Genomic DNA, 57,671 nt, shown 5'->3' on the forward strand with positions numbered 1-57,671 from the left:
TTCCCGTATCTTGAACGGAAACAGCTACGAAGTCATCTCCATCACATACCTTCACCATTATTTTTCCACCGCTGTTAGTGAATTTTACACTATTTGATAATAAATTAAGCATTACCCTTTCAATCTTTTCTCGATCCAGTGCAATAATTTTTTCCTCAATTTCGGTATCAAAACTAATGGATATTCCTTTATTTTCAAAATAGTCCACCACAGACATAGTTATTTCTTCCACTACACTTACAATATTATGATTTGCTAGCTGAAGTTCAAGATATCCCGTATCAACTCTTGTTATATCTATTATATTATTAATAAGTCTCGATAACCTAAAAATGTTCTGCTTAATTGTAGATGAGGTCTTCTCAATTTTTTCATGGATATTATTATTGTTTTCTTTGGAGTTATACAGGTCTAGTAATTGCGTAGAAGCAAGAATTACATTTAACGGTGTTTTTAACTCATGGGATATATTTGCAAAAAATTCTGTTTTAACCTTATCGTATTCCTTTGCCTCAACAAGAAGCTTATTTTCAGTTATATCCTGTATGGAGCCGAATATCCCATTAAACCTATTATGGTAATTAAACCTTGGTTTGCAATAGACATTTAGATATTTATATGAATTATCTTTTAACGTCCACTGCCTTTCAAAATTCATTCCGTTGCCCTTATCGTTTTTAATTTGTGCCCACATTTCAATTCCAAAAAACTCTAAAAAGCATCTTCCAAAAAGCTCTTCATCACTACATCCAAATATGCTCTTACAGGAGGGACTTATAAAAGTAAGAACGCCATTTTCATCAAGCTCAAATATTATATCCCTTTGGTTTTCAATTATATTTACTAATCTTTTCTCCTTGGAAATTAATATCTTTTGAGCTTCCACTAGTTCCATTCTAACTTTTTCAAAATAAATAAAGATTAAGGCTATTGTAATCACCATCGAAAACAAAGCACTTATCATATATCCATAAGGCGCAAACCAAGTTATACTCCTTAATAGTGGGTAATCTAGTTTATGAATTCCCCATAGAACAAAAGTACCCCCCAGAATTCTTCTAAGGTGTATTTGACCTTCACCATAATACAAAAATATAATTCCTACCCAAATCGTTCCAATACCAAGTACTACTCCTGCAGGATAGTTAGATATAACTAAAGATTTTTCAAACATGGTGGTCACAATCAACCAAATTATTGTAATATAAATAATTAAATTAACATGAAAGGGCATATTTTTATTTAAAAACATACAAGAACCATTAATGAGTAGTAGCATACTGGCTAAAAATAATATGTAACTGATTAAAGATACAAAAGATCTAAATGCCCCACTTACTGTTACCAAAGTAATAACTTGTGCAAGTAAATAAACAAGCCAACTTACTGCCCAAATCCTTAAATATGATTTTTTATCAATTATATATAGGTAAGTGTATGTAATAGTTAAAACAATTGCACTACAAATTATTATAGTTACAGCTGGTACTATCAAGGATGTCACTTCTTTCACTTCCTTCTTTTACTAGCATAATGTTGTAACACTATTATAAGATAAAAATGCTATGCACACAATGATTATAACAACTTTTTGTCAAAATTTGACGTTACTTTTGTTAATTTGTCTATATACTTCTTATGTTTAAGTAATTACTATATATCATTAAGTGTAAGAAATTTATAAGCACTAAAATATTTACTTGAACTTTAAGAAATTTGGGTGCATAATAAAAGCAGAACAATTGATAATAATTATTAATTAAATTCATTTGTGTGGATAAAAAGTCTAAATAACATTTTACGGTAGCTTACAGGTGGAAGCAGGTATTAATAAGTTACCCAATGTTTCGACTGAAAGGAGAAAAGCAATGGAAAAACTAATAATTAGTAATGAAGCCTATGAGGAATTTAAAGATTTTCTTCAGAAAAATAATGTAGAAAGTAATAACATTAGAATAGCCATGGCTCAAGGAGGCTGCGGCGGCCCTACTTTTGGAGTATGTGTTGGTGAGGTAATAGAAGGTGACTTGGTAGAAAAGGTTAACGATATAAACTTTATAATTAATGAAAATATATATAATGAATATGGTGTTTTTACCCTATTATCCACTGAAGAAAATGATGGTCTTGGAATGACAATAAGACCTCTTATAGAACCCATAGGTGGTGGATGTGCTGGTTGTTCTGGCTGCCATTAACTTGCAAAGAAAATTCCTAAGCTTAGCTTAGGAATTTTTTATTGACTAGAATTTTATATTATTATTCCTATGTGCTATAATCTAATTGTTGCTATTTAGGAGGTTTTTATGCTAACTATTGCTGTAAAATATAAAAATAATATATTAAATAAATTTATAAATGTATGTAAATCAGATATAGTATTTACTATAGCATTTCTAGCTGCAATATTGAGTAGTCTTGTAGCTATGCCCAAAACAAGTTATATAGATTTTAAAGTACTTGCTTGCCTTTTTAATTTGATGATTGTAATTAAGGCCTTTGAAAAGCAAAAGTTATTGGACAAATTTGCTGTGTCATTAATCAATAAATGTTCAGACGTTCATAAATTGTCCTTAATACTTGTATTATTATGCTTTTTTTGTTCCATGTTAATTACCAATGATGTTGCACTGATTACTTTTGTACCTTTGACAATAATTATTAGCAACAAGTGTAGTATAAATGTAGGAAATATAATAATACTTGAAACCTTAGCAGCAAATATAGGAAGTAGCTTAACGCCAATGGGTAATCCACAAAACCTTTATATTTTTTCTAAATATAACCTTTCAATATCACAATTTTTTTCGACCCTTGTATTCTTTACTCTTATTGGAGTAGCTTGGCTTCTTATTTTATCCTTTAGATTGAAAAATGAACCAATTCAGGTAAGTATCAATACTATACCTACTGAGAATAGGTTAAAAACTTTAATATGGTTAGTTTTATTTATAATAATAATACTATCAGTCTTCAGTATTATTAATTTTAAAATAGCTTTTATATTAACTATTTTTAGTACATTTATTTTAGACAAAAAACTTATACTGGAAGTTGATTATCTTCTTCTTATGACGTTTATTAGTTTTTTTATTTTCATAGGGAATATATCAAATATCTCTTTAGTTAATAACTATATGCAGAGCTGTTTAAGCAGTAATACCTCCACATACGTTGCTTCTATTACCCTAAGCCAGTTTATAAGTAATGTTCCTTGCTCGATACTACTGTCAAAATTCACTGGAAACTGGAAGGCGTTACTTTTAGGTGTTAACATAGGGGGTATTGGGACCCTTATTGCATCCTTAGCCAGTGTAATATCATACAAGCTATACATTAAGGATTATCCCAATGAAGTTAAACAATACTTGTTAAAATTTGCTGGATATAGTTTTGTGAGTCTTGTAATATTTGCATCTTTAAATTATTTCCTTATAAGATAAACCGTCATATTTCTTATGAAATAGATGTAAATGTCCCAAATCCACATTTACGTGGAGACTGTCAATGAAAATCCACATGGTAATATACCCAGTATTTCGACTGAAAGGAGAATAAAAATGAACAGATGTCCTTGGTGTGGAAATGATGAATTATATATAAAGTATCATGATGAAGAATGGGGGACCCCATCCCATGATGAAAAAAGACACTTTGAATTTTTAGTATTGGAATCAGCTCAGGCAGGCTTAAGCTGGATTACTATTCTCAGAAAAAGGGAAAACTATAGAAGTGCCTATGATGGGTTTGATCCTATAAAGATTGCAGCTTATAATGAAGATAAAATAAATAAGCTGCTTCAAAATCAAGGTATTATTAGAAATAGGAGAAAGATTGAAGCTTCAATAAATAATGCAAAAATGTTCTTAAAAGTACAGCAAGAATTTGGAAGCTTTGATAGCTATATTTGGAACTTTGTAAACGGAACCCCAATAGTGAATAGCTGGTATAATATTAAGGATGTTCCTGCCACTACTGAGCTATCAGATATTATCAGCAAAGATTTAAAAAAAAGAGGATTTAAATTTTTAGGTTCCACCATTATTTATTCCTACCTTCAAGCTATTGGAATAATAAACGACCATTTGATAGATTGTTTCAGATACATAGAAATGAGGTAAAATAATGCACTATATAGTCTTTGATTTAGAATTTAATCAAGCTGAGCACCCTTCAAAAGATAACAAAAGTGATTCAGATATAAAGTGTCCCTTTGAAATTATTCAAATAGGTGCTATAAAACTAGACGAAAACTTAAACGTAATAGGCTCCTTCAACAGGCTTGTTAATCCTCAAGTATATAGAGAACTCAACAAATATGTAAAAGCTATTACCAATTTAACAATAGAAGCTTTAAATAATGCTAAGGACTTTTCCATAGTTTACAATGAATTTTTAAATTTTATAAAAGGCGAAGGCTGTGTTTTATGTGTATGGGGAACTGTTGATTTAAAAGAGCTTATTAGGAATGTAAAATATCATAGCTTAGATGTGTCTTCACTTCCAAAGGATTATATAGATATTCAAAAATATGCTACTAAGTACTTGAAATGTCCTAAGGGTACTAGCATAGGACTTCAAAAGGCCATAGAGTTATTAGAGGTACCTCTTGAACATAACCTTCATGATGCTTATAACGATGCTTACTATACAGCTGAAGTATTTAGAAAAATTTTTGATAAAAGCATAAAACCTAAAAAATACGAAACCTACAGAAGAAAATCTTCTAATAAAGAAAAATATAAAGTTGATACTGAAAGTATGTATTTTCAGTTTGAAAAAATGCTAAATAGAACAGTTACTGAGGAAGAAAAATCAATAATTAGACTTGCATACATGATGGGAAAGACAAACCAGTTTCTCATTGAATCTCCAAATAAAGGCTCTAAAAATAACTCTTAAGTTCTAAAACATATAAAAGTAGTTAAAATTTTAAAACCATAAATGAGGTGAAATTATGGTACGAGAAAGTGTACCTAAACCCACTGGAGCTTTTAAGAATGTGCAAAACCCTAAAGAAAAGTTTAAACCAAAACTTTATTTTTACACTATAAATTATCCAGAATATGAAAAAGATTTATGCCTTCTAGAAATGAAGTATATATTTGGTGAAAGCCCTAAAAACAAATACATTTTTACAAATCATTATATAGATCCTTCTAGAAGCCCTTTTATAAAGCACTTTATTAATGTATTATATACTGGAAAATCATTAGAAGAAATAACATCCAAAATATTATACTACAACGTATCCTACAATAACTTCAAGGTGTCTTTTATAGACCTAGGAGATGAAGATATACATTTTAAAGAAAGAAGAAGAATAGAATCTATCATTGGATTTAATATTAATGGTTACGCTGACATCCATAATCCTGAAATAATTATCGGTATCACAAACATTAACGGTAAATGGATTTTGGGTGAACTTACTCACAATAAATGCAAGTGGCAGCTTCATAATAAGAAGCCTTATTCTTATTGTAATGGTCTTGGCGTAAGAGTTGCCAGAGCCCTAGTTAATATTGCTATTAACAATGATTTTGATTGTAAGCTAATAGACCCTTGCTGCGGTGTAGGAAATGTAATAATAGAAGCATTATCCATAGGAGCTAAAATCAGGGGTTATGAAATAAACCCTCTTATAGCTGAAAACGCTAATAAAAATCTAGAATATTTTGGCTACGAAAATAGAATTATAAATGGAGATATGCATAAAATAGTAGAAAAATACGATGCTGCTATTGTAGACCTACCCTATGGAGTTTTTTCTATTACTTCCTTAGAAGAGCAGTTAGCTATAATGCGTACTTCAAAAAAAATTGCAAAAAAATCACTTTTTGTTACTAATTATGATATGGAAAGTGAGCTTACTTCTCTAGGCTTTAAAATAGTTGATAGCTGTATTGTTTCAAAATCAAAGTTTAAGCGCCATATAACTATATGCATTTAGAACATAAAAAACTAAGTTTCCTAAAATTATAAAAAGGAAAATTAAGAAATATATAATTAAGAAGGTCTATCTATAAAAATTCTCAGACCTTCTTTAGTTTTGATTTTTTAGACTTATCATTTACAGATATAAGCAGCGCAATTATAGTTATATATACAATGCTTATTAATGTACTTATTGGGTAAAAAATGTCCATAAGCCTTCTCCTTTGCGTCTCATTCTCCACCATAAGACATAATACAAACAAAAAAATACTTGTTGCTAAATAAAATTTAGCACTATTATTTTTCTTAAACATATCAGATATTATGAATATTATTGAAAAAAAGTTATTTGCTAAAGTCTTAAATGCAATTAGAATCCATAAAAATAAAAAAGGAAATCTTATGGAGTTTATTATTGGAAGATTAACGCTCTCTGTAACTAATAACGCTGGCCATAGGTTTTTGATTGTAACTGCGTATCCTAAATAGTAAATGCACAAAAATATAATCCAACTATAAAGAAAAACAGAAATAGCTGTTGCTTTTAAACTAATTGCTTTAATTTTATTCTTATTTTTTAAATAGGGATAAAGCAGAAAGATCCCTTCAACACCACCATACGCATATGCACTTTGAAGGCTGCCCCTTAATATATTTTTATATCCAGATTCAAATACAGGTAATATATTAAGAATAGTTCCCCTTCTTAGAATAAAAAACTCTGCCATACCTAATGCTAACATTAAAAATAATGCAAGTTTATTTATCCTTCCCAATACTTTTATGCCCATACTAGATAAATATAGAGCTAATAAAATACAGGGTATATATATTTTTAGCGGAGTTAAAAATGTGGTAGCATGAACTATTAAAACATTACTTAATCCTACAGCCACAGATATAAAATATACTATAAAATTAAACATAAAAAAAACATTGCATATGGTACCAAGTATTTTCCCTAAGTATTTTTTACTAAGAATTAATATATTTTCATTGGGGTGTTTTTTTGCATAGTATGTTAAAAGCATAGAAATAATTAAAGGGTATATTCCACCAATTATAGTTGTCATCCATCCATCTTGTTTAGCATATCTTGCCATGAGACTGGGCATTGTCAATATATTTATACCTATAATAGACCCCACAATTATTGATATTCCTTCAATATCTTCTAATAACTCAGTTTTTTCAGCATTCATTTTTCTCTCCATATTAACTTCCATAGTGTCCCATTCCAAACTTATCCACTTTTACTTTTACCTTTACAGTAATATTTGAATTTGATACAACTTCGTTCCAATTAGCTCCAGTATCTCTTCCATACTTTGCAACGGCATATATACCTAAATCAAGAAAATCCATCTTATATTTATTTTGCATATTACTAATAAATCTATTACATTGTTCCTCAATCTTCCTTTCCATAAGCTTAGAAATTTGCTTTTGTTCTTTTTCATTTATATCCTTGAACATTGTATTTTCAATAATATCTCCATTAAAAGATAAGTTAACTTCAAAATTATACTTTTCATTAACCTTATTACATTTTATCTTTCTTTTTACAACTGTATCATAATTAAGATAGTTTTTACTGTTATCCTGCATAGTAAGTATTCCCTTTACATTATTTTCTCTCATCATATTCATAATTCTAGCTTCGTTCATTGGCAATACATATGCCATTTTATCATCTTTGAATACTGCCATTCCAGCTAGTTCAATGATCTTATCTTTTGTTTCTACATAAGGCATTACAAGATTTCTTCCTTCTGTATCCATCTTCAAATATATATCTAGAAGATTATATTCTTTTGCTAAAAAATTATAGCTTGTAGAATTTACTATAACACCCTCAATATAATCTGAAGAACTTTGATAACCTGGTATGTTAATCCTTAACATATCTTCAGCTTTTCCTTTACAAACCACAGCTGTACTTCTATCATTTACTTTACCGTTGGTGAATTCTAAATTAATTATATCCTCTATTCCATTTACAGCCTTTTCCTCACTAAAAAGAGTTACTCTATGAATTCCAGGCACTATATTTTTATTTAAAGTCAATTGTCTATTTTGTCTTATTTCTCCTAGATTCGTCCCTCTGCCGACAACAACACTGCTTTCTGCACCTTTTGCTTCTGTATTACTTGGACTACTGCTAGAAAATAACCCCTCTTTTGTGCTGGCAGAACTTTTAAAATTGTACACACTATAAGAAAAAGTCTTTTCAATAGTTCCTTTAGTAGACTTCTTAATATCGTATCCAAACCCACCCAAAATGTCTATGTTTTGTATACTTGTGTCAGCTGTTTTCTTTGCATACATAAAAATTAAGATTAAAGCCATTAAGAACCAAACTATTTTCATTCTTTTCATAAGAGACTTATTCTCCTCATTATATTTCAATTAATATTGACCTCTACCTACATTTGTAACCTTAACTTTTACATTCACCTTTATGTTAGAATTGGAAACTATATCATTCCAATCTACCCCTGTTTCCTTTCCATACTTGGCAGATGCAACCCAGCCTAACTGAAGAAAATCATACTTAAACTGATTTTGCATTTTGTCTATAAACCTGTTACATTCTTCTTCAACATGATTCTCCATATCACTTTCAAACTTTTTCATAATCTTAGGATCCTTTGTAAGATTGGCATACATTTCGTTATCAAGTATTTCTCCATCTAGCTTTAAATCAATAGTAAAACTATATTTATCACCCACTTTTACACATTTAACTTTCCTATTTGTCTTTGCCATATAGTTTACAGATTTCGATGCACTATCTTGAAGCGTAAGTGCCCCTCTAACTTTATTTTCTCTTAGCATGTTCATTATTCTAGTATCATTCATATCCAATACCGTCATCAACTTGTCTTTATTAAAAACAGCCATTCCTGATATTTTAATTCCATTACTGTCCATGCTAATATAGGGAACAACCGCGTTTCTTCCTTCAGCTTCTAAAGACAATAAAACGTTTCTAAAAGTATAATTCTCTTTAAAGAAATTGTATGATACAGAATTTTTAACCATATCACTCATATACTCTGAAGGATTTTCAATGCCTGGAAGACTGCTTTTAAAGTAATTTTCATTTTTCCCCTTACATACTACCATGTATGCATTTTCATCTATTATTGGATTTTTAAAGACTATATCTAGTGTTGGACGTATACCCTTTTTTGCATACTCCTCATCATAAACATATATTTTAATTAAACCCAAGAAAAAGGTCTTTCCTGTTTTTCTTTGCCTGTCTTCTCTTGTTTTTCCCACAGTTCTGCCTCTTCCAACACGTATACCAGTTGCAACACTTTCATCTTCCTTATACATGTTAGCAGCTGCCAAAACTGTATATTCTCCACTTCCTTTTGATGTAATTTCAAATCCAGAGCCTATGCCTACATATATATCCAAGTCCTCAACATTTTGGAGCTTCTTTTTGGGTCCAACAAAAAAAATTGCTAATACGATAATGCATAAAATAAAAATAAGAGCTTTATCTTTATACGCTTTCATTTTTCCTCCTGGATTCTAGCTTTATAGCTATACTTACTAATGTTATATAAAATAGATTATAGAGAACACTTATTCTAGAAGTATAGCTTATAATTATGACTCTATCGGTATAATTTTTATAGAATAATAGAGTTATGATAATTAATATAGTTGAAATAAAAAAATATACATAATTTTTACTTTTTATTTTTTTAATGTCATCCAATATAAACATATAACTGTAGCTTAAGATTGAAACTGACTTTGCAGCAATAAATATCCAAAATGAAACAAATATATATCTAAAGTTAGTCAATAATTCTAATTTCACCCCTTCTGTCACAGTAATAAATGTATATAGTGTTCTCGGAATAATATTTATTCCTAAATAATATATAGATATAAATGTAATCCAGACATACAAAAGGCAGGTGATACCTACTGATTTTAAAACAGAAGATTTTATTTTTTTGCTGTCATTTATAAAAGGATATATTAAAAATATAAATTCCATTAATGAATAATCATAAATAGTAGATTCACTATCCTTTAATATATTTAAAAGGCTTGCTTGAAATACTGGTTGTATGTTTAGTATACTGCCTTCTCTTATAATCAGTAATGTTGGTACTATAATTGCTATTATCATTATAAAACATATAGTACTTATTCTTCCTAAAACCTTAATACCTTTTGAAGCAGCATAAACTGAAACTAATAAAAAAATTATACTAAACTGTAATTTAGTTATTGATTGCAAAATATCCACTCTTACTATTGAGCCCATTAATGAGATTAATGGAGGAATATAACTAAAAAAACTTAACATAAAAAGAATATTTAAAAATGTACCAAATGGTTTACCGAACAACTTTTTGGTCAAAGCTAGAATATTATCCTTTGGATATTTATTACTCACATATATAGCTATTAGAGCAACATATAGCGGATAAACAGCACCTATTATTACAGATATCCATCCATCCTGTCTAGCATGTATAATCGCTAAACTAGGCAGCTGAGTTACAGAAACATCCATCATTATTCCTATTAACAAAAAGGCGACTTCATTTGGAGTTAGAAGATTTTTTGTTTCTAAGTTCATATTTAATAATCACCTCTTCCTTGGGTGTCCACTGCAACCTTTACATTTACATCAATTTTTGCATTGGAAACAACTTCGTTCCAATCTATATTCTTTCTTCTGCCGAACTTTGCTGCCGCCTCCCTCCCAAGTCCAATACAATCCATCTTGTACTGATTTTGCATTTTATTTATAAACTCATAGCATTCTTTTTCAAGCTGCTTTTCCAAATCCTTTTCAAACTTTTTTCTAACTTCACTATCCTTAGTTATATTACTGTACATCTCGTTATTTATCACATTTCCACTAAATTTAATACTTATAGTAAATCTATATTTTTCTCCTTCCTTATAGCATTTTACTTTTCTTTTGCCTGTCTTTCCTTCAAAATCAATATACTCTTTAGAGCTTTTTTGAAGGGATGCCATTCCTGTTACATTATCATATTTTAAAAAGCTAAGTGCTTTAGAATCCTCAAAATCAAGTTTCAACACCATCTTGTCTTCTTTAAAAAAGGCCAAACCCGTCATTTCTATTCCTTCATCTTTTATATCAAGAAATGGAAGTACTAAACTTCTCCCCTCTGCCGCAATTCTAACATAAGCATCATAGAGCTTAAAATTTTCGGAATAAAAATTAAAAGTTCTTGCTGCTTCAATAAGTCCTTCCATATAAGCTGAAGCACTGCTGTATCCTGTATTCTTTACATTAAAAAATTCTTCAGATTTACCATTACATACTGCCATAAAAGCTCTATCATTGGTTTCTGGGTTTCTTATTCTGTCTTCTATTATGGACTTTATTCCTGTCCTGGCATATTCCTCTCCAATTAGCACCACAGTTTCTTGACCTTGAACAAACTTTTTATTTAGCCTGCGCTGTCTATTTTGAATGACCTCCCCAATATTGTTTCCCCTTTCAGTAGTAACTGCATTAATTCTGCTTCCATCTGCTTTAAATATACTTAGGCTTAGTGGAAGGCTATATTCTGCTTCAGCTTTATTACTTTTATTTAAATCATAGCCAACCCCATTTATAGTTTCTAACTCTTCTATAGGCTTACGTTCCTGCCCAATGCTGATAAAAATATAGATAGAAAGGCCTAAAAGTAGAATAGCGTATTTTTTTTTATTCACTGTTTATCCCTCTCTTTAAAGAAAACAATAATTATCATTACTGTGATGTATACAAGATTATATGTTAAAGATATCTGAGTAATAAGACTTGTAAGCTTTTGCCTATTAGCTTCATTTCCAAATTTCAAAGTTATATAAATCAAAAGTGGATAAAGTATAAAATACATTCTATTAATTTTCTTTTCACTTAAATAATTTTTTGCAATACAAACTCCTCCAAATAAATATATAGCGCCGCTCCTAAAGGCAACTAAGCTCCACAGAAGAAGAAAAATATATCTAAAATTATTTATAGCTGTTATAGTTACTACATCAGTAACTTCAAGAAATGACCAATAGAACTTTTCAACAATATCCGGTCCAAAGTAAAAAATTGCTATAAACACAACCCATGTATATATTGCTGCTATAATGCTTAGATTGAATATTGAAGAAGCCTTCATTTTACTCCTATCCTTCATAAAGGGATACATTAAAAATATAATTTCACCGCCAGTATAAGCAAATGTTGATTGCCAGCTTCCCTTTAGCAGTGCTTTAATGCTCACATCTGTAATTGGCATAATATTTGTTAGGTGTCCAGTATTTAATGCTGGAATAGAAGTAAAAACAAGTACAATAATTATATAAAATGTAATTTCACTAATTACTCCAATAGCACGCATTCCTTTATAACTTGCATAAATAATTATCATATAATAAACCATTAAAACCTTAAAAGGTGTCAAAAACCCTAATATAAAAGCACGAATTATGTTAGTATAATAGCTTGCTATCATAGCTATAAATATCATAAAGTAGGCAAATAATAAGAAGTTTATTATGGCACCAATATATTTGCCAAAGTACTTTTTGTTTATTGTCATCAAATTTTCTTTAGGTAATTTTTTTGCTATAAAATTAGCAGCTACAAATATATAAGCTGGATACCAGATTCCCATTAATGTTGAAATCCATCCATCTTGGTATGCAGCCTTTACAACTCCGTTTGGTAGAGATAATAAGCCTACTCCAACTATTGCTCCAAAAACAATAAAAGTAAACTGACTTGTTGATAGCATTTCTTGATTTTTACTTGAACCTGCACTCATGCTATTCACTGCCTCTTTTTCAAAAACTTATTTCTGAAGTCCGTTTGTCTGTTTGGATTTTTATTTGGTATCCCCTCTGGTCTTTTATTCATCTTCCACATTGATCCACGAATAAAGGTATCCTTTAAGTCCCCACTATGAAACTCAAAATAAGGAACACCTAGACTGTCTAAAGATGATAAATGAACTAAAAGTAAGAACCAGCCTACAGCTATTCCAAATATGCCCATAACATTGGCAAGTATAAGCATGGGAAATCTTAAAATTCTTATAGAAAGTGCCATGTCATAGTTTGGTATTACAAAGGTACAAACAACTGTAATACCAACCACAAGCAGCGTAGTAGGACTTACCATTCTTGATTTAATGGCTGTATCCCCTATAATAATACCTCCAACCAAACTTAGGGTTTGAGCAATCTTTCCAGGAAGTCTAAGTCCACCTTCTCTTAATATTTCAACTACTAATTCCATAGCCAATATTTCAAGAAAGGGAGTCAATGCTATACCTACTCTAGATTGAACTATAGGAGTAACAAACTTTATTGGTATAAGCTCTACATTAAATTTTATCAAAGTTAAATATATGGATGGTGCTGTTATTACAATAAAGGCTGCTACTATTCTTAATAATCTAACAAAAGATGATACAACGGTTCTCTGATTGTAGTCCTCAATTGCTTGAAAGAACTGCATAAAGGTTACTGGATATATATTTACAACTGGAGTACCTTCTTGTATAACAATTATTCTCCCCTCCATCATATTAGCAAAGGCTCTGTCTGGTCTTTCAGTAGCCATTGATTGTGGAAAAACTGTGTAAGGATACTTTTCTATATATTGATCCAGAACTCCCGCTGATGTGCTTATATCAACATCTATAGCTTTTATTCTTTTTTCTAATTCTTGAAGTACTGCCTTATCTACAATATTATCTATGTAAACTAAAGCTATATCAGTCTGGGACCTTCTTCCAACCTTTAAATATTCAATTGCCAAGTTCTTATCTTTTGCCTTTCTTCTAATCAAGCTTACATTTACTTCTAGATTTTCTACAAAACCATCTCTAGGTCCCTTAGCAGTAGTTTCATTAGCAGGTTCAGATATTCCCCTGTACACTCCTCCAGTTGTATCAACAATAATAACCTCTCTTACACCATTTATTAATATTGCAGTTTTTCCCCTTCTAAGGTATTCAACAATTATGGTATAATCAGTTATTATTTCATTATCACTCATAGAAATATATCGTTTAGTTAGATAATCGCAAATATTCTCCACCTGAGTTAAGTCTTCTTTTGCATAAATCATCAATGGCTTAAGAATGTCTCTATCAATTACGTCTTTATTGGTTAACCCATTAACATAAATTATATTTGCCTCCAGAGGCTCATCTATACCTATATAAAAACTTTTCACTACCACTGGGCTTTTTTCTCCTAATGCTGATTTTATTAACCTTGTATTTTCATTGATATCACCAGTTCTCATATCTATCACCATTTCCTTATTATTAACTCTAGTCTTTGATATTTTTAATAAAATATTCTACATAAAAAAACAACTTTGCTCAGCATTATATTTAGTTAAAAATAAAAGAACTGCGCAATTTTATATTACACAGTTCTAATTCTATTTCCTATTAACTTAATACAGTTGATAATTCGCTCTCCAATAAATTTATACAATCAAGGGCAAAAAGAAGATTTGTAGGCTTAGCATGTTCCACAGGAACAGTTACATCCATTGCTCCAATTACTTCACCATTTTTTTTAATTGGAATTCCAAAACAAGCTAATGATTTATATAAATTACCAAAATGCTCTATTCCATATACAAGTACGGGTTCCTCCACAGACAGGCAAGTACCTATACCATTATTTCCAACATGCTTTTCACTACAGTTTACACCACTGCAAATTCCTGCTGCTTCACTAAAACTTTTATTTCTCCCCCTCATGTCTATTACCCAGCCTTCTCTATCAGAAAGCAATATCATATGTGGAATATCACTAAGGGATTCGGATATCTTGTCCATATATGCTTTAGAAACTTCTATTAATTCAATATTGCTATTTCTAATGGTAAGCAATTCTTCATTAGATAAAATAACACCTTTTATTGCCTCTTCATCAATGCCTAATTTTCTGCACCTGTCCCATCCTAAAAATGTGGATTTCCTGGACCCTGGATGTTTCATTACTATATTAACAAACCTTTTCCATTCATCCTCTAATTCTTTTTCATACTCATCATAATCTATTGTAGGTTTCATGACACCTTTTTTATAATACATATTTATTAGCTCATCAAGTTTTTGACTAATTTGAACTACACTTTCCTCTGTTAAATTACTGCAATTATCTATGGCGTCAAATAGCCTTTCTCTGGCTTCTTCCATCTTAAAATCTAGCACCCTAATACCCCTCTTCATATTCAATAGCAGCCATTCTCAACCTCTAGTATATATATACTATATTTTGCATATGGCACCAATTACTTATTATACCAAGAATATTTATAATTTTAAATGGTTATTTATAAAAATAGTAAAAAAATGAAAATTATTTATCATAAATTCAGGAGTATGCATAAAAATCAATCATTTTTCATTTTGCTAATTTATTTTTTTCCTTATACTCTGCCAACAATAAATCCACCATTCTACCATAGCTTTGAACTCCATCTTCCTGCCCATTTGATTTTAAGTAGCTATTGTTAACCTTATCTGAGAAATCCTGTACCTTCCCTTCATACTTTGACCAAAATTCTGAATCATACTGTAAGTCTTTTTTTACTCCCTCTGAATAGGTCTTTACTAGCTCCTTGTAAGCTGAATTATCCTTATCATAAAGGGCATTCATTGAATAAATTAATGCAAGCATTGTGCCAGAGTACTTAAAATCATAGTCACTATGCATTGTACAAGTTAAATAAGCAATGTAATTTGCTTCATCTTCTCTGGCAAATCCCCTTTGATGAGCTGCTTCATGAGCAGCTGTAGCAGGCAGTAATAAGTCCGTTACAGCAACATTTACATTGGCTTCACCTGTAAATGGTATATAAATACCTGTAATTCCTGTATAATTAAGAGCCCTTGATAAAAGTATAGGTTTAGGTGGCCCGTATTTACCTCCCAGTTCTTTGTATTTTTTTTCAGCTATATCATATCCTATTTTTGTTCGCTTCAATACATCTTTATAACCACCAGGTATTATCATAACCCCCTGAGAGTTTTCGTTCACCTGTTCTCTTAGCATATTTGCTCTCTTTATTAAGTCCTCACAAAGCAAATATAAGTCCTGCTTTGAAGACTTTTCAATTTTTAAATTTGATATCTTATCAAAAGAAAGTCTATTATAATTAAATCCCCAGAAAACCATAAAAATTATATATAAAGCTGAAAGGTACGTTACCAAATTAAGAATTGCATTTAGTGCTCCTCCATTTTTTATTTTTATAAAAACAATAAGAACTAATATAACTAGTAATAAAAATAAGAATATAACTAAAAATTCACCGAATGAAAATGGAATATACCCTGTTGATATACTTAATGCCTGTCTAATAGTTTTATCAAAACCTAATGAATAGTTCTTTTCCACAAACTCTGGAATTCTTTTAAATATTAGATTCATTAATATTGCAATTAGAACAAAGCTTATTATAGTAAACTTTAATTTCGGTCTTTTAATCATTAAATATCACCTATTTCCATATATATTTAATGCTCTAAAAGCCTTGAGACTCTTAGAGCATTTTAATAAGCACATCGATTTAATTATATTGCTAATAAATTATATTATCAAGTCTAGCTGCCTTCTTAAATCTTCGGAAGCAGCCTTAACATCTTCTTTTCCAAGTATTGCAGAAATTACTGCCACACCATCAATCTTTGCTGTTGTTAAAAGTTCAATGTTCTTTTCACTAATTCCACCAATTGCTACTACAGGTATATTAAGTGCTTTTTTTATTTTTATAAGCTCATTAATATTTACAGCTCTGGCATCATCTTTAGTGGAAGTAGGAAAAATAGCACCTATTCCAACGTAATCTGCTCCATCTTCTTCAGCTTTTTTTGCTTCCTCAAGAGTAGCTGCTGAAACTCCAAGTATCTTATGTTTTCCAATAATTTTTCTTGCTACAGCAGCCGGCATGTCCTGCTGTCCCACATGCACTCCATCTGCATCTATAGCTAAAGCAATATCCAGTCTGTCATTGATTATTAAAGATACATTATGCCTAGATGTTATTTCTTTTAATTTTAGTGCTATATTATAAAATTCTTCAGTTGTTATATCTTTTTCTCTAAGCTGAATTAGCGTTACTCCACCTTTAATAGCCATCTCTACTGCAGAAAAAATATCCCTATTTTTAAGCATCTCTCTATCGGTTACAAGATATAGCTTATAATCAATATTATTCTTCATTTATTCTTCCTCTTTTCATTATTGTATCTTCATTAAGGTTATAGATTGTATCTATAATTCTACATTTCAATGTACCTGTCCCTTCTAAGCTGCTAAGACTTTCATAAGCAATTTCCCCGGAAATTCCCATAGCAGCAATACCCGCTAAAGCAGCTAGTGCGTAATCTTCTGAAACACCTAAAAAGGATCCTATAAGTGATGTGCACATACAGCCTGTACCAGTTATTTTTGACATTATTTTATGCCCATTTTCTACAGTAAACATTCTTTCTCCATCGGTAATTATATCCACGGCACCAGTTATTGCAATTACAGTATTAAGTTTTCTTGCGAAGGATTTTGCAAGATTCTTTGCTTCAATAAGAGCATCGGATTTTGCTGAAATATCCTCAGAGGAATCTACTCCCTTTGTAAGTGTATTAACTCCATACAGTGTCTTTATCTCTGAAAGATTTCCTCTTATTACTGCTAGCTTTACATTCTCCATTACTATCCTTGCAATATCTGTTCTGTACGGTGTAGCTCCTGCTCCAACTGGATCTAATATAACTGGTATACCTAATTCATTTGCCCTTTGGCCAGCCACAAGCATAGATTCCACTGTTCTGCTGTTTAAAGTACCTATATTTATTACAAGAGCTGAAGCCAAAGTTACCATGTCCCTTACTTCGTTAATATCATCTGCCATTACTGGTGCCCCACCAATAGCAAGTGTAATATTAGCACAATCATTTACTGTTACATAATTAGTAATATGATGTACTAGTGGGTTCTTTTCTCTTAAATTGTTAAGTAATCTAGCTATTTTATTCTTAGCTTCCATGCTAATGCCACCCCTTTAAGCTTCATTTCTTAAACTTTTAATTTTTGAAACATCAAGTACCTTCAAAATACAATATGCAATTATACTTCCACCAACTGTACTAGTTAAAAATGGTGCTACAAAGAACATAGCAGCTACTTTTTTGCCCATTACAAATTTTGCAATTGGAAATGCAGCTAAAGCGCCCAATATTCCAGTTCCAAATATTTCTCCGCCTGCTGCAGCTAAATAGGAATTTGTTTTTTTATAAATAATTCCTGCAACAAATGCGCCAATCATACTGCCTGGAAATGCTAGTATAGACCCTGTACCCAATATATTTCGCAGAAGAGAAATACAAAAGGCTATAGCCACTCCATAGCTTGGTCCTAAAATTATAGCCGCTATTACATTTATAGTATGTTGAACTGGAAAGCATTTTGAGACTCCAACCGGTATGTAAATAACACTGCCAGCCATAACACCAATAGCTATTAAAAGAGCTGAAAAGGTAATTTTTTTTGTTTTCATAATATTTTCCTCCTTCTTCTCATTAAAGTAATAAAATAAAAAACACAAATCCATAGGATTTGTGTTTAAAATAGCCTTTAACAACATATACAACCACAAACAACTTCCTACGCTGGTATTATCCAGTTCAGGTTCTTAGGGTCAAAGAATTGGTTCTTACTCTCAGTTGGCCATTTTTCCAACTCCCCTGTGTTTAGCTTTTATTAAATTTTACGAATTAATCATAACATATCTTATAATAGTCTTCAAGTAACTATATTTGCTTTCTTCTTTTTAAAAGATTAATTATAATTATTGCTAATGCTCCTCCAGCTAATGCAGTCATTAATTGAATACTTCCCATTGCTACTGTTAACTTTTGTGCCACCTTAGGATTTATACCTAGCGATAAGATATTTATTAATTTTGTAGCAGATATGTACAAGAACAAGAATTTTAATAAAGCTCCTGAAACTATTCCAACTGCATTCCCCCACTTTTCATAAGATTTAAAAAGATAGAACATTATAATAAAAATTGAATTACCTATCATTATAAATGGAATAAAAGGTCCAAAGGCTGCTGGAAGCTGTCCTAAAAGCCATGCTAAAAGTGGAGTAAGACAACCAACTGAGACTCCCCATCCTAAGCCACAAATTGCTGCAGATAGAATTAGTACTGCATTTACTGCTGGTCCAACAAATATTTGACTAATTTGTGGCAGCACTCTACCTATAAATTGAAATACTATAGCTATAGCTAAAAACAAACTGCTAAGCACAAGATTTCTTGAATTTTTATTCATAATTACATTACTCCTTTGCTGTGCTCATTTCGCATAAATATATATTCTTATGTATATTCTAAAAAACATTCTATTTAAAGCATTTGTAAGTCATGAAAATTATACCACAATTATACTAAGAAATTAAACCAAAGCTGTATCCCTGTGATTTTAAAAATGAAATCATCTCGTCCAATGTATCAGCATTGGTTTTTGAAGCTAGATGCAGTAGCAAGATTGCTCCATTGTGGTGGTTATTTTGTATTATTGACATAGCTTCATCATGAGATGGCTGATTATTTATATCATAGTCTCTATAAGCAATACTCCAAAATACAGTTTTATATCCTAACTGCTTTGTAACACATAATGATTTTTCACTATATGCCCCCATGGGAGGTCTTACACACTTCATCATTGATAAACCTGTTACTTTTGCAAACTCCTTTTCAACACCTTCATACTCCTGTTTAATTTTCTCATCAGTAAGATTAGGCAAGCCTAGGTGATTAACTGTATGATTGGCAACAGCATGCCCTTCTTTTACCATTCTTCTCACAATATCAGGATTCTTAGTTATATAAGGTAGTGTCACAAAAAAGGTAGCTTTAATCCCATGTTTACATAATGTATCCATTATTTGATTTGCATATCCTGTTTCTCCACCAGCATCAAAAGTAAAATAAATTATTTTTCTTGAAGTATCACCCGTAAAAATAACATTATATTTGCCGACCCAAGGCTTAATAATTGATGGAATACCAGGAGTTGTATGATTTGAATTTCTTATATTACCCCATTCGTTGTATCTTGTATCAAGCTTACTTACTTCAGATTGCTGTGGATTCTGCGTAACTTCTGGCTTTGTATTTTTCTGTACTGGAGTAGTTAATGTATTGGAATTGTTATCTTTTGCTTCAGTGTTATTTGAATTTTGCTGCTGCTTTGCATAAATATCTGCATGTCTTATAACAGCTTTATCTTGTTCACTGCTTTCATTATTTCTCTTTTCATCCTCATTTGCAGCCTGTGGTAGAGCCTCTTCTTTTGTTTCATTATTACTGCTATAGGTAGCTTTGCTTGTCCCACATGCACTTAAATTAAGAGACAATATTAGAATTAAAATAATATTTAATAACTTTTTCATATAATTCCTCTTATTTTGTAAAATCTAAATTTATAAATTAATCTTCACGTACTTTTCTTCTCTCCCTAATATAAAGAATATAAAATAGTATTGCTGCAGAAATGGATAAAATAGAAGTCACCGGCCATGCGTCTATAACTCTCCTATTTTTTATATAAATGCCCATAAGTAGTGGTCCAAATGCAAAGCCTGAACCTGTAATTAATGGTATTACAGCATTAAACCTTCCTCTATGAGACATTGGTGTATGATTTGCAATATATACCCCAGAATTAGTACTCTGGAATATTTCCCCTATAGTCCATAACACAGTGGCCACAATGAACAAAGGAAAGGTATGTATAAAGTACATCATGCCAAAGCCTATACCATAAAAAACTCCTGCCAAAGCCACATTTTGGATAGCAGATAACTTCCTTGTTATTTTAGTTAAAACAGTAGTAAGAAGTATAACTGTAACTCCATTGGTAGCCATTATATATCCATATATAACAGAACTATTACTTTTAAATATTTCTTTCATTTGCAGTGGTATGCAAAATGGATATTGAGCATATACGAAACTATAAATTACTGACAATAACGCAAAAGACATTAAAAGAGGTCTTTTAAATAGGGCACTAAATAAGCTTCCCTCTTCTACTTTTTCATTTTCATTTGCAATTAAAACTTCAGCTTCTTTATCTGGCTTTGTCTCTTTTATAAACTTATATATTATAAAAATAGAAGTAAATACTGCAATACTATTTCCAATAAAAATCATCTTTAAATAATGACTGTATAAAAAGCCTGCAATCATTGGTCCAACAGAAAAACCTAAGTTATTTCCTAGATATAAAAGTGAGTAAGCACTGTTTCTATTTTCAGTGTTAGTAAGATCTGCAATCATAGCCCCATAGGCTGGTTGTGCTATGGAGTTAAAAAAAGTTGCAAATACTAATAAGAATGGTATTGCTATTGAATATCCTAAAAAAGCACATGGTACAAAACACAAGGCTGCTAAGGATTGAAATATGGTAAGTACTCTTTTTCTGCCAAGGCTATCAGCAATTTTCCCACCTATCATTGCCCCTGGCAAGCTAGCAAAAGAATTAAGCATAATAAATACTCCAATTACTTCACTGCTAAGGCCAATCTTATCTGATAAGAACATTGTCAAAAATGGTCCTACAAAAGCTCCTAAGGCATTTACAATTCTTACGACGAAAAGTACGTATATACTTTTAGGAAGTCCTCTATAAACCCCAAATATTCTTCCATCTTCCATAATATCCCCCAATCTACGTGCAATACATTTATAAAAACAATTATTATAGGCCATATCTTACATTATAACATTAATATTACAATTTTTACTTTGTTACTATAAAAAAATTATTATATAATTTTTAGTTACCAAAAAAGTGCTGCCTTTTTCTAAAAGACAGCACTTGCTTATTTAATTTTTTTCAACGATTATATCTTCATATCTAACTATACCAAGTGGACTAACTCTTACTCCTATTACCCCTTCCCTTGACACATAACCAAGTTGTGGATGGTATAGGTATAACCAAGGAGTATCATCTACTATAGTTCTCTGAATATCCTTATACATTTCAATCCTCTTTTGAGGGTTTACTATCTCTTTAGCCCTATCCATCTTTTCTGTAACCTCAGAATTAGTGTAACCTGTAAAATCAGTAAAGTTAGCTGGATTAAACATTGGCTGAAGGAAGTTGTCCATATCTCCAGTATCTGATATCCACCTACTTACAAACAAGTCACTTCTATTGATTGATTCAGGCTTTAAATAATTTTCTGGTGTAGCCTTCTCAAGAGCACACTCAATACCTACCGCCTTTAAATCATTAATAATATATTGAGTAATTCTGTTAAAGGTTGTATCACTGCTTTCCTCTCTTACAAGTACTCTTAGTTTTGAATTCCCTATAATATGTGATTTTCTGTTTATTATTTCTTTTGCAGCTTTAGGATTGTACTGGAATCCTTGTAAATAAGAGTTCTCTACCATATTAGAAGGCATTGGTCCCTTTGCTTCTTCTCCAAGTCCTCCCAATATTTCCTCTATTATTTTCTTTTTGTTTACAGCTAAGTTAAAGGCCTTTTTAATTTCACTATCCTTAACAAAAACTGAATTTGAACGCAAATTGAACCCTGCATAGTAAGTTCCCATTACACTCATATATTTAATATCTTTTATATTGGCTTTTGATAGCTCTTCTATTTGCTTTTTATTGTCTAGAGTAATAAAATCGCATTCTTTATTTAAAAAGTTTTCTGAAGCTTTAGCGCCATCAAAGTATATTATTATTTTATCTACATATGGAGCTCCGCCAAAATAATCCTTAAATGCAGTTAAAACACAATGATCCTTTTCTGCGCTTTCAAGTATATATGGACCGCAGCCAGTAAGCTTTCCTTTTGTAACATCTTCTTTCGCTATTATTGAACATACATATTGTCCAAGATTTAAAAGAAATCCACTATATGGACAAGTTAATTTTACTGAAACTCTATACCTATCTAAAACTCTTATTCCTCGTACATCCTTTGTTATTCCCTTAGTATATTCCTCTGCGCCATCAACTTGCTCTAAAAACCAGCTGCAGGGAGATTTCAATGCAGGACTTAGTAATCTTTCATAGGAATACTTTACATCTTCAGCTGTTATTTCCCTTCCGTTATGGAACTTTGCACCTTTTCTTAGATTAAATACCCAAGTAAGATTGTCATCCTCTACATGCCAGCTTTTAGCTATACCTGGGGTTATTTCACCTGTAGAGCTGATTAGCAGAAGACCACCATGAATATTATATAAAATTTGAGCACTCTGCGTATCAAAAGCTAGCTGTGGATCATAACCTAGTGGAGGCTCACTTATATAAGTCTTTAGAACTGAATCTTCTTTTGTTTCTGTGGCAATAGAGTCTAGTAGCTTTGAAGATATACTTTGCAAATCATTTGAAACATTTGAAAGAATATTTAGCGATGTCTTAGTATACTGTGTATTTAATGATGCTGTTTCTACCATCGCCATTACTCGCTCTGAGCTTTTGTGCATATCCTCTGTAGAGGAAATTATACTTTCAAGACTTTCAGTTTGTCTTGATACTGCTGTATTTATTTCTTCAGCTACATTGCTAGTTGTGTTAACAGCATTTATTATATTATCAAAAACTTGTTTTGTCCCATTGGCTATTTCTGTTCCTTCTACTACCTTTTTCATACTACTGTTCATAGCTTCCATAGTTTCTAATACACTTAGATTAATCTCATTAATTGTATTAGAAATCTGTCCAGCAGATTCAGCACTTCTCTGAGCAAGATTTTTAACTTCCTGTGCAACTACGGCAAAGCCTCTACCAGCTTCACCTGCCCTAGCAGCTTCAATAGAAGCATTCAAAGATAATAGATTTGTGTGGTTTGCTATATCCTTAATTATTGCAAGCATTTCATTAATATGGGCTGCTTTAGTGCTTAAATCATTAACCACTTTTTTGGCATTCTCAACAGATATTTCAATTTCACTCATAGCTCTTATGGATTTATCTACAGCCTTACTTCCATCCTTTGCTATATCCATGGTTTGTTCAGCAATTTGCTTAGAATTTTCTGTACTTGCAAAAACTTCTTCAGCTAATGCAGAATAATTGCTTATTTCACCTACAACCTTTTCAATAGATTCCATTTGAATTTCAACATGATTTGCTATGTCATGAGTTAATGAGATTAAATTTTCAGTGGCAAAACCAGTCTCCAGAATTTTTTCACCAAGCCTGTCTACTATACAAGCTTGATTATGCTTTAATAGACCTAAAGCATTATTTTGCTTGCTGCAAGCAACTTCTTTGACATTATTATTAACCTCTAGTGACGTACTCATTACATTCTCATTCTTTTTGAACTTAAACATTTAGTCACCTCATTTTTATTTATTAACATTAAATATTTAGCTAAATTTATGTTTAAAAAACACTTCACATGTAAATTATCGTCATTTACTGCAGAAAAGTAAATACTTTTTTGACTTTTTACACAATTATTTTTACATTTTTTAATATTTATTTTTTATTAAAGAATATGACCATAGACACATGGAAAAACTAATACAAATCAATTTTTATAAATATCCAAGGTGTCAATAATAGAAAGGGGAAAAATTACAATGCATAATGTACAAAAAGAAGAATTAGAAAAAATTTATGGAAAAATAAGTCCATTTGAGTTTAAAAATAGATTGATAAAGCTTGCTGAAGGGCAAAAATTAAAAAGTGCTCGGACACTTTTAGATGCAGGTAGAGGAAATCCTAACTGGACTGCTGCAACCCCCAGAGAAGCCTTTTTTACTTTTGGACTTTTTGCAGTAGAAGAGACTAGATTAACTTGGCCAAATAAGGATTTGGCAGGTATGCCTCGTAAGCAAGGCATTGCAAATCGTTTTAAAGATTATTTAAACACCCATCAACATATGCCCGGAATAGATCTTCTAAGAAATATTCTGCATTATGGTATTGATGTTAAAGGCTTTGATGCTGATAGTTGGATTTTTGAACTTACTGATGGCATTATAGGAGACAACTATCCTGTACCAGATAGTATGCTTATCCATATTGAAAGCGTGGTTCATGATTACCTAATAAAAGAGCTTTGCTACAATAAACCTCCAACAGGTAAATTTAAACTATACGCTGTAGAAGGCGCCACCGCAGCTATGTGCTATATATTTGATTCTTTAATAGCAAATGAACTTCTGTACAGAGGAGATAAAATAGCACTAATGACACCTATTTTTACTCCGTATTTAGAAATTCCTCTTCTACCTCGATACAATTTTGATGTAATAAAAATTAGGGCTACAGAAACTAAGGATGATGGAACTCATACTTGGCAATATCCTAAGGAAGAACTAGATAAATTACGAGATAAGAGTATTAAAGCACTATTTTTAGTAAACCCCAGCAACCCCCCTTCTGTTGCCATGAGTTCCTCTGTTAGGAATGCCTTAGTTGATATTGTAAAAACTCAAAATCCAAATCTTATGATAATATCTGATGATGTATACGGTACCTTTGTAAATAACTTTAGGTCACTAGTAGCAGATTTGCCCTACAATAGTATTGGTGTTTATTCTTTTTCTAAGTACTTTGGTGTAACAGGCTGGAGACTTGGAACCATAGCACTATATGAAGAAAATATTTTTGACAAGCTAATAAAAGAACTTCCTGAAGATAAAAAAGAGGAGTTAGGTAAGCGTTATGAAGCACTTTCCCCTACTCCTGAAAGCATCCCCTTTTTAGATAGAATAGTAGCCGACAGCCGACAAGTAGCATTAAATCATACAGCTGGTCTCTCTACTCCACAGCAGGTTCAAATGGCGTTTTTCTGTTTATTTGCATTACTAGACAAAAACAACAATTACAAACAGCTAACTATAGATATATGCCATAGAAGGCAAAAGCTTCTTTTTGACAGCCTTGGATTGCAGCTAACAGCTGACCCGAATGATGCTGCCTACTATACTGAATTTGACCTTTTAGAATGGGCAAATCACTATTATGGAAATGAATTTGCAAATTTTCTTGAAAAGAACTACAAGCCAGTAGATATACTTTATCGCCTAGCAGAAGAATCCTCTATAGTACTACTTAGTGGCGGAGGTTTTTATGGTCCTGAATGGTCTATAAGGATATCCCTTGCAAACCTGAATGATGAGGCCTACTCTGAAATTGGAAGTTATCTACACAAAATATTAGAAGAATATGTACAAAAGTGGAAAGAGTCCAAGAGGAAGTAAAATGTAAGAAATAAAAAGTAAAAGTGAAGAGGTAAGAGTTATGGAGAAAACTCATGGAGTTTTTATAAATTTTCATTTATACTTCTTACCTATTACCTCTTGCCTCTTACTTTTCTTATATAGCTGCTTCCACCTTTTCAATGTAATATTTTTCTTTTATTTCAGCATATTTTACTCCACTATATAAAAAGAAAACTGCTGCCAATAAAAGTGATAAACCTAATCCTATAAAAAATGTCCCTAGGTAAACTGGTGGTATTAAATTTGACCGTCTAAGTGTAATTCCCCCTGTTATCATAAAAGCCATGATTGCATACCCTTTAAAATCAAAGAAAGAAAATATACATGGTCGTTCAATCTTTCCATTTATTATCCTTTTTGTATGCTTTAAATACATCTTATGAAAAACATTTTTTGAAAAAAGGTAAAATATAATTAACCCTATAGGTACATTTAATAAATAGTTTTTTGATTTAATTATTGCATCTACAATACCCATACTAAGTATCCTATAAGAAGCAAATCCCCATACTAATGCTGCTGCAAAAAATAATACTCTTTTAGGTACTCCTAATTTAAACTTTTCTAAAGTATCCATTATATCACTCCTACATTTAATTAGAATTTTTATTTTATAATTTATATAAAAACCATGAACATTGTTCATTTCGTAATAAAAAAATATAAAACAGAAGGTTATACAATATGAACTATGTTCACATTGTATAACCTTTTGTTTTATTTGTCAATATGTTGTTAATTACTCTACTTTTATACAACGTCTCGCTGTTTTACATTCAGATCCATCTCTTCTAAATATGCACATAATTCCTTAAAATCTTTTAACCAGTGAATTTTTCCAAGCTCTCTCAAATCCAAAACAATTCCAGTATTCTTTTGCTTAATAAATTCCATACTATAAAGTTCCGTTTCCACAAATCCCTTTTTAAAATCATAGATACAAGGCACGTACTCATCCCTTTATTTTTCATTCTATTTCTAGTTAATCAATTACGAATGGGTTAACATTTACAAACCATAACACTATTGTTTGAAAATTTATATACACCCATATTCCCATTTTTGTTACTCATCCAATTAATTAAACTCTATAGTGCAAAATTTAATAAAATCCCTGTCACTTTCTTTAATTGCCTTTCCAAAGTACTCTAAGACACCTCTTATCTCCTTTATCTGGTTACTGCTAGGTGTTGTAAAAGATTGATTATACCTTAGTTTCCAACATTCAAGTGCACTTTGCCCAAGTAATGAAATATATTCATTTTCATCTGCACAAAATTCAATAATATATCTAATAGCATTCCATTTACTTAATGAGCATAAAAGAATACAGGAGTTAATCTTTACATAATCATAAGTGGCTTTCTTAAATATTCTATATATAGTATCTGCATCACCTGCATTAATCTCTTTACTTAGGACCCTTCTAGCAGTCTTAGATATACCAGCTCTATCATCATTTAAGTATATAATTATTTCCTCTTTATATCCTTGTATATCTAATCTAGCTAATGCATTAATAGAAGCCTTTACTATCTTAACAACATCAGATCCCATAAATTTAATTATAGTCTCTGAATCATTTATGTTCCCTGTCTCTCCAAGTCCACAAATACTAGGGTATAAGCTCTCATTTTTCTGTATTGCATCACGGTATATTGCTGCAAAATCATATTTGTTATGTTTTAAGAGTAAATATCGTGACAGTTCCCTTACTGACTGATTATTATCGAACAAGCTTTTTTCTAGTATAGTTATAGCTTCTTCAGGCATAAAAGAATACAATAATTCAAGGGCAAAAATCCTGATTTGAGCAAACTTGTCATGAAGTAATAATTGTGAAATATCAAGAAACTCATCCTGTGTTATTTCTGGTCTTATATTCCTAAGTACAAACAGCCTATTGTATGGATTAGTATCTTTTATTAAATGATTTATAATAGTTCTATTGTTCGCCACTTTTGTTTGGAGAATTATTTTATAGCAAGCTAACCTTATCTTTGGATCAGCTGTCTGTAGCCCACTTATTAGTATATGAGAGCCTTCTACGCTAGATATAATTGATACAACTGCATCTACGATATCAATATGTTCATCTCTTGAACATTCTTTCAGCCTTAATACTAACGGTAGGTTACTTACAAAATACGCAGCATATTCAGACGTTATATATCTCAGTAGTTGCTCTTTTGAGATACTTCTTACTGGTCTTACCCAATCATTTGTTCTAATTAAGAGATAAGGTACTGCACCACCAGTTTTCATATCCGAAAGGGCTATTATTGCCTTTTCTCTAAAATATCCATTTGGGTGAAAACTACTCAGCCCTAATATTGAAACCTTCTCCTCTTCTGACATTAAAGGATGAAACAATTCTTTAGGATTTTTATTTCTCCAATCATACTGCCAGTCATAGGAGCTTCTTTCTCTAAATATTTTATCTACTTTAATCAACCTAGTAGGGCTTAAAGCACTCATAACATGGTTAAGAACTTCAGCAGCCTGCAGCCTTATATTTTCATCACTACTAAGTAATAGTTGAAAGACATCTGGAATTTCTGACAATTTAATATTGTCATTAAGCAGCTCGATAAGCCTTGTATTCTTTATATTATTAGCTTGCTGCAAGCTTACCAGATTATCTCCCTTTATCTGTTTCGATTTATTGCTGTTTGCAATTATCTCCATAATTTTTTTAATCATATTATGACCACCTTCTTTCGTCCTCTTCACGGAAAATATTAGCTTACTCTTGGCTATAAAGCCTTTTCTTAACTCATAGCATAATATGAAATTGTTAATACTCAAACTACCCCATCTTTACTAAGTTATGTTATAAACTAATTGCCTTATAATTTAGCGCTTCTTCAACTATTTCTTCAGGAGTTACCTCACCTTTTTCAGGGTAGAAAATTAAATCTGATGCTGCTGGATGAGGTACATTTCTTTCAAAAACTTCAATCATCTCATCAATTTCTTCTTCGGTTCCTTCTACATTAATAATTCTTTTCACAATCTCTATCAATTCGTTTTTACTTAATTTTTCTTTCATAACCCCACCACCTAATATGTATTAGATGCTAATTTGTCCACTTGACCAGCCATCAATAAACCATTTTAAAGATGATGTAACCCACGTTCTACTATCATCTTCGTGGTTCCAAACATATATGTCGTCCTTGCTTATCATCCCATTGAGTATTGTATATGCAAATTGATCACCATTCCCTGCATCAGCAAAAAACAATAGGCAGTCAAAAGGCATGTATAATTCCTTAAAATCGCTCGAATTTCTAAAACTTAAATTATCTTGTACTATTCTTTTAATGTCCCAAATTAAGCTAATACGATATTCACCTAATATTCCGTTAGACTCCTTTAGTAATTTCCTTAAATCATCTGGTAACCTTACACCAAGCTGTTCTTCCGCCTCAATTATTTCTTTTTCATTTGCTGGTTCCTGAAATTCATATTCATCAGATAAATTTCTAATAAATTCTTTCCACATTGCTATTCCCCTTATCATCATATCTATGTTATATAAAAGTAATTCAAATTATTTTTACTAGAGCATTTAAATCCATCACCAATTATATGGTAATCCTATCTTATCCAATTATCTAGACAAAAAACTTGCAAGTTTTCTTATTTCGATATCTCATTTATCAGGTTATCTTTATTCAAATCCACATATACAGTCAAATTTTTAAATATATTTCGTTCATTATGATAAAGATATAAATCATCTGCAGCAATGCTTATTTCTTCTGCCATTTGATGATATTCCTGTCCATGAGTTCTCAAAAAATTTGTTATTTCATGCTCTATTCCTTTATTAACATTGCTTCGCATCTTTTTCGTATCGAGGTTATATCTAAGCATTATACCTTTTATCTCTCTTAATATTTCATAATCTTCAGTTGCTCCTATTCTTTCTAAGGCTTCCATAGTGTCATCTAGATATAATCCGGTTGAGTTTTCTAAAAAGCCTAAAATACCGTTCATATTGAGTTCAGTATCAAAATCAATTAGTAGAATAGTATCTTTTATGATTATTGGCAAATTATCAAATATATCATTATCTCTAATTTGATAATTGCTCTTTTCATATAAATTGGTACTTACTTGCTCAAGTATCTCTTCAGCCTTTATGTTATTTAAATTTTCTATCCCTATCAACTTTTTCACATAAATACTAGTTTCCTTCATTTCCTACTCTCCTATAATATTTGTTATAAATACAACTATGCCTCATCAATTAATCTAACTAAATTTCCAGCACGCTCTCTAGGAATAATCTCTATATTAAATTCTGTAGCGATAATATCTATGTAAGCATTACCCCTGAACTACAAAATGAATATACTCTTTCTTATTCCATGAAAGCCCAATATGAATATCACCAGGATATAATCCTCTTTTTTCATCGATTAAGTCTCTCAACCATGTAGAGTTTTCTATCTTTAATATGTACGAATGAGCTTTGTCTCCATAAATTTTATATGGTAGGAACTGTGAATGCGTATATTTAGAAGCCCAACAGTTCTTAAATGATATTTTTCCCAGATAATTAGCTGGATCACCTTGTTCATCCCAGCACCCAAAGAATACCATGCATTCTCTTTCGGACGTATTTAACACAATATCACCTTGTGGATCTTGCCACACGTTAATAGGTATTATTATAGCTCTCTGTTCTCTCATTTTACCCAACTCCATATTCATATCTTATAATGCATTATCATTCCATCTACAGTTCCGCCTGCAATGTTCCCATTATAATAACTTAAGGACATTATTACACTTGGAACTCCATCTATAGTAACTTCGTCCATAAACTCAATCAGCCCATTAATACTGGATATTGCTCCTATCTTTCCTTCACTTAGTGCAAATATAATGGATGAATGTTCCTTACTAAAAACAAGCGCTGTAATTTGGCTCTTAAAAATAGCCTCCCAAGTTAGATTGCCCTTTTTAAGATCTCTCCTCATTAGAATTGTATCCCCATTGCCACGTCCATTGTAAATTCTTGTAGCTAGAACTAAAGCTTCTCCTAACTCATCTTCACAATAGCATCCTCCATCACTAAATAGGTGATAGTTACGTTTTTCATTCCATTCTAAAGGAAAAAGCCTTCTTATAATTTTAGTTATAGGATTTATAGTACATACCCACTGATTTTCGTGACTCTCTTTTGGGGTACCCTGAATAAAAAACAATTCTGGCTTTCCATTAATCTGTATATAGTTATTAATAAAATCATAGTATCCAAAATAATAACTTTCAATTTGATTTAAATTGTTATCAAGAATGAAGTCACTTGCTACGCTTTTCTTCTTACTTCGCATGCAATCACAATTTCTCGCAAGAAAGTACCCTTCTGATGATAAACTTAAACTAAGAGGATAATCCTTTGATACTCTCTTTGTCAGCTTTCTAGATTCAATCTCAACTTCATGTATACTTGACCCTTGAGATAATTTCATGTCTAATAAATTATTATAGTTATTTACGTTTATCAGCACTTTTTCTCCATTAGGTACCATAAATAGCTGTACACCATTCTCAACTTCATCAATGTGTAATTTCTTTTCTCCCCTCGTATTCCATAACTCTAGAGCAAACTTACTTCCTGTGCAGATTATTTCATCTGAATTTCTCCATATTAAATCCCATATTAGCATTCTCTCCTCATAATAATTGTTATTTTCTAAGGCGAGTGTCTTTAATAACTTTTCAATTTCAAGGGCATTCATAATTGCCACTTTCTCATAATCCTTTGCCTCATCTAAAGTAATTTCTGCCGACTCTTCTAATATTATTTTACCCTCTAGATACTTATTGGTTTTATACCCATAAAGTTTATCTTCGATGCTATTCCCATCCTCATCTTCCTCGGTTGCTGGCTTGATTATAAAGCTTAGTGTATCCCCCTCATCCTCAAAGCTACACTTAACTACCTCTCGAGATTCCTGGAGAAGTGATCTATGTTTATTATCCTTATAGTCCCACGCAACTAAATCACCTTCGAAAAAGTATCCTCCATCATAACACCCCGTTGCAATAGCTACTAGATTTAAATGTTGATGAAATGCTATATCATTAATTGGATAATGTAAATCATCCAATACTGCTAATCTTTTTATATTCTTAGTTTCATATATACTAACTCTATATCTTAATCGCATCCTCGTAGTCATTCCTCTGGCTGACCACTGAATATAGCCAAAAGAGCTTGCTATGGCAAACCTTGTTCTATCCCTATTCCAGTAAAATCCGGTTGGATGTCCAATCTCAGAAAATGCACCCTTTCCAAGTATATTTTTTAACTCTAAGCTTAACTTGCTTGCCATATACTCATCTCCATTATCTTATTATAGGCATTGTTTAATAACTACTAATAATGTAACTACAGGGATTTATTTCTTATATTATTGTATCATAACACCTAAGTTATGGCATATCAAATAAGTATTGCATTGCTACTATTAGTGAACTGATATATACATTAAATAAATAGAGGGATAGCTCCGCCACCCCCTTAGGAATTTTCACAATAAATTAATATGAGCTATAGTATGCCTAATCCCTAAGTTTTAAGCTTTCTACTAGGCTCATAATTAAAAATGTAGGTTCCCATTACCTGTCTATTCAACAATCTTGTGATTTTTGAATACATTTATTACTTGATGCTCTTTTTCAGAACCTATTGAACATAGTATTTTCATCCACTCTCCTGATTTAACTTTAATCTTATCACTATTGAATAATACTATTAACTACCACAAAAATTATTTGCGTTTTATGTTACTCTTACAAAATTTATATTTCTTATTATACCCCTCAAATGTTCCGTTTAGCTTAAGTCAAATATAACACTATCTTATTTTCTAGTTCTTTTTCTCAATTCTTTATAGAAAAAATCAGTCATAGGAATTTCCATTTAGCAGCTTGATGCAAATTCAAGTAATTTACCACAAGACCCCTAATAGGTTTGTTTCGCAAGTCTACCTTTAGAATTCCTAGTAGTACCAAAATTTTCATTGCCATAAAGGCAATATATTATTTCACCTCCTTTTATTCTACAAACCAAATAAAAAAGCACAGTATTTAATCTACGACTAATACTGTGCTTTCTATAACTTATTTGCTTAAGAATTCATCAATGGCCTTGGCAGCCTTTTTTCCTGCTCCCATGGCAAGTATAACTGTAGCTGCGCCTGTTACAGCATCCCCTCCAGCATATACTTTTTCTTTTGTGGTTTCTCCTGTTTCTTCCTGTGCTATTATACATTTTCTCTTATCCACACTTAAACCCTTTGTAGTTGTTGATATTAATGGGTTTGGTGAAGTTCCAAGTGACATTATTACTGTATCTAGCTCCATTACAAACTCAGAATCCTTAACCTCTACTGGTCTTCTTCTTCCTGAAGCATCTGGCTCGCCAAGCTCCATTTTTACACACTTCATGCCCTTTACCCAGCCCTTTTCATCTGCTAGTATCTCTGTTGGGTTTGTAAGCATATCGAAGATTACTCCTTCTTCCTTTGCATGGTGTACTTCTTCTACTCTTGCTGGAAGCTCTTCTTCTGAACGTCTATAAACTACATGCACTTCTGCTCCAAGTCTTAACGCTGTTCTTGCAGCATCCATTGCTACATTTCCTCCACCAACTACAGCTACCTTTTCACCTACTCTTATTGGTGTTGCATATTCTTCCTTGAAGGCTTTCATCAAGTTATTTCTTGTTAGGAATTCATTAGCTGAAAATACTCCATTTGAGTTCTCTCCTGGTATTCCCATGAACTTAGGAAGTCCTGCTCCTGAACCTATAAATATTGCATCAAAGCCCTCTTCTTCTAAAAGCTGATCTATAGTTATAGTTCTTCCTATGATTACGTTAGTTTCTATTTTTACGCCCAGCTTTTTAACATTTTCTATTTCATGCTTTACTACTGAATCCTTTGGAAGTCTAAACTCTGGAATTCCATATACTAATACTCCGCCTGGTTCATGAAGAGCTTCAAATATAGTTATATCATAGCCCATTCTAGCTAAATCTCCTGCACAGGTAAGTCCTGCAGGACCACTGCCTATAACGGCTACCTTTTTGCCCTTCTTTTCTGCAGCTTCTGACAAATCAACATTGTGCTCTCTTGACCAGTCAGCAACAAATCTTTCAAGCTTTCCTATAGCTATAGGTTCTCCTTTTATGCCTAGTATACACTTTCCTTCACATTGAACTTCTTGTGGGCATACTCTTCCACATACTGCTGGCAGCGCACTAGATTTTGATATAATTTTTGCTGCCTCTTCAAAATTACCTTCCTTAACCTGCTCAATAAACTTAGGTATTGATATAGTTACAGGGCACTCAGTAACACACAATGGCTTTTTACAATTTAAACATCTAGCTGCTTCCTGCTTTGCTTCTTCTTCTGTATATCCTAAACAAACCTCTTTAAAGTTTGTAGCTCTTACTTTGGGATCTTGCTCTGCTATGGGTGTTCTTTTCATTCTATCCATCAATAATAACCTCCTGCTATTTCTCTAACATTTTCCAACTCTTAGCATTAGAATATTTCTTAACTAATTAAATTCTTATATATAAATATTTAACTATTTGCCGCAGCAACCACAGCCACCTTCATGTCCTTCATGCTTTTCCTGTTCTCTGTACTGCTTCTTTGCTTCTTCAGTTTTATACATTGCTTGTCTTCTCATAGCTTCGTCAAAATCTATAAGGTGTCCGTCAAATTCAGGACCATCTACACAGGCAAATTTAGTTTCGCCTCCAACAGTTACCCTGCATGCTCCGCACATTCCTGTTCCATCTACCATTATTGGATTCATGCTTACTATAGTATGAATTTCTAACTCTTTAGTAAGCTTTGCTACAAATTTCATCATTATCATAGGCCCTATAGCTACTACTAAATCATACTTCTTTCCTTCTTCTTTAACTAGTTTTTCTAAAAGATTAGTTACCATGCCTTTAAAGCCATAGGAACCATCATCAGTAGCTACATATAAATTGCCTGCAGCTGCTTTCATTTCTTCTTCTAGAATAACGTATTCCTTTGATTTAGCTCCTATAATAACATCTGCATTAATTCCTCTTTGGTGAAGCCATTTAACCTGAGGATATACTGGAGCAGTACCTACTCCTCCTGCTATGAATATCACATTCTTATCCTTCAAATCTTCCAAATTTTCGTGTACCATTTCTGATGGCTGGCCTAGTGGTCCAACAAAATCAGAAAAATAATCCCCTACTTCATAGTTTGCCATCTGCTTAGTTGATGTTCCTAGAGTTTGAAAAACAATTGTTACTGTGCCTTTTTCTTCATCATAGTCACAAATAGTTAGTGGAATTCTTTCACCTTTTTCATCCATTTTAACTATTAAGAACTGCCCTGGATTTGCTGACTTTGCTACTCTTGGCGCTTCTACATCCATTAAGTAAATCTGTGGTGCTAATAATCTCTTTCCTACTATTTTATACATAGTCATCCTCCTTATAACTTGGAACACGGGGCAACTTAACCGTGCCATTTCCATGATTTTAAAGCTTTTAATCATTGATACTTGTGCAAAACAAAAGAACAAGGCGTAAAAAGCGTAGAAAAATACCGCCTTTTACACCCTGTCCTTTTATCTGAAAGCTTCCTTAATAAATCAAGTTACTCCTTTGATGCCACATTTAAGTGGTCTCTCCAGGGGCGTGTCAAATTATTGTAAAAAACCTGAGAGCTTCAGAATAAACATAAAGCTTGTTTTATTCCTTTCTCCTACGGTTATCCTTAATAGGATATCTCCAATAATTATCATTCACCAATATGAAGTTTTTTACAGTAATCATTTGCATTACTATACATTTCAATTATAGGTATAGTATTTTTTTTTGTCAATTATCTATTCAAATATTTTATATTTGAATTCACTAAAAAGTGTTACTATAAAAAATCATATTATTATAAAAGTGATTTATCTGGTGTCACAAGTATTTTTACATGCTTTTTCTTTTCTGGTCCTGTTAGAGCACCAAAGCCTTTTTCTACAATATCGTCTAACAGTATTCTTTCAGTTATATAACCCTCAGCCTTTATTCTGCCATCACTCATTTGAGCTATAGTAGCAGGAAATTCATGTCTATATGCTAAAGTTCCAACTATCTTCTTTTCTGTAAATACAAGCACATTAGGATTAAAGCTAACCCCTTCCTCCCAAATGCTAGTTACTACCAAAGTTCCTTCATATTTTAAACTGCTTAATCCAATATCAAAACCAATTTGAGCTCCTGTTGTTTCAAAAGCTGCATCAACTCCAACTCCGTCAGTATATTTTTTAACCTCTTCAACTATATCTACTTGGTTTGGATCTAGTACTAAATCTGCGCCTGCTCTTTTTGCATATTCTTGTCTTATTGATTTTCTCTGTAGAACTACTACTAGCTTTGCACCAGCAGCCTTTAAACATTCAATTGTCGCAAGTCCTATTGGCCCGGAACCCAAAACTATTGCTGTATCTCCAGTTTTAAAATTTGCCATTCTTATAGAGTGAAGTGCCACTGCCATTGGCTCTATAAGAGCAGCTTGTTCATAAGACATATTATCTGGTATTTTGTGTACAAACTCTTCTGAGAACACAGTGTATTCAGCAAGTCCTCCTCCGCTGCCACATAATCCATGGAATCCTAAGGATGAACATAGATTATACTTTCCTTCTCTGCAGGCTGGACATTTTCCACAGGCTACAATAGGCTCTACAGTAACTCTATCCCCTACTTTAAACTTATCTGCTCCCTTGCCAACTTCTACTACCTCTCCAGAAAACTCATGTCCTAGTACTACAGGAGCTGTATTTTTACTTAAAGGGTGAGGTTGTCCTACTGGAATGAATATAGGACCTCCTAAATACTCGTGAAGATCCGATCCGCATATTCCACACCATTTAACTTTAATTTTAACTGTACCTGGTAAAACTTTAGGATTTTCAATTTCTTCTACTCTTACATCTCTTTTTCCATACCATAATGCTGCTTTCATAAATATTCCTCCATCATGTTATTTAATTAACATCGTTGTTAATTTCTTCACATTTTTATAAAGCAACATTCATGCCAAACATTTTCTTATGGAATATAGGCAATTACAAAAAAGCAGTCTCAAAATGATACAAAAATTAGTGTGTCATTTTGAGACTTTACAAATTATCACTCTCAAAATGACACACTAATATTTAAACATTGTTAATATTATATTTTTTAATCTTTCTATACAAAGTAGCTCTGCTTATATTTAGCTGCTTTGCTGCTGCAACTATATTTCCTTTACAACACTGCAGAGCCTTTTCTATGTTTTCTCTTTCTAGCACCTGCATAGTAATAACACCTTGCTCTTCAGCTTCTTCACTATTTAACTGAATACTTTTTTCAAGCTGGGTAGGAGATAAGATATCTACAGATTCACTTAAATAGTAATCTCTTTCTACCACATTCCTTAATTCTCTAACATTACCCGGCCACTCATAAGCCTTAAGATGGTTTATATAATCTGAATTCAGCCTTTTATCCTTATTTTCATTCTTTAGATTTAACTTACTAATAAAGTTATAAGTTATAGCTTCTATATCATCTTTTCTATCTCTTAGAGGTATTGTTTTAATGTTAACTACATTCAATCTATAGAACAAATCCTCCCTAAAGCTTCTATTTTTAATTTCTTCCTTTAGGTCTCTATTTGTTGCACAAATCACTCTTACATCTAATTGTTTCTCGTAAGTTCCTCCTACTCTTGAAATTCTATTATTATCAAGCACTCTTAGCAGCTTTGATTGAATATCTAAAGGTAATTCACCAATTTCATCTAAAAAGATAGTTCCTCCATCAGCTAACTCAAACTTTCCTGGGTGTCCCTCTTTACTCGCTCCAGTAAATGCACCGCGATCATATCCAAATAATTCACTCTCTACCAGTTCCCTCGGTATAGAAGCACAGTTAACTGCTACAAAAGGGCCAAAATATCTTTTGCTGGAATTATGAATGGACTGTGCAATAACTTCTTTTCCAGTTCCGCTTTCACCTTCAATAAGTATATTGCAATCACTTTTAGCAGCTTTTTCTGCATACTTAATAATATCCTTCATTCGATTATTTTCAGTAATGAAATCCTCAAATTTGTAGGAAGCCTTATATCCCACCATCTGATTTACTAATCTGTGAACATACTGTGCTTCTCTAAACGTTATTACTATACCCACAGACTTATTGCCAGCTTGCATTGGTACAGCATTTATTATGCATTTAATAATATTGTTTTTTATATGGAAATCCAATTCTAAATTGTTGTACGACTTTCCTTCCGAATTCATTAGGTCATTAAAATTAATATTTTTAACTAATTTTCTTATATCAGTTTTTAATGCCTCACCTATGCTAATTTCTAAAATATTGCATGCTCTATCATTTATTCTCTTGATATTTAAATTTTCATCTAATACAATCATACCTTCAGTAACGGAATCAAAAGTTATATTTAAAAGATTATAAGAAACAGATAATGCAAGCTGCTTTTGTATATATTGTGCAGCTGAAATTACTATTCCCAAGGTATGGATATGTGCTTCATTATAGTCTCCCGACATATTAATGCACCCAATCAAATTACCGTCCTCATCATGAATTGGCGCCGCAGAACATGTCCATGAATGCTGATGTTTTCCATAATGCTCAGCTCCTATTGTTTGTACAGGTTTATTCAAAAAAATAGCAGTTCCTATAGCATTAGTTCCTACTGCTTCTTCTGTCCATAAAGCTCCTTTTACGAAGTTTAACTTTTCTGCTTTATCCATTATTCTTTCATCGCCAATTACATCGATAATGTAACCATCTTTATCTGATAGGAATAGTGAAAAGCCAGACCCCTCAACAATTCCGTATATGTTTTCCATTATGGAATGTGCAACAGCTACAAGTTGAATATTCTCTTGAATTTTGGCTTCAACAGGTACCTTAAATCTATCGTTACCTCTCCCATTATTATAATCAACCGAATATTTTCTACATCTCTGCCAAGACTCACCTATTTCTTGTTTTACTCCTGGAACGAGCACTCCAGTTTCAGTAAAGTTCTTCCATGCATTATATATAAACTTTGGATAATCAGACACCATATTCATCACTCCATAGAAAATCGTTATTTTATTAACTAATATAGCCGTTTTATATTTTACAGTCAAGAAGATAAAAAATCCACAAATTCTTATACCATAAGAATTTGTGGATTTATCTTGATTGATTTATATTCAATCCTTTTTTAATAAATAAAATAATTCACTCCTTTAAATTAATAGGGTTTGTTTCAAAATACACCAAACAATTATGTATATAGCTAAACTGCTGCAAGATTATCACAGTTTGGTTCTGATTTACTCTCTGTATTTGTATACTCTTTACAAAGCAAGGCCCTTATATAGCCCCTATCCTTAGTGGTTGATTCAATATAGAATCCTCTTCCGTAATAAAATCTAACAAGTGACAACATTCTAGATGCTGTATGAAGATATAAGTGTGTTACACCAAGCTTTTTCATAGCATTATCAACTGCATTTATAAGTATTTTACCTACTCCATTGTTTTGATACGCTCCACTTACTCCAAATCTGCTTAAATAAGCTGTATTATCGGATTTAACTTCAACCCTTACACTGCCTATTATTTTATCTCCCTGTAATGCTACAAAAACCAATTTAGTTTCTATATCTCTTTTTATACCTTCACAAGTTTCTTCAAGAGTACCAACAATAGCTGTAATTCCAGCACCTTCAGTATATAAACTAAAGGCTTCCTTTGCCACCTCTTTAATTTGAGGAATGTCCTCTTCTCTAGCCATTCTAACCACAAAGGTCATTTTTTCCATCGATCTACCCCCAGTACATATTTTTACAATAAAAAAAGACAAGTCCTATAACTTTCAGCAGAATAATAAAAAAGCACATTGCTAAATTGCTATTCTTAAACATATTAATGAAAGTCATTTGATTTTAAGCAGCCGCCACCTGCGGCTGTGCTCAAAATCTCTTGTCTGCGAATAATTATACTTTGTTTCGTTTAAAAATACAATACTTTTTTTTGCATTATTCCGTGATAATTTAAATGAATTTTACACATGGTTATTATCAGAATATTACAATTTAACTAAATATTTATACACATTCTTTTATGGAGCCATAGCTATAAAATCCAATCCAGCTGTCTCCTTAAATCCAAACATAACATTCATGTTTTGTACTGCCTGACCCGCAGCCCCTTTTACAAGGTTATCTATAGCTGAAATAACTATTACTCTATTAGTACGAGGATCTACTCTTGCACTTATATGGCATAAATTTGATCCCTTAACCCATCTAGTTTCAGGAATTCCATCAGTTATCTTTACAAAATAACTATCCTTATAAAAATCCTTATATATTTCAAGAATCTCCTCAGTTGATAATGATTTTTTTAAATTACTATAACATGTAGATAATATTCCTCTATTCATAGGTACTAGATGAGGAGTAAAGGAAATAAAAAGCTTTTCCTCTGCCAATTTGCTTAACTCTTGTTCAATTTCAGGAGTATGCCTATGTGTCGCTACCCCATAAGCCTTTATAGATTCATTGCACTCAGTAAATAGAGAACTTATATTTGCTGACCTACCAGCACCTGATACACCAGATTTTGCATCTACAATAACTGAACTTGTTTCAATTAATTTATTTTTTAAAAGTGGTGCTAAGCCTAAAATTGTAGCAGTAGGATAACAACCTGGATTAGCTATCAAATTACTCTTTTGTATCTCATCTCTTTTAAGCTCAGTAATTCCATACACTGCATTCTCCAAAAGAGGTGGCAGTTCATGTTTAATACCATACCATTCTTCGTATTCATCTTTTGAATTAAGTCTATAATCTGCACCTAAATCAATAACTTTTACTCCTTGTGCTAATGCCTTTTTAGTTAATTCAAAGGATTTTCCATTTGGAAGCGCAATAAATAACACATCAATATTATCTATCCTTGCCATAGCTTCTTCCAAATCAACACACTTATCTTCTATAAAACCATTATAATTGCCATATAATTGATTTAACTGAAAATTTGCATAATTATGTGAGTTATAAAAATCAACCTCAACTTCTGGATGCTTATACAAGATCCATGCTAACATCTCACCAGCATAACCTGTTGCTCCCATTATACCTGCTTTAATCATGTCTTCACCCCGTTTATCCATTATTTTATTACTAAAAAATATTATGCAATAAATCTATAAAAAAATCAATAAAATTATTGAATAATTATAACGCTAGGAGTATAATTATTCCTGCATTATAAACTAAATTGGAGGATTGAGATGGAAACCCAAACTAACTACTTAAACATTGAAACTATTTTACAAATTAACAAATTAAGAGGAAAAACCTTCGTTATAAAATATGGCGGAAGCATAATGGATAACGAAGAAGCTCAAAATGCCTTCGTGGAAGATTTATTATTTCTAACCAACATAGGTATAAGAGTAGTTATTATACATGGTGGAGGCCCTGAAATTTCTAAGTGGCTAAAAAGGACAAACATAGAAAATAGATTTGTAAAAGGTCTTAGAGTTACAGATGCTGCTACTATGGAGATAGTAGAGATGGTACTCTCAGGTAATGTTAATAAAAGATTGTCTTGCAATTTAAGCAGAAAAGGCTTAAAGGCAATTGGAATAAGTGGTAAGGATAGCAATTTAATTAAAGCTAAGAAAAAGTTTGTTTATGATAATGATAGAAAAATAGATATAGGCTTTGTTGGAGAAGTTACAAGTATTAATAAAGAAGCCATATTAGGCCTGCTTGATAATGACTATATTCCAGTCATCTCCCCTATTGGTTGTGATGCAGAAGGAAACAGCTATAATATTAATGCAGACTATGCAGCCTCTTTTATTAGCGGTATTCTAAAGGCTGAAAAATTAATGATTCTGACAGATATAGATGGAGTATATATGGATATAAAGGACCCTTCCAGTTTACTTCCATCCATTACTATAGACGAGATTAAAGATTATACTGACTCTGGAATTATAAGCGGAGGAATGATTCCAAAGCTTGAATGTTGTGTTGACGCTTTAGATAAAGGTACTAAAAGTGTTCACTTAATTGATGGCAGAGTAAAGCACAGTTTATTACTTAACATAACTACAGAAAATGGTACTAAAATAATAGCAAGGAGAGGTGTTAATCAATGTCAAAAGATAATATAATGAATACTTATGGAAGATTTGATGTTACTTTCGAAAAAGGTATAGGTTCAAAAATATATGATATAAACGGAAAAGAATATATAGACTTTGTATCAGGTGTAGCTACTAACTGTTTAGGGCACAGCCATCCTGCAATAATTAAAGCAATTACTGAGCAGAGTTCAAAGCTTATGCATATATCAAATTATTACTGGAATACTGAGCATTCGAAACTTGCAGAAATACTTATTAAAAATTCAGACCATAGTAAGGTATTTTTCTGTAACAGTGGTACAGAAGCTGTTGAAGGAGCTTTAAAGGTTGCAAGGAAACACGGAAAGCTAAGTGGTAATTTAAATAAAAACATTCTTCTTTACATGGATAACTCTTTCCACGGAAGAACTTTTGGTGCTCTATCAGTAACAGGACAACCTAAATATCAAAATGATTTTAGACCTTTAATAAGCGGAGTAAAAGAAGTAAAATTTAATGATATAGAAGATCTTAAGAAAAATTTTGATGAGAATGTATGCGGCATTATCATTGAACCAATTCAAGGTGAAGGCGGAATTAACCCCGCTGATGTTAAATTTCTAGAAACAGCCAGAGTGCTATGTGATAAATTTGATGCTCTATTAATATTTGATGAAATTCAATGTGGTATGGGTAGACTCGGAAGCCTATTTGCCTATAAAAAATTTGGAGTTATTCCTGATGTAATATCAATAGCTAAAGCATTAGGAGGCGGCTTTCCAATAGGTGCTTTTATAACAAATGAAAAGGCTTCAAAGGCTCTTGTTCCAGGAGATCACGGCAGTACCTTTGGTGGAAACCCTCTAGGTTCAGCAGTTGGAACAGCTGTGCTTACTGAGCTAACTGACGGCGGAGTTATCGCATCAATCGATGAGAAAAGTGCTTATTTAAAAGAAAAGTTGAACAGCTTAAAGGATAAGTATGGGGTAATAAACGAAGTAAAAGGAATGGGACTTCTAATAGGTATTAGCTTAAAAACAAGCCCTAAGGAATTTATGAATGCTTGCTTTAAAAATGGTCTTTTAGTTGTAACAGCTGGAGCAGATGTTGTTAGATTGCTTCCTCCACTTAACGTAACTATCCCCGAATTAGATGAGGCTTTAAAATTACTAGAAGATGTTTTTAAAGAAATCACTGCATAAGTAAATTAAATATACTAATTTGACATAAACTAACCTATCGCATCATACGATAGGTTAATTTTAATTATCATTAATTTTGATAGGCGGTGGTAATTTGAATATTAAAGGTATAATTGAAGAAAATATAGAAATTGTTAAGGAGCTCAGACAGAAGCTGCATGATAATGCAGAATTGAGCTATGAAGAACATAATACCCAAAAAATAATACTAGAATTTCTAAACCACTTAGGTTTAGATACTAAATCAATGGCTAATACTGGAGTAGTTGCTACCTTGAACTGCGGCGAGGACTGCATAGCTATTAGAGCAGACATAGATGCACTACCTGTAAATGGGGTCTCTCACGCTTGCGGCCATGATTTTCATATGGCTGTAGCACTTGGCACTGCACTTGCACTTAAAAAAATTGGTTATAAAAAGTGTGTTAAATTTATATTTCAACCTGCCGAAGAAGCAGAAGGCGGTGCACTTCCTATGATAAATGAAGGTGTACTTGAATCTCCAAAGGTAACTCAGATGATTGGATTTCATGTTTGGCCTAATGTAAAGGTAGGTACTATTGAAGTTACAAGCGGTCCCTCAATGGCATCAGTAGATGACTTCCATATAAATTTCAAAGGGAAAGGTGGCCACGCTGCTATGCCTAACCTTTGTAAAAACCCTATTTACCCTGCCTTGGACTTCATTGAAACAATGGGAATAAAATCTAGAATTGAGGTAGACCCTTTAAACTCTCATGTAATAACTTTTGCATCCATACAATGTGGAAGTGCGCCAAATGTTATTGCTGACAACTGCAAAATAATGGGTACTGTTAGAACCTTTGATAATACACTTAGAACTAAACTGCATCAAGATGTTATACACACAGCTAATTTAAGCGCAGAAAAATTTGACTGCTCAGTAGATATAAATTATAATCTTCAGTATCCACCTGTAATAAGTGATAACTTATTAACAAAAAAGTTTATTGAAGTTACAAAGACTCTTATTGGTAATGATAAGGTGCTTCCTTTGGAAAAGACCTTTGCTGCAGAAGACTTCTCATTTTTTGCTGAAAAAGTTCCTTCAGTTCACTTTAGGCTTGGGATTGCAGAAAATAGTATAGGCATAGAACCTCTCCATTCTCCAAACTTTAGTGCTTCTGAAGATTGTCTTTTTAACGGTATCTATATAATAACTAATTTTATATTAAATTTATAATTCGTTAATGTTTTGTCCATTAAAGCATAGAATGAGAATATAAGAGTTACTACTTATATAATAATTAGAAAGGCTTTAAATAATAAGAATGAAAAATCTTATCCTTGATTTAATACAGAGATTTAATAAAGATGATGTTCCTGCACTTGCTTATCAGCTAGCGTATAAGCTCGTGCTGTCTTTTTTCCCATTTATAATTTTCCTAATGACTATTATAGGATACACATCTTTAAATAAATTAGAAATATTGATTGGACTTAGCAACCTAATACCGCAGGAAATATATAACCTAATAAAATACACTGTTATTGAGCTAAATAATGCTAAAAGCGGTTCGATTTTATCTTTAAGCTTAATCTTTACCCTTTGGTCAGCATCTTCTGGTTTTAATGGAGTAATTAAGGGAATAAATAAAGCCTATGGAGTAAAAGAAAGCCGTTCTTATATAAAGGTTAGAGTGATTTCACTTTTATGTACTTTAGGCATGGTATTTGTTATTATCATTATGGGTATACTGCTTGTACTTGGAAATGTTATTTGGCGTGCTCTAACATATAACTTTAGTATTCTAGCAAAACTAACATCCTTATGGCTATTACTAAGATACACAATAGTAGTATTTACAGCTATTTTTATTTTTACAGCACTTTATACCTATGCTCCAAGTAAAAGATTAAACTTTTGGGAAGCCATACCAGGTTCATTATTTTCTACTTTAGGACTTGCTTCAGTATCTATCGCCTTTTCCTTCTATGTAAATAACTTTGGCAGGTATTCAGTAGTGTATGGAAGTATAGGTGCTGTACTTATTCTTCTATTATGGCTCTTTTTCGTTTCAAATATCATAATTCTCGGCGGTGAATTAAACGCCTCACTAGTCTCTCTACATACTGTAACAAAAGGTAATGATTTAAATTTATAAAACTTAGTTAGTTTAAATTTTAATACTCCTTCTTGTACTTATTTATTTTAATAGTACATAAAATAAACTAGGATTTAATTATCCTAGTTTATTTTTTACGTAGAGGAGAGTAAAGTAATGAAAAAGAGAAAAGGCCTTTATATTTTGTTACTCGTATCAATTATTGTTTTTACAGGATTGTACTACTTTTCCATAAACACTTCATTCCAAAGCAATTTAATTTCCAAACTAAAAGTACCTAAACTTAATAGTTCATCTTCATTGTCATCTACAACTCTGGCAAAAGGAAATGAAAATAGTGCTAAAACCTTGAATACTATTTCTCAAGTTAGTATAATTTCAGCTGGTGACATACTCTTCCACATGCCTGAAGTTGTTTCTGCAAAAGTTAATGGTACTTATGACTTTAAGCCAATGTTTTCTGAGGTAAAAGATATTATTTCTTCTAAAGATATTTCCATTGCTAATTTCGAGACAACTATAAATCCTAAAAAAGAATTAAGCGGATATCCCTCCTTCAATACTCCTGTACAAGCTTTAGATGCATTAAAATATACTGGCTTTCAAATACTCTTAAATGACCATAACCACAGTTTAGATACTGGAATCGATGGACTTAGAAGTACAAATAACCTATTAAAACAATATGGCTTTAAAGTTCTTGGTTCTGGCGAACCAAACGAAGATAAAAGTGTTATTGTAGAAAAAAATAATATTAAGATAGGAATGCTTTCATATACATATGGGACAAACTATGGAATTCAATATAAAGACATGATTAATTATATTGATGAAAATAAAATCAAGAATGAAATAGAAAAAATCAAACCAAAATGCGACTTTCTAATAGTATTTTTACACCTTGGCACAGAGTATGTAAGAAGTGTAGAGCCATTTCAAGCTGATATAGTTAATAAGACTGCTCAGTTTGGAGCAGATGCCATACTATGCAGTCACCCTCATGTATCAAAAAAAACTGAAATGCTAAATGTAAATGGTAGAAAAGTCTTGGTAAACTATTCAATGGGTAATTTTATTTCCAATCAAAATGATAAATATACAGATATGGGGTCTATGGAAAGTATGTTAATTGAAAAAAGGGGTAATATAACTAAACTTAAATATGCTGAAACAATACCAGTTTATAGACTTAGATACTCAGCTGATAATAAAACCATTTATAAAACTATACCTTATAACGATGTAACTAAGTTCAAAAATATTTTAGGACAAGATACTTTGTCATACATTTCCACGGTTTCAAAAGAGCTCTCATTTCAATATTATGATTTTTATACTGAATATGCTTCTAAAAGAATCTATATTTTAGAAACTCAATAAAAAATTATTAAGTTTAAACAATATGCTTCATATTTGCAGCATATTGTTTTTTTGCTCATAATTACTAGCATTATAAGGTTCATAAGCAAAGTAAATGACTAATATATTTATTGCTTTACTCTATATATCTATTATTTTTCAGAAGACACATTAAACTATTAAAAAATATCATACTAAATTCCATTCAAACTCAATGTAAATTTATGCATACAAAAATAGTTTATTTTTCTTATAAAGTAACTTAATTTATTTACATAACATTTTAGTTTTTATTTTTACCGCACAAACACTGCGATATTAAATTATTTTAAAAAATCGAACGAAAATATTTGACAAATATATGCCTTACACTTTAAACTATAAATAAGACCTGGTGCATATTTAATCAAAATTAAAATTTGCGGAGGTGTTTATTAATGAAAAAAATCTTATCTTTTGTTACTGCTGTTTCAGTGGTTTCTATGCTCATCTCATCACCTGTGGCTTACGCAGCGCAAAATCAAGCACCAGATTTTGCAAACGGAAGTCTTTCAGGCAAACTAACCAAAGACATCAATGGCGTTTACAAGTACTTTAATGACAACAAAGCACAATTTGGGGTTGATAGTGCAGAAAATGAATTCACTAAACTATCTTCCAATGATGACTTTTTGGGATTTACTCACATTAAGACTCAACAAATGGTTAATGGCATTCCAGTTTACGGAAGCGAATACATTATTCACTTCAATAAAGATGGACAAGTTTATGCTGCAAATGGCAAATATAATCCATCAGCAAAAAAAGCTAAAGTAGACAAATCTAAATTAATAACTCCAGCTAAAGCAAGTCTAATTGCTCTATCCAAATTCAATTTTGACTCCTTAGAAATGACACCAACAGCAAAACTCTATCTTTATAATGTTAACAATGAATATGTTCCTGTATACGAAGTAAGAGTAAACTTCCTATCTCCAGCTCCAGGTGACTGGCATGTATTTGTAAATGCTGTAGATGGTACTATTGTTAACCAGTATAATACAATATCAAGTGCTGCTGTTACATTGACCGGAACCGGAGTACTAGGTGATACCAAAACTTTAAATGGTACATCTGCTACAGTTACTACCAAAAACAAAGGACAAACTACAACGACTACTCAGTATCAATTAGTAGATAATACAAGACCAGCATCAATTACAACCTACACAGCTAACAATGGAACTTCTCTACCTGGTTCAGTTGTATATTCACTTACTACCTTTATTAATGACAAAGCAGCTGTAGATGCACATGCATATGCTGGTATGGTTTACGACTTTTATAAAGTTAAATTCAATAGAAATGGTTTAGATAACAAAAATATGGCAATGAAATCAACAGTTCACTATTCAAGAAGCTATAATAATGCTTTTTGGAATGGAACTCAAATGGTTTATGGAGATGGTGATGGAGTAACCTTCATACCTCTTTCAGGAGCTTTAGATGTAGTTGGTCATGAAATGACACATGCTGTAGACTCTAATTCAGCTAACCTAATTTATCAAAACCAATCAGGAGCATTAAATGAATCCTTCTCAGATGTTTTTGGTACTCTTATAGAATTTGATAAGCAGCCAACAAAAGCTGACTGGCTAGTTGGAGAAGATGTTTATACTCCTAATAAAGCTGGCGACGGATTAAGAGATATGTCTAACCCAGCAGCAACTGGAGACCCAGATAATATGAGCAAATACGTTAACACAACTTCTGACAACGGTGGAGTTCATACTAATTCCGGAATACCAAATAAAGCCTTTTACTTAACAGCTTCCAATGCAAATGTTGGTAACGATAAAGCAGCACAAATATATTATAGAGCTTTAACCACATATTTAACTTCATCAGCAACCTTCCATGACGCTAGAGTAGCTTTAGTACAAGCTGCTACAGATCTTTATGGTGCTTCTAGTGCTGAAGTTAATGCAGTAAACACTGCTTGGAGTACTGTAGGAGTTAACTAATTATATGAGTTTTATTTAATAAACAGTTTTAAACTAAAAATATCTTCTATATTTGCGGGTCTATTTAGACCCGCATTTTATATATAAAGCAACTTTTTTTCATATGTCTAAGCACTTATATTTGTTTCCAATTTACTTATAAAAACAAGCACAGTTTTACACTATGCTTGTTTTTATAAATTACTATTTTCTTATAGCATCCTTATCATCCTTTAGCCTTAGTGGGATAGTTGCTATAACAATATGTTTATGCTTTAAAAGCTCTGTACTAATGAAAATACTAGTATGATTGTGTAATAACTTATGCCACCAATCTTTAACAGAAAATTGTGGTATAACAACTGTAATAATATCTCCCTTTTTAAGATCATATTCTTCTGACTGGATAAATTCTAACAGCGGACTTACAACTTTTCTATAAGGAGAACTTCTAATAATCAAAGGAATATCTGTATTCAGTAATGCCCACTTTTTCTCTATTTTTTCTTTTTCTTCATCATCCATAACTATATTAAAAGCCGCGATGCTGTCTGAAATTGTTTTTGCATATCTTAATGCTCTAATACTTGCCTTGTTCACACTGGCAATAGGAACAATAACACGATTTCTATATATGTCTTTCTCAAAATCAACTGATGATAGTTCTTTTGACTCTATTTTTAGCTGTTTTGCAACTGCAGTATAATGGTGTCTTATCTTTAACATTATGTTTACTAATATAGGTATAATTACTATTACAACCCAAGCTCCATGGACAAACTTTGTAGCTCCTATTATTATTACTGCTACTCCGGTAACTAGCGCTCCTAAACCATTTATAAAAGCCTTATGAAGCCATCCTTTTCCTCGTTCTCTAATCCATTTCATAAACATTCCACTTTGAGATAATGTAAATGAAACAAATACGCCTACTGCATAAAGAGGAATTAAAAGATGTGTATCCCCTCTAAAAATAATTATTAGAATAGCTGCAAGCATTGAGAGAATCATAATTCCATTGGAGTAGCTTAACCTATCTCCTCTTATAGCAAACTGTCTTGGCATATACCCTTCTCTAGCTATTACTGAAAGCAGTAATGGAAATCCGGAATATGCTGTATTTGCTGCCATAGCCAAAATAATTGCTGTTGTGGCTTGAATATAGTAATACATAAAACCTTTTCCAAAAATACTTTCAGCAATTTGGGATAAAACTGTTTTTCCTTCCACTGGAACAACTCTGTATATGTTTGCCAAAACTGATATTCCACCAAAAACTATTAGCACAATAAGTGCAAGAAGCATGAGAGTAGTTTTTGCATGTTTAGTTGATGGTTCTTCAAAATTAGGCACCGCATTGCTAACAGCTTCAACGCCAGTTAAAGCTGAACATCCTGATGAAAAAGCTCTTAGCAGCAAGAATATAGTTACAGAGCTTTGAGCCGCAACTTCTGTAGCTGGTGGAGGACTTGGCACAACTCCAGTGACTCCATATTTAACCATGCCTACTATAACCATTGTTACCATTCCCAAAATAAAAGCATAAGGAGGAATACTAAAAATTTTTGCTGATTCTGTGATTCCTCTCAAATTACCAATCATAATAAATACTAATATTACTAGACAAATGAGCACCCTGTGCTTTTCTAAGATTGGAAATGCTGAAATAATTGCTGCTGTGCCTGCTGCTATACTTACTGCAACAGTCAGAGTATAATCCACAGATAAAGCCGCACCTGCAGAAATCCCTGATATTAGACCCAGGTTCTCTTTTGCTACAATGTATGCACCGCCTCCGTTAGGGTAATTCTCAATAGTTTGTCTGTATGACAAAGTTATAAGAATTAGCAGACCAATTATCGCTGATGACACTTGGAGCATGCTTCCATAAGCTAGTATTCCAACCACTGGGTACAAAACTAATAATATTTCCTCTGTGGCATACGCTACAGAGGATATTGCATCACTAGATAATATGGGAAGCCCCATAAATACACTATATTTTTCTCCACTTAAGGCTTCATTTTTTAATGGTTTACCTATTAAAAATCTTTTTAAGGAATCAAGCATAATAATAACCTCCTGCCTTCACCAAATGCATAAACTTATTATGCCCATTAGTTTTCAAAATACTTAATATCCTCTACTAGAATTCTTTACCATTAGATTTTTCAAACTCCAATAACAGTTGATTATCTATTTTTATTTATTCTTCTATAATTCATTTTCTTGAAAAAACTGTAAGAAATTCTTCATTTTTATAATAGGCAATTCGTAATAACCTTCCTATATGATAAAAATATAACTAATAACCATGGGAGGGATTTTTTATGGAAGGGGCATCCATTAACAGCAGAAAATCAAAAGCTAAAAATTCAAAAGGTGTTGGGGCAAAATATATACTCTTGATCACTACATTGCTAATAACAGCTATATCTATCTGTGCTATTAATTATTTTATTTATGTAAAAACATCACCTAAGCAAAGCTTAAGAGAAAATATATATGGTTCTATGCTTAATTCAAAAACTAGGTTAAGAGCTTATAATGAAGCTGTAAAACTTAATGGAGGCACTTCAGCAAATACTTGTGTTTATTTTATATCAGAAGTTTTACGAATAAATGGTATAAAAATTGATGATAGTATTTGTAACACAACACAGCTTTTAGGTATAATGAAAAAGGAAGGCTATAAAAAAGAAACCGATTATAAAAAATTGATGCCAGGTGATATTTGTTTTACTACAGATGAAAAAATGAATAAAAATGGCACTCCTACACATACTTACATTTTTATGGCCTGGAAAGAAGCTGGAAAGTATGATTACGCATATATATGCGATAACCAATCCAAGGACTATGGTGGAAAACTTTATCACCTGAGAAATATCACCAAATCAGAAACTATAAACGGGAATGCAAAAGAGCCCTTTAGTTTCTTTATGTATAAATAATAATCTTATTAATGGCAGAAGCCAAATTAAAGGGGTATGAAAATGAGCACTTATAATGTACTTGTTGTGGATGATGAAAAAGAAATCAGAGATGCTATAGAAGTGTATCTTAGGAGCACAGAAAATGTAAATATTATTAAAGCTGCAGATGGATTAGAAGCCTTGGATGCGCTAGAAAACACTGAAATTCATGTTATAATTTTAGATGTTATGATGCCAAAGCTTGATGGAATTAGAACCTGTATGAAAATAAGAGAAAAAAGGAATATTCCAATAATAATGCTATCCGCTAAAAGTGAAGATACAGATAAAATTTTAGGTCTTAATATAGGAGCTGATGATTATATTACTAAACCTTTTAATCCATTAGAGCTTGTCGCAAGAGTAAAATCTCAGCTTAGAAGATATGTAGACTGGGGACATACTTCAAAGATAGCAAATTCAAATGAAATAGCAATCGATGAATTGGTTATTAATAAAGATAGCCATATTGTAACCCTAGATGGTACTGAAATAAAGCTAACGCCAATTGAATACGATATTTTATTACTTTTAGCTGAAAATCGAGGAAGGGTATTCTCTTCTGAAGCAATTTATGAAGGTGTTTGGCACGAGCCAGCTTTTAGACCAGAAAATACCGTATCTGTACACATTAGAAGACTTCGTAAAAAGATTGAAATCAATCCAAAGGACCCTAGATTTGTAAAGGTTATATGGGGGGTAGGCTATAAAATTGAAAAATAGAGTTATTGACAATCCTTACATACAAAATTTTTTAGAAAAAAGCCTATTTATTATTATTTTAGTATTAATATTGGCTACAGCAAAAATATCCTCTGCCATAACTGCCATAAATAGTTCTAACGGTAGTATCAATTCAATGAAAAGTCAGATAGCTTATTCTAATAATAAGCTGGACGATTTAAAAAAATATGAAAGTTCCATGAAAAATACCAGCTGGATCACCTACGATATGTGGATGAAAGGCTGTGCAAGTATAAGCAATATTTATATATACGATACTACAAATAAATTAAAACTTTTATCTGAAAAACCACAAGACCAGCTAGATAAATTTAGTAAAGACTTTAAAATAGAGACAGCTGGCAATACATATAATAACGTGGTTAAATTTATTATTATAGATAAAAGTAAGGGAACTTTTATAACCAATGATATTGCAAACTTTGATTATATAAAGGCTAACTTAAAAACTTTTTCAGCTGAAAATGGTGATTTATTCAATTATGTCTCAAATAAAGGAAAATGGTATAATATATCCTATAATTCAGATAGTGCACCTGCAAATAGGTATAATAGCAATTATCAACTAATTAATTCTACTAATTTTGTAGAAGCATACTGGTTTCCAAAAGATTATAATTATTCAAAAGATGATGATGCTCTATTAAACGGCATGCTTGATGAAGCAAAAAAGGATTTTACAACCTCTAATGATGCAAGTAACAAATATATAGAAGAACTACAAAAAAATATATTTGATTATAAAATATCAATAGTTTTTTATTCCATAATTATACTAATACTTTTAACCTCAATATATTTCCTAGGAAAAGAAAGAATTATAAGAGCATTAAGGTATAACTTTGTAACCAACTCCATTAGAGCTATTAATAACTGGTTTGAAAGAAGAGGCAGCTTATTTAAGATTAGTGTATTTATTATTTTTACTTCGTTGTCACTATTTATGATTGTAGGTGTATTGATATTTTATCATAGCATTAATTCTAGTTCTTTGCTTATTGCAAGTACCATTGTTCTATTATATTCAATTGTTATTTTCCCTAAAATTATTAGTTATTCAAGGTATATTGATGATATTATTAGAGGTATATCTAAAATAACCAGTGGTGAACTAGAATATGTTATAGACGAAAGCGGAGACAAAGCCCTTTCATCTCTTGCACATAATATTAATAAACTTAATAAAGGCTTTAAGGTATCAATTGAAGAACAAATCAAAAATGAAAAACTTAAGAGCGAACTGGTAGCAAATGTATCCCATGACTTAAAAACGCCACTTACTTCAATAATAAACTATACAGATATATTACTAAGAGAAGATATTTCAGAAGAGGAAAAAGAAGAGTTTTTAAAGATAATCAACAAAAAAGGCTTGAAACTTAAAAGCTTAATAGATGATTTATTTGAAATATCAAAAATAACTAGTGGTAAGGTTGAGTTAAACAAACACAGTGTAGATGTAGTTGAACTCATTGGCCAATCCATAGCTGAGTATTCTGATACAGAACTTTATTTCGACAAACATTTGTCCTTTGTTTTCAAAACTTTTACTAGCAAGATTGAAATGGACTTAGACGGAAGCAAAATGTCTAGAGTTTTTGAAAACCTCATAACCAATGCATTAAAATATTCTTTAAATGAAACAAGGGTTCATGTGGAAATTGAAGAGGTGAAAAAAGGTATTAAAATATCCTTTAAAAATATATCCTCCTCCCCTCTTGATTTTGATAAAGAAGAAATATTAGAGAGATTTGTTAGAGGAGATAGATCAAGAAATTCAGATATAGATGGAAATGGATTAGGTTTAGCAATTGCCAAAAGCATAGTTGAACTCCACGGAGGGATAATGTATCTTGATTTTGATGGAGATTTATTTAAATGTATAATTGAACTTTATTATTAAAAAGGCGAGTTCTAAGGAACTCGCTTTTAATTAATTACTTTTATAAATATTATAGTTTAAATCTAGAAATTATATCTTGAAGTTTAATAGCCATATCTGTTAAGTTTTCTGCTGCATTTGAAACTTCATTCATTAATGAGGTCTGCTCTTCAGAGGCTGCAGCCACGTTTTGAGTATTTGCCAAGGAATCCCTTGATAAGGAAGCTATATTTTCTACATAACCATTCAATATTTCAGCACTCTTAGAAATTTCATTTATAATTTCTGAAACGCTATCGACTTCTCCTGATACTATGTCAACTGCAGAAGATATCTCTTCAAATGACTTTCTAGCATTTTCAACCATTATTTTGCCAGTGCTAACCGCTTCAGTACCTACATTCATAACGCTAACTGCTTCAGTTATTTCTCCCTGTATTTCATCTATTAAGGTACTTATATGTCCAGCTGCTTCAGCTGACTGCTCGGCAAGCTTTTTAACTTCATCTGCTACTACTGCAAAGCCTTTTCCATGCTCTCCAGCTCTCGCAGCTTCAATAGCGGCATTTAATGCAAGCAAATTAGTTTGTCCAGAAATCGTTGTAATCATAGAAATTATTTGGCCAATTTCTGTTGATTTTTTACCAAGTAGGTTTACTACTTCTGTAGACCTTATAACCTTGTTATTAATTTCATTCATCTGTTCCATTGCTTTAGCTACAACTTTTTTACCTTCACCTGATCGTTTCGAAGCTAAAGATGATGCATCTGATACTCCCTCAAAAGTTTCTGCTATTTTCTCAAAATTCTTTGAAATTTCCATTACCTTATTTGCTGTATCTTCTGTAATTCCTGACTGCTTCTCTGAATATTCAGCCATCTCCTGAGCAGAAACTGCGATTTGCTCTGCCGCAGTGTGGGTTTGCTCTGCACTGGCGGTTAATTCCTCAGAAGTTGCAACAATTTGCTCTAGACTTTCACTTACGTTTAACACTACCCCTTTTAAAGCCTCTGACATATTATTTAAATTTACAGTCATTTTCCCTAACTCATCTTCTGATCTGGCTTTTATAGAGCGGGTCAAATCACCACTTGCAATATATGCTGATAGTTCATTTACTTCTCCAACATGCTTATTTATGTATGAGCTATAAAGTACTACAATAATGACTAAGCATATTAAAGCAATAATTCCTACAGCTGAAAGTATATACAATAAATTATTTATCGGCTGATAAAGTTCGCTATAAGGAATCCTTAAAGCTAGTATCCAATTTGTACCTGTAATAGACTTGTAATATACTAATTGTTTACCATTATCCTCATAGCTGTTAGTACCATTTTTGCTTTCAATCATTGTTTTTCCTAGACTTGCTAAACTAGTATTTTTTTCGTCTGTAATTTTAACCTTAGTCAATTTTGAAGCATCAGCCCCCGCAATATACGTTCCATTAGAACTAATAAGCATTGCACTGCCTGATTTTCCAATTTTTATATCGCTAACTGCAGCTTGTAGACTTTTTAAATCTACATCACCAGTAATTACTCCTAAAAAGTTCTTTTGTTCATCAAAAAATGGAACTGATTCAGTCATAAAGGTGGTCTTTGAAGTATCGTCATAATAAGGATCTGTCCAATATATTTTATTATTGGCTTTAGCTGCTTTATAATAATCTTGACCTAGATAATTATATTCAGCAGTCATATAGTCTTCTGTATAAACAGTTTTGTCACCATCTTTATACACATATGGTCCAAATAGCCCCATATTATTATATTTACCTGGTTCATACCATACTCCCACCCCATAAGTATCGGAATTTAACAGTGCGGTATCTCCTAATATCTGTTTATACTGTTCTTTAGTTAAATTTGTTCCTGCTGCTGCCATTACCTTTGCAACACTCTCCGTTACTTTGCTGTGATTTTTCAGCCTATCTTCAATTGAAATTGAAGAACTCTGGGCTGCATAATCCATTTTTCCTTTAATTTCAGTATCAATTATTAATTTCCCAGCCATATAACTTACTACAGTGATAATTAATAAAACGACAAACGTGAATGGTATTAATGCTAATATTGTTCTCATCTTAATGCTTTTTATTTTCATAGCGTACAGACACCCCCTCAAATAGTTAAAATAATTTAGCTATGTACTTTATTAAAGTTAAGATATATTAATATTATCGAAGCTTTTACATAAAAATTTATATTTTTACGAAAGATTAATTTATAAAAATTCAATTTTCTGTATTTTCTCATAACATGGAAATAATCCTATATATTAACTCACACAATATAAATTTAAACCATTTGAATAAATATTATGATATTATCGATAAAACATTAAATAAAAATACTGCAAACAACTTATTTCTATGTTATTCGCAGTATTTTTACATTTTTATATTTCCATTATAATTGGTATAATACTAGGTCTTCTTTTTGTTTTTTCATATAAATACTTTTCTAGTGCCTTTTTCATATTTGCCTTCAGTAAATACCATTCAATAATTTGGTTTTCTAAGCAGTTTTCTAATTCCTTTCTTGCAATTTCCTTTGCTTCATTAATTAGCTCCTCAGATTCCTTTGCATACACAAACCCTCTTGTTATTATATCTGGTCCTGCAATAATACTATAGGTTTCCTTTTCAATAGTTGCTACAATTGTAAGCATGCCATCCTGAGCTAAATTCTTTCTATCTCTTAATACAATATTGCCTACATCTCCAACTCCTATTCCATCAACATATACTGAACCACAGCGAACTCTTCCTGAAATTGCTGCACTCTTATCTGATAATTCTAGAACCTGACCTGTTTCTAAGGTAAAAATATCATCTTTATTCATACCAATATTCATTGCCAGCTCTGCATGTTTCTTCAAATGTCTATATTCTCCGTGTACTGGCATAAAGAATTTAGGGTGAACTAGGGTATGAATC

Annotated in this window: 49 protein-coding genes and 2 riboswitches (2 of these 51 only partly in view); of the genes, 15 read left to right on the forward strand and 34 right to left on the reverse strand. The window is 31.8% G+C overall.

The window, feature by feature from the left end:
- Nucleotides 1–1,513 carry the 5' portion of a PAS domain-containing sensor histidine kinase gene (locus bsdE14_RS01565; RefSeq protein WP_264848166.1) on the reverse strand. Its footprint begins 284 nt before the window's first position, so 1,513 of the gene's 1,797 nt are visible here — the first part of the coding sequence; its start codon is at nucleotides 1,511–1,513; the stop codon falls past the left edge of the window.
- 355 nt (nucleotides 1,514–1,868) lie between these two features.
- On the opposite strand from bsdE14_RS01565, the gene bsdE14_RS01570 reads away from it, so the two are divergent.
- From bsdE14_RS01570 to bsdE14_RS01590, 5 genes are all read left to right on the forward strand, one after another.
- Entirely contained in the window at nucleotides 1,869–2,198 is a 330-nt protein-coding gene (locus bsdE14_RS01570) for a HesB-like protein (RefSeq protein WP_264848168.1), read from the forward strand.
- A 108-nt stretch (nucleotides 2,199–2,306) separates the two neighbouring features.
- A complete protein-coding gene (locus bsdE14_RS01575) occupies nucleotides 2,307–3,443 on the forward strand; it encodes an SLC13 family permease (RefSeq protein WP_264848169.1) in 1,137 nt (378 codons plus the stop codon).
- 117 nt (nucleotides 3,444–3,560) lie between these two features.
- Nucleotides 3,561–4,121 (forward strand): DNA-3-methyladenine glycosylase I, encoded by a 561-nt coding sequence (locus bsdE14_RS01580; RefSeq protein ID WP_264848171.1) that lies wholly within the window; start codon nucleotides 3,561–3,563, stop codon nucleotides 4,119–4,121.
- 4 nt (nucleotides 4,122–4,125) lie between these two features.
- The gene (locus bsdE14_RS01585) at nucleotides 4,126–4,902 is read left to right on the forward strand and encodes a 3'-5' exonuclease (protein WP_264848172.1); all 777 of its coding nucleotides are present in this window, start codon (nucleotides 4,126–4,128) and stop codon (nucleotides 4,900–4,902) included.
- Between the two features lie 55 nt (nucleotides 4,903–4,957).
- Entirely contained in the window at nucleotides 4,958–5,953 is a 996-nt protein-coding gene (locus tag bsdE14_RS01590; RefSeq protein WP_264848173.1) for a TRM11 family SAM-dependent methyltransferase, read from the forward strand.
- Between the two features lie 82 nt (nucleotides 5,954–6,035).
- Here bsdE14_RS01590 and bsdE14_RS01595 read toward each other — a convergent pair whose 3' ends face one another.
- From bsdE14_RS01595 to bsdE14_RS01670, 16 genes are all read right to left on the reverse strand, one after another.
- Nucleotides 6,036–7,139, reverse strand: a complete 1,104-nt coding sequence (locus bsdE14_RS01595) for a GerAB/ArcD/ProY family transporter (RefSeq protein WP_264848175.1) — start codon at nucleotides 7,137–7,139, stop codon at nucleotides 6,036–6,038.
- Between the two features lie 13 nt (nucleotides 7,140–7,152).
- Nucleotides 7,153–8,316, reverse strand: a complete 1,164-nt coding sequence (locus bsdE14_RS01600) for a Ger(x)C family spore germination protein (RefSeq protein ID WP_264848176.1) — start codon at nucleotides 8,314–8,316, stop codon at nucleotides 7,153–7,155.
- Nucleotides 8,317–8,346: 30 nt separating this feature from the next.
- Nucleotides 8,347–9,468 carry a Ger(x)C family spore germination protein gene (locus tag bsdE14_RS01605; RefSeq protein WP_264848177.1) on the reverse strand — a complete coding sequence of 374 codons (1,122 nt, stop codon included), beginning with the start codon at nucleotides 9,466–9,468 and terminating at the stop codon, nucleotides 8,347–8,349.
- The gene (locus bsdE14_RS01610) at nucleotides 9,455–10,552 is read right to left on the reverse strand and encodes a GerAB/ArcD/ProY family transporter (protein ID WP_264848178.1); all 1,098 of its coding nucleotides are present in this window, start codon (nucleotides 10,550–10,552) and stop codon (nucleotides 9,455–9,457) included. The genes bsdE14_RS01605 and bsdE14_RS01610 overlap by 14 nt, the downstream gene beginning before the upstream one ends.
- A gap of 2 nt (nucleotides 10,553–10,554) precedes the next feature.
- Nucleotides 10,555–11,667: a Ger(x)C family spore germination protein gene (locus tag bsdE14_RS01615; protein ID WP_264848179.1), complete on the reverse strand. Its 1,113-nt coding sequence runs from the start codon at nucleotides 11,665–11,667 to the stop codon at nucleotides 10,555–10,557.
- Nucleotides 11,664–12,758: a GerAB/ArcD/ProY family transporter gene (locus bsdE14_RS01620; RefSeq protein ID WP_264848180.1), complete on the reverse strand. Its 1,095-nt coding sequence runs from the start codon at nucleotides 12,756–12,758 to the stop codon at nucleotides 11,664–11,666. Before bsdE14_RS01620 ends, bsdE14_RS01615 begins: the two co-directional genes overlap by 4 nt.
- Nucleotides 12,759–12,763: 5 nt before the next feature.
- On the reverse strand, nucleotides 12,764–14,248 hold the full coding sequence (locus tag bsdE14_RS01625; RefSeq protein WP_264848182.1) for a spore germination protein: 1,485 nt from the start codon (nucleotides 14,246–14,248) through the stop codon (nucleotides 12,764–12,766).
- A gap of 151 nt (nucleotides 14,249–14,399) precedes the next feature.
- Nucleotides 14,400–15,173, reverse strand: a complete 774-nt coding sequence (locus bsdE14_RS01630; protein ID WP_264848183.1) for a Spo0E family sporulation regulatory protein-aspartic acid phosphatase — start codon at nucleotides 15,171–15,173, stop codon at nucleotides 14,400–14,402.
- Nucleotides 15,174–15,366: 193 nt separating this feature from the next.
- Entirely contained in the window at nucleotides 15,367–16,455 is a 1,089-nt protein-coding gene (locus tag bsdE14_RS01635) for a DUF3810 domain-containing protein (protein ID WP_264848184.1), read from the reverse strand.
- Between the two features lie 99 nt (nucleotides 16,456–16,554).
- Nucleotides 16,555–17,187: a thiamine phosphate synthase gene (gene thiE, locus bsdE14_RS01640; protein WP_264848185.1), complete on the reverse strand. Its 633-nt coding sequence runs from the start codon at nucleotides 17,185–17,187 to the stop codon at nucleotides 16,555–16,557.
- Nucleotides 17,177–18,010: a hydroxyethylthiazole kinase gene (gene thiM / locus bsdE14_RS01645; protein WP_264848186.1), complete on the reverse strand. Its 834-nt coding sequence runs from the start codon at nucleotides 18,008–18,010 to the stop codon at nucleotides 17,177–17,179. The genes thiE and thiM overlap by 11 nt, the downstream gene beginning before the upstream one ends.
- Nucleotides 18,011–18,025: 15 nt before the next feature.
- Complete coding sequence (thiW, locus tag bsdE14_RS01650; RefSeq protein WP_264848187.1) at nucleotides 18,026–18,520, reverse strand: energy coupling factor transporter S component ThiW; 495 nt, start codon at nucleotides 18,518–18,520, stop codon at nucleotides 18,026–18,028.
- Nucleotides 18,521–18,606: 86 nt separating this feature from the next.
- Nucleotides 18,607–18,719, reverse strand: a riboswitch (TPP riboswitch).
- 54 nt (nucleotides 18,720–18,773) lie between these two features.
- On the reverse strand, nucleotides 18,774–19,304 hold the full coding sequence (locus bsdE14_RS01655; RefSeq protein ID WP_264848188.1) for an ECF transporter S component: 531 nt from the start codon (nucleotides 19,302–19,304) through the stop codon (nucleotides 18,774–18,776).
- A 115-nt stretch (nucleotides 19,305–19,419) separates the two neighbouring features.
- Nucleotides 19,420–20,430 carry a polysaccharide deacetylase family protein gene (locus bsdE14_RS01660; RefSeq protein ID WP_264848189.1) on the reverse strand — a complete coding sequence of 337 codons (1,011 nt, stop codon included), beginning with the start codon at nucleotides 20,428–20,430 and terminating at the stop codon, nucleotides 19,420–19,422.
- Between the two features lie 37 nt (nucleotides 20,431–20,467).
- The gene (locus bsdE14_RS01665; RefSeq protein WP_264848190.1) at nucleotides 20,468–21,697 is read right to left on the reverse strand and encodes an MDR family MFS transporter; all 1,230 of its coding nucleotides are present in this window, start codon (nucleotides 21,695–21,697) and stop codon (nucleotides 20,468–20,470) included.
- Between the two features lie 171 nt (nucleotides 21,698–21,868).
- On the reverse strand, nucleotides 21,869–24,346 hold the full coding sequence (locus tag bsdE14_RS01670) for an ABC transporter substrate-binding protein (RefSeq protein ID WP_264848191.1): 2,478 nt from the start codon (nucleotides 24,344–24,346) through the stop codon (nucleotides 21,869–21,871).
- A gap of 252 nt (nucleotides 24,347–24,598) precedes the next feature.
- Between bsdE14_RS01670 and aspD the strand changes: the two genes are divergently transcribed.
- Nucleotides 24,599–26,227 carry an aspartate 4-decarboxylase gene (gene aspD / locus bsdE14_RS01675; protein ID WP_435382405.1) on the forward strand — a complete coding sequence of 543 codons (1,629 nt, stop codon included), beginning with the start codon at nucleotides 24,599–24,601 and terminating at the stop codon, nucleotides 26,225–26,227.
- Nucleotides 26,228–26,342: 115 nt separating this feature from the next.
- Here aspD and bsdE14_RS01680 read toward each other — a convergent pair whose 3' ends face one another.
- The 14 genes from bsdE14_RS01680 to argC form a co-directional block, all read right to left on the reverse strand.
- The gene (locus bsdE14_RS01680) at nucleotides 26,343–26,825 is read right to left on the reverse strand and encodes a hypothetical protein (protein WP_264848192.1); all 483 of its coding nucleotides are present in this window, start codon (nucleotides 26,823–26,825) and stop codon (nucleotides 26,343–26,345) included.
- A gap of 173 nt (nucleotides 26,826–26,998) precedes the next feature.
- Nucleotides 26,999–27,142 carry a hypothetical protein gene (locus tag bsdE14_RS01685; protein ID WP_264848193.1) on the reverse strand — a complete coding sequence of 48 codons (144 nt, stop codon included), beginning with the start codon at nucleotides 27,140–27,142 and terminating at the stop codon, nucleotides 26,999–27,001.
- Between the two features lie 183 nt (nucleotides 27,143–27,325).
- Nucleotides 27,326–28,951, reverse strand: a complete 1,626-nt coding sequence (locus bsdE14_RS01690) for a HEAT repeat domain-containing protein (protein WP_264848194.1) — start codon at nucleotides 28,949–28,951, stop codon at nucleotides 27,326–27,328.
- Nucleotides 28,952–29,081: 130 nt separating this feature from the next.
- The gene (locus bsdE14_RS01695) at nucleotides 29,082–29,300 is read right to left on the reverse strand and encodes a bacteriocin immunity protein (RefSeq protein ID WP_264848195.1); all 219 of its coding nucleotides are present in this window, start codon (nucleotides 29,298–29,300) and stop codon (nucleotides 29,082–29,084) included.
- Between the two features lie 21 nt (nucleotides 29,301–29,321).
- On the reverse strand, nucleotides 29,322–29,756 hold the full coding sequence (locus tag bsdE14_RS01700) for an SMI1/KNR4 family protein (RefSeq protein ID WP_264848197.1): 435 nt from the start codon (nucleotides 29,754–29,756) through the stop codon (nucleotides 29,322–29,324).
- Between the two features lie 137 nt (nucleotides 29,757–29,893).
- Nucleotides 29,894–30,457 (reverse strand): DMP19 family protein, encoded by a 564-nt coding sequence (locus bsdE14_RS01705; RefSeq protein ID WP_264848198.1) that lies wholly within the window; start codon nucleotides 30,455–30,457, stop codon nucleotides 29,894–29,896.
- Between the two features lie 129 nt (nucleotides 30,458–30,586).
- Nucleotides 30,587–30,973 carry a hypothetical protein gene (locus tag bsdE14_RS01710; RefSeq protein WP_264848199.1) on the reverse strand — a complete coding sequence of 129 codons (387 nt, stop codon included), beginning with the start codon at nucleotides 30,971–30,973 and terminating at the stop codon, nucleotides 30,587–30,589.
- Nucleotides 30,970–32,604, reverse strand: a complete 1,635-nt coding sequence (locus bsdE14_RS01715; protein ID WP_264848200.1) for a hypothetical protein — start codon at nucleotides 32,602–32,604, stop codon at nucleotides 30,970–30,972. The genes bsdE14_RS01710 and bsdE14_RS01715 overlap by 4 nt, the downstream gene beginning before the upstream one ends.
- 790 nt (nucleotides 32,605–33,394) lie before the next feature.
- Nucleotides 33,395–34,777 (reverse strand): NADPH-dependent glutamate synthase, encoded by a 1,383-nt coding sequence (gene gltA, locus bsdE14_RS01720; RefSeq protein ID WP_264848201.1) that lies wholly within the window; start codon nucleotides 34,775–34,777, stop codon nucleotides 33,395–33,397.
- 93 nt (nucleotides 34,778–34,870) lie between these two features.
- Nucleotides 34,871–35,758 (reverse strand): sulfide/dihydroorotate dehydrogenase-like FAD/NAD-binding protein, encoded by an 888-nt coding sequence (locus bsdE14_RS01725; protein ID WP_264848202.1) that lies wholly within the window; start codon nucleotides 35,756–35,758, stop codon nucleotides 34,871–34,873.
- Between the two features lie 129 nt (nucleotides 35,759–35,887).
- Nucleotides 35,888–35,981: riboswitch (glycine riboswitch) on the reverse strand.
- A gap of 244 nt (nucleotides 35,982–36,225) precedes the next feature.
- Entirely contained in the window at nucleotides 36,226–37,299 is a 1,074-nt protein-coding gene (locus tag bsdE14_RS01730) for a 2,3-butanediol dehydrogenase (protein WP_264848203.1), read from the reverse strand.
- A 193-nt stretch (nucleotides 37,300–37,492) separates the two neighbouring features.
- Nucleotides 37,493–39,421: a sigma-54-dependent Fis family transcriptional regulator gene (locus tag bsdE14_RS01735; protein WP_264852199.1), complete on the reverse strand. Its 1,929-nt coding sequence runs from the start codon at nucleotides 39,419–39,421 to the stop codon at nucleotides 37,493–37,495.
- A 221-nt stretch (nucleotides 39,422–39,642) separates the two neighbouring features.
- Nucleotides 39,643–40,170, reverse strand: a complete 528-nt coding sequence (locus bsdE14_RS01740) for a GNAT family N-acetyltransferase (RefSeq protein WP_264848204.1) — start codon at nucleotides 40,168–40,170, stop codon at nucleotides 39,643–39,645.
- A 300-nt stretch (nucleotides 40,171–40,470) separates the two neighbouring features.
- Nucleotides 40,471–41,508, reverse strand: a complete 1,038-nt coding sequence (argC, locus tag bsdE14_RS01745; protein WP_264852200.1) for an N-acetyl-gamma-glutamyl-phosphate reductase — start codon at nucleotides 41,506–41,508, stop codon at nucleotides 40,471–40,473.
- A 141-nt stretch (nucleotides 41,509–41,649) separates the two neighbouring features.
- On the opposite strand from argC, the gene argB reads away from it, so the two are divergent.
- From argB to bsdE14_RS01775, 6 genes are all read left to right on the forward strand, one after another.
- Complete coding sequence (argB, locus tag bsdE14_RS01750; protein WP_264848205.1) at nucleotides 41,650–42,543, forward strand: acetylglutamate kinase; 894 nt, start codon at nucleotides 41,650–41,652, stop codon at nucleotides 42,541–42,543.
- A complete protein-coding gene (locus bsdE14_RS01755) occupies nucleotides 42,525–43,697 on the forward strand; it encodes an aspartate aminotransferase family protein (protein ID WP_264848206.1) in 1,173 nt (390 codons plus the stop codon). The genes argB and bsdE14_RS01755 overlap by 19 nt, the downstream gene beginning before the upstream one ends.
- A gap of 94 nt (nucleotides 43,698–43,791) precedes the next feature.
- Nucleotides 43,792–44,901, forward strand: a complete 1,110-nt coding sequence (locus bsdE14_RS01760) for a M20 family metallopeptidase (protein ID WP_264848207.1) — start codon at nucleotides 43,792–43,794, stop codon at nucleotides 44,899–44,901.
- Nucleotides 44,902–44,989: 88 nt separating this feature from the next.
- Nucleotides 44,990–45,823: a YihY/virulence factor BrkB family protein gene (locus bsdE14_RS01765; RefSeq protein ID WP_264848208.1), complete on the forward strand. Its 834-nt coding sequence runs from the start codon at nucleotides 44,990–44,992 to the stop codon at nucleotides 45,821–45,823.
- Nucleotides 45,824–45,940: 117 nt separating this feature from the next.
- On the forward strand, nucleotides 45,941–47,164 hold the full coding sequence (locus bsdE14_RS01770; RefSeq protein WP_264848209.1) for a CapA family protein: 1,224 nt from the start codon (nucleotides 45,941–45,943) through the stop codon (nucleotides 47,162–47,164).
- A gap of 416 nt (nucleotides 47,165–47,580) precedes the next feature.
- Entirely contained in the window at nucleotides 47,581–49,146 is a 1,566-nt protein-coding gene (locus bsdE14_RS01775) for a M4 family metallopeptidase (RefSeq protein ID WP_264848210.1), read from the forward strand.
- A 183-nt stretch (nucleotides 49,147–49,329) separates the two neighbouring features.
- Here the strand turns inward: bsdE14_RS01775 and bsdE14_RS01780 are convergent, their stop codons facing one another.
- Nucleotides 49,330–51,195 (reverse strand): amino acid permease, encoded by a 1,866-nt coding sequence (locus bsdE14_RS01780; RefSeq protein WP_264848211.1) that lies wholly within the window; start codon nucleotides 51,193–51,195, stop codon nucleotides 49,330–49,332.
- A 260-nt stretch (nucleotides 51,196–51,455) separates the two neighbouring features.
- Here bsdE14_RS01780 and bsdE14_RS01785 point away from each other — a divergent pair, with 260 nt between their 5' ends.
- Genes bsdE14_RS01785 through bsdE14_RS01795 form a run of 3 tightly spaced genes read left to right on the forward strand, consistent with a single transcriptional unit; the run spans nucleotide 51,456 to nucleotide 54,747 of the window.
- Nucleotides 51,456–52,079 (forward strand): hypothetical protein, encoded by a 624-nt coding sequence (locus bsdE14_RS01785; RefSeq protein WP_264848212.1) that lies wholly within the window; start codon nucleotides 51,456–51,458, stop codon nucleotides 52,077–52,079.
- 42 nt (nucleotides 52,080–52,121) lie between these two features.
- Nucleotides 52,122–52,823, forward strand: coding sequence for a response regulator transcription factor (locus tag bsdE14_RS01790; protein ID WP_264848213.1), 702 nt, complete (start codon nucleotides 52,122–52,124; stop codon nucleotides 52,821–52,823).
- Complete coding sequence (locus bsdE14_RS01795) at nucleotides 52,813–54,747, forward strand: sensor histidine kinase (protein ID WP_264848214.1); 1,935 nt, start codon at nucleotides 52,813–52,815, stop codon at nucleotides 54,745–54,747. Before bsdE14_RS01790 ends, bsdE14_RS01795 begins: the two co-directional genes overlap by 11 nt.
- A gap of 49 nt (nucleotides 54,748–54,796) precedes the next feature.
- Here bsdE14_RS01795 and bsdE14_RS01800 read toward each other — a convergent pair whose 3' ends face one another.
- Nucleotides 54,797–56,836 carry a methyl-accepting chemotaxis protein gene (locus tag bsdE14_RS01800; RefSeq protein ID WP_264848215.1) on the reverse strand — a complete coding sequence of 680 codons (2,040 nt, stop codon included), beginning with the start codon at nucleotides 56,834–56,836 and terminating at the stop codon, nucleotides 54,797–54,799.
- A gap of 294 nt (nucleotides 56,837–57,130) precedes the next feature.
- Nucleotides 57,131–57,671, reverse strand: the 3' end of a protein-coding gene (locus bsdE14_RS01805) for a ribonuclease J (RefSeq protein WP_264848216.1). It continues 1,124 nt past the right edge of the window; the window shows 541 of its 1,665 coding nt (coding positions 1,125–1,665); its start codon lies beyond the right edge, outside the window; it ends in the stop codon at nucleotides 57,131–57,133.

Source organism: Clostridium omnivorum, from assembly GCF_026012015.1.
Classification (GTDB): domain Bacteria; phylum Bacillota; class Clostridia; order Clostridiales; family Clostridiaceae; genus Clostridium_AX; species Clostridium_AX omnivorum.

Bases quoted from the DNA above. Each gene is read 5' to 3' on its own strand.
- bsdE14_RS01600 (WP_264848176.1), bottom strand. From the start codon at position 8,316: ATGAAAAGAATGAAAATAGTTTGGTTCTTAATGGCTTTAATCTTAATT.
- bsdE14_RS01595 (WP_264848175.1), bottom strand. From the start codon at position 7,139: ATGAATGCTGAAAAAACTGAGTTATTAGAAGATATTGAAGGAATATCA.
- thiW (WP_264848187.1), bottom strand. From the start codon at position 18,520: ATGAAAACAAAAAAAATTACCTTTTCAGCTCTTTTAATAGCTATTGGT.
- bsdE14_RS01690 (WP_264848194.1), bottom strand. From the start codon at position 28,951: ATGATTAAAAAAATTATGGAGATAATTGCAAACAGCAATAAATCGAAA.
- bsdE14_RS01765 (WP_264848208.1), top strand. From the start codon at position 44,990: ATGAAAAATCTTATCCTTGATTTAATACAGAGATTTAATAAAGATGAT.
- bsdE14_RS01605 (WP_264848177.1), bottom strand. From the start codon at position 9,468: ATGAAAGCGTATAAAGATAAAGCTCTTATTTTTATTTTATGCATTATC.
- bsdE14_RS01740 (WP_264848204.1), bottom strand. From the start codon at position 40,170: ATGGAAAAAATGACCTTTGTGGTTAGAATGGCTAGAGAAGAGGACATT.
- argC (WP_264852200.1), bottom strand. From the start codon at position 41,508: ATGATTAAAGCAGGTATAATGGGAGCAACAGGTTATGCTGGTGAGATG.
- bsdE14_RS01775 (WP_264848210.1), top strand. From the start codon at position 47,581: ATGAAAAAAATCTTATCTTTTGTTACTGCTGTTTCAGTGGTTTCTATG.
- bsdE14_RS01800 (WP_264848215.1), bottom strand. From the start codon at position 56,836: ATGAAAATAAAAAGCATTAAGATGAGAACAATATTAGCATTAATACCA.
- bsdE14_RS01620 (WP_264848180.1), bottom strand. From the start codon at position 12,758: ATGAGTGCAGGTTCAAGTAAAAATCAAGAAATGCTATCAACAAGTCAG.
- bsdE14_RS01705 (WP_264848198.1), bottom strand. From the start codon at position 30,457: ATGAAGGAAACTAGTATTTATGTGAAAAAGTTGATAGGGATAGAAAAT.
- bsdE14_RS01785 (WP_264848212.1), top strand. From the start codon at position 51,456: ATGGAAGGGGCATCCATTAACAGCAGAAAATCAAAAGCTAAAAATTCA.
- bsdE14_RS01680 (WP_264848192.1), bottom strand. From the start codon at position 26,825: ATGGATACTTTAGAAAAGTTTAAATTAGGAGTACCTAAAAGAGTATTA.
- thiE (WP_264848185.1), bottom strand. From the start codon at position 17,187: ATGAAGAATAATATTGATTATAAGCTATATCTTGTAACCGATAGAGAG.
- thiM (WP_264848186.1), bottom strand. From the start codon at position 18,010: ATGGAAGCTAAGAATAAAATAGCTAGATTACTTAACAATTTAAGAGAA.
- bsdE14_RS01725 (WP_264848202.1), bottom strand. From the start codon at position 35,758: ATGTATAAAATAGTAGGAAAGAGATTATTAGCACCACAGATTTACTTA.
- bsdE14_RS01700 (WP_264848197.1), bottom strand. From the start codon at position 29,756: ATGTGGAAAGAATTTATTAGAAATTTATCTGATGAATATGAATTTCAG.
- bsdE14_RS01695 (WP_264848195.1), bottom strand. From the start codon at position 29,300: ATGAAAGAAAAATTAAGTAAAAACGAATTGATAGAGATTGTGAAAAGA.
- bsdE14_RS01665 (WP_264848190.1), bottom strand. From the start codon at position 21,697: ATGGAAGATGGAAGAATATTTGGGGTTTATAGAGGACTTCCTAAAAGT.
- bsdE14_RS01790 (WP_264848213.1), top strand. From the start codon at position 52,122: ATGAGCACTTATAATGTACTTGTTGTGGATGATGAAAAAGAAATCAGA.
- bsdE14_RS01710 (WP_264848199.1), bottom strand. From the start codon at position 30,973: ATGAATATGGAGTTGGGTAAAATGAGAGAACAGAGAGCTATAATAATA.
- bsdE14_RS01715 (WP_264848200.1), bottom strand. From the start codon at position 32,604: ATGGCAAGCAAGTTAAGCTTAGAGTTAAAAAATATACTTGGAAAGGGT.
- bsdE14_RS01570 (WP_264848168.1), top strand. From the start codon at position 1,869: ATGGAAAAACTAATAATTAGTAATGAAGCCTATGAGGAATTTAAAGAT.
- aspD (WP_435382405.1), top strand. From the start codon at position 24,599: ATGCATAATGTACAAAAAGAAGAATTAGAAAAAATTTATGGAAAAATA.
- bsdE14_RS01635 (WP_264848184.1), bottom strand. From the start codon at position 16,455: ATGATTAAAAGACCGAAATTAAAGTTTACTATAATAAGCTTTGTTCTA.
- bsdE14_RS01660 (WP_264848189.1), bottom strand. From the start codon at position 20,430: ATGAAAAAGTTATTAAATATTATTTTAATTCTAATATTGTCTCTTAAT.
- bsdE14_RS01655 (WP_264848188.1), bottom strand. From the start codon at position 19,304: ATGAATAAAAATTCAAGAAATCTTGTGCTTAGCAGTTTGTTTTTAGCT.
- bsdE14_RS01730 (WP_264848203.1), bottom strand. From the start codon at position 37,299: ATGAAAGCAGCATTATGGTATGGAAAAAGAGATGTAAGAGTAGAAGAA.
- bsdE14_RS01590 (WP_264848173.1), top strand. From the start codon at position 4,958: ATGGTACGAGAAAGTGTACCTAAACCCACTGGAGCTTTTAAGAATGTG.
- bsdE14_RS01780 (WP_264848211.1), bottom strand. From the start codon at position 51,195: ATGCTTGATTCCTTAAAAAGATTTTTAATAGGTAAACCATTAAAAAAT.
- bsdE14_RS01625 (WP_264848182.1), bottom strand. From the start codon at position 14,248: ATGAGAACTGGTGATATCAATGAAAATACAAGGTTAATAAAATCAGCA.
- bsdE14_RS01610 (WP_264848178.1), bottom strand. From the start codon at position 10,552: ATGAACTTAGAAACAAAAAATCTTCTAACTCCAAATGAAGTCGCCTTT.
- bsdE14_RS01755 (WP_264848206.1), top strand. From the start codon at position 42,525: ATGTCAAAAGATAATATAATGAATACTTATGGAAGATTTGATGTTACT.
- bsdE14_RS01585 (WP_264848172.1), top strand. From the start codon at position 4,126: ATGCACTATATAGTCTTTGATTTAGAATTTAATCAAGCTGAGCACCCT.
- bsdE14_RS01670 (WP_264848191.1), bottom strand. From the start codon at position 24,346: ATGTTTAAGTTCAAAAAGAATGAGAATGTAATGAGTACGTCACTAGAG.
- bsdE14_RS01575 (WP_264848169.1), top strand. From the start codon at position 2,307: ATGCTAACTATTGCTGTAAAATATAAAAATAATATATTAAATAAATTT.
- bsdE14_RS01685 (WP_264848193.1), bottom strand. From the start codon at position 27,142: ATGGAATTTATTAAGCAAAAGAATACTGGAATTGTTTTGGATTTGAGA.
- bsdE14_RS01770 (WP_264848209.1), top strand. From the start codon at position 45,941: ATGAAAAAGAGAAAAGGCCTTTATATTTTGTTACTCGTATCAATTATT.
- argB (WP_264848205.1), top strand. From the start codon at position 41,650: ATGGAAACCCAAACTAACTACTTAAACATTGAAACTATTTTACAAATT.
- gltA (WP_264848201.1), bottom strand. From the start codon at position 34,777: ATGGATAGAATGAAAAGAACACCCATAGCAGAGCAAGATCCCAAAGTA.
- bsdE14_RS01580 (WP_264848171.1), top strand. From the start codon at position 3,561: ATGAACAGATGTCCTTGGTGTGGAAATGATGAATTATATATAAAGTAT.